Annotated in this window: 26 protein-coding genes and 2 pseudogenes (1 of these 28 cut by a window edge); 10 read left to right on the forward strand and 18 right to left on the reverse strand. The window is 71.4% G+C overall.

What is annotated here, in order from left to right; translation table 11 throughout:
- The 4 genes from ACFYNP_RS29745 to ACFYNP_RS29760 all read right to left on the reverse strand — a co-directional run.
- On the reverse strand, nt 1-4,241 hold the beginning of the coding sequence (locus ACFYNP_RS29745; RefSeq protein ID WP_388789740.1) for a non-ribosomal peptide synthase/polyketide synthase. 15,706 nt of this gene lie to the left of the window's left edge; the window shows 4,241 of its 19,947 coding nt (coding positions 1-4,241); it begins with the start codon at nt 4,239-4,241; its stop codon lies beyond the left edge, outside the window.
- 13 nt (nt 4,242-4,254) lie between these two features.
- On the reverse strand, nt 4,255-22,806 hold the full coding sequence (locus ACFYNP_RS29750) for a non-ribosomal peptide synthase/polyketide synthase (RefSeq protein WP_388789743.1): 18,552 nt from the start codon (nt 22,804-22,806) through the stop codon (nt 4,255-4,257).
- Nucleotides 22,807-23,038: 232 nt separating this feature from the next.
- Nucleotides 23,039-24,394 carry a serine hydrolase domain-containing protein gene (locus tag ACFYNP_RS29755; protein ID WP_388789745.1) on the reverse strand — a complete coding sequence of 452 codons (1,356 nt, stop codon included), beginning with the start codon at nt 24,392-24,394 and terminating at the stop codon, nt 23,039-23,041.
- Between the two features lie 103 nt (nt 24,395-24,497).
- The gene (locus tag ACFYNP_RS29760) at nt 24,498-25,715 is read right to left on the reverse strand and encodes a cytochrome P450 (RefSeq protein ID WP_388420201.1); all 1,218 of its coding nucleotides are present in this window, start codon (nt 25,713-25,715) and stop codon (nt 24,498-24,500) included.
- A 1,605-nt stretch (nt 25,716-27,320) separates the two neighbouring features.
- Here ACFYNP_RS29760 and ACFYNP_RS29765 point away from each other — a divergent pair.
- On the forward strand, nt 27,321-28,148 hold the full coding sequence (locus ACFYNP_RS29765) for a hypothetical protein (protein ID WP_388789803.1): 828 nt from the start codon (nt 27,321-27,323) through the stop codon (nt 28,146-28,148).
- Between the two features lie 241 nt (nt 28,149-28,389).
- Here the strand turns inward: ACFYNP_RS29765 and ACFYNP_RS29770 are convergent, their stop codons facing one another.
- The gene (locus ACFYNP_RS29770) at nt 28,390-29,640 is read right to left on the reverse strand and encodes a phosphatidylserine/phosphatidylglycerophosphate/cardiolipin synthase family protein (RefSeq protein ID WP_388789748.1); all 1,251 of its coding nucleotides are present in this window, start codon (nt 29,638-29,640) and stop codon (nt 28,390-28,392) included.
- Nucleotides 29,641-30,105: 465 nt separating this feature from the next.
- Between ACFYNP_RS29770 and ACFYNP_RS29775 the strand changes: the two genes are divergently transcribed.
- Complete coding sequence (locus ACFYNP_RS29775; protein WP_388789751.1) at nt 30,106-31,740, forward strand: glycoside hydrolase family 20 protein; 1,635 nt, start codon at nt 30,106-30,108, stop codon at nt 31,738-31,740.
- A 165-nt stretch (nt 31,741-31,905) separates the two neighbouring features.
- Here ACFYNP_RS29775 and ACFYNP_RS29780 read toward each other — a convergent pair whose 3' ends face one another.
- Nucleotides 31,906-33,414, reverse strand: a complete 1,509-nt coding sequence (locus ACFYNP_RS29780) for a cryptochrome/photolyase family protein (protein WP_388789754.1) — start codon at nt 33,412-33,414, stop codon at nt 31,906-31,908.
- Nucleotides 33,415-33,757: 343 nt separating this feature from the next.
- On the opposite strand from ACFYNP_RS29780, the gene ACFYNP_RS29785 reads away from it, so the two are divergent.
- Entirely contained in the window at nt 33,758-34,753 is a 996-nt protein-coding gene (locus ACFYNP_RS29785; protein WP_388789757.1) for an NAD(P)H-dependent flavin oxidoreductase, read from the forward strand.
- A 140-nt stretch (nt 34,754-34,893) separates the two neighbouring features.
- On the opposite strand, the gene ACFYNP_RS29790 is transcribed toward ACFYNP_RS29785, so the two are convergent.
- From ACFYNP_RS29790 to ACFYNP_RS29800, 3 genes are read right to left on the reverse strand one after another with little or no spacing between them, the layout of a single operon-like run.
- Entirely contained in the window at nt 34,894-35,268 is a 375-nt protein-coding gene (locus ACFYNP_RS29790; RefSeq protein WP_388420207.1) for a hypothetical protein, read from the reverse strand.
- Complete coding sequence (locus tag ACFYNP_RS29795; protein WP_388420208.1) at nt 35,265-36,221, reverse strand: fatty acid desaturase family protein; 957 nt, start codon at nt 36,219-36,221, stop codon at nt 35,265-35,267. Before ACFYNP_RS29795 ends, ACFYNP_RS29790 begins: the two co-directional genes overlap by 4 nt.
- Before the next feature lie 48 nt (nt 36,222-36,269).
- Nucleotides 36,270-37,232 carry an iron-containing redox enzyme family protein gene (locus tag ACFYNP_RS29800; protein WP_388789760.1) on the reverse strand — a complete coding sequence of 321 codons (963 nt, stop codon included), beginning with the start codon at nt 37,230-37,232 and terminating at the stop codon, nt 36,270-36,272.
- A gap of 417 nt (nt 37,233-37,649) precedes the next feature.
- Here ACFYNP_RS29800 and ACFYNP_RS29805 point away from each other — a divergent pair, with 417 nt between their 5' ends.
- Nucleotides 37,650-38,240 carry a pyridoxamine 5'-phosphate oxidase family protein gene (locus ACFYNP_RS29805; protein WP_388789762.1) on the forward strand — a complete coding sequence of 197 codons (591 nt, stop codon included), beginning with the start codon at nt 37,650-37,652 and terminating at the stop codon, nt 38,238-38,240.
- A 77-nt stretch (nt 38,241-38,317) separates the two neighbouring features.
- Here ACFYNP_RS29805 and ACFYNP_RS29810 read toward each other — a convergent pair whose 3' ends face one another.
- The 3 genes from ACFYNP_RS29810 to ACFYNP_RS29820 all read right to left on the reverse strand — a co-directional run bounded on the left by ACFYNP_RS29810 (nt 38,318) and on the right by ACFYNP_RS29820 (nt 41,433).
- Nucleotides 38,318-39,244, reverse strand: a complete 927-nt coding sequence (locus ACFYNP_RS29810; protein WP_388789765.1) for a LysR family transcriptional regulator — start codon at nt 39,242-39,244, stop codon at nt 38,318-38,320.
- Nucleotides 39,245-39,412: 168 nt separating this feature from the next.
- Entirely contained in the window at nt 39,413-40,063 is a 651-nt protein-coding gene (locus ACFYNP_RS29815; RefSeq protein WP_388789768.1) for a cyclase family protein, read from the reverse strand.
- 149 nt (nt 40,064-40,212) lie between these two features.
- Nucleotides 40,213-41,433: an MFS transporter gene (locus ACFYNP_RS29820; RefSeq protein ID WP_388789772.1), complete on the reverse strand. Its 1,221-nt coding sequence runs from the start codon at nt 41,431-41,433 to the stop codon at nt 40,213-40,215.
- Nucleotides 41,434-41,570: 137 nt separating this feature from the next.
- Between ACFYNP_RS29820 and ACFYNP_RS29825 the strand changes: the two genes are divergently transcribed.
- The 3 genes from ACFYNP_RS29825 to ACFYNP_RS29835 all read left to right on the forward strand — a co-directional run bounded on the left by ACFYNP_RS29825 (nt 41,571) and on the right by ACFYNP_RS29835 (nt 45,957).
- Complete coding sequence (locus ACFYNP_RS29825) at nt 41,571-42,503, forward strand: LysR family transcriptional regulator (RefSeq protein ID WP_388420214.1); 933 nt, start codon at nt 41,571-41,573, stop codon at nt 42,501-42,503.
- 412 nt (nt 42,504-42,915) lie between these two features.
- A complete protein-coding gene (locus tag ACFYNP_RS29830; RefSeq protein ID WP_388789775.1) occupies nt 42,916-44,334 on the forward strand; it encodes a hydrogenase expression protein in 1,419 nt (472 codons plus the stop codon).
- Between the two features lie 402 nt (nt 44,335-44,736).
- Nucleotides 44,737-45,957 carry an RICIN domain-containing protein gene (locus tag ACFYNP_RS29835; protein ID WP_388789778.1) on the forward strand — a complete coding sequence of 407 codons (1,221 nt, stop codon included), beginning with the start codon at nt 44,737-44,739 and terminating at the stop codon, nt 45,955-45,957.
- A 302-nt stretch (nt 45,958-46,259) separates the two neighbouring features.
- Here the strand turns inward: ACFYNP_RS29835 and ACFYNP_RS29840 are convergent, their stop codons facing one another.
- Entirely contained in the window at nt 46,260-46,595 is a 336-nt protein-coding gene (locus ACFYNP_RS29840) for a hypothetical protein (RefSeq protein WP_388789781.1), read from the reverse strand.
- Between the two features lie 545 nt (nt 46,596-47,140).
- Here ACFYNP_RS29840 and ACFYNP_RS29845 point away from each other — a divergent pair.
- Nucleotides 47,141-49,906 carry an N-acetylmuramoyl-L-alanine amidase gene (locus tag ACFYNP_RS29845; protein ID WP_388789783.1) on the forward strand — a complete coding sequence of 922 codons (2,766 nt, stop codon included), beginning with the start codon at nt 47,141-47,143 and terminating at the stop codon, nt 49,904-49,906.
- 143 nt (nt 49,907-50,049) lie between these two features.
- On the opposite strand, the gene ACFYNP_RS29850 is transcribed toward ACFYNP_RS29845, so the two are convergent.
- Nucleotides 50,050-51,087 (reverse strand): helix-turn-helix transcriptional regulator, encoded by a 1,038-nt coding sequence (locus ACFYNP_RS29850; protein ID WP_388789786.1) that lies wholly within the window; start codon nt 51,085-51,087, stop codon nt 50,050-50,052.
- A 63-nt stretch (nt 51,088-51,150) separates the two neighbouring features.
- Here ACFYNP_RS29850 and ACFYNP_RS29855 point away from each other — a divergent pair, with 63 nt between their 5' ends.
- Nucleotides 51,151-51,537: a VOC family protein gene (locus tag ACFYNP_RS29855; protein WP_388789789.1), complete on the forward strand. Its 387-nt coding sequence runs from the start codon at nt 51,151-51,153 to the stop codon at nt 51,535-51,537.
- Between the two features lie 123 nt (nt 51,538-51,660).
- Here ACFYNP_RS29855 and ACFYNP_RS29860 read toward each other — a convergent pair.
- The 3 genes and pseudogenes from ACFYNP_RS29860 to ACFYNP_RS29870 form a co-directional block, all read right to left on the reverse strand.
- Nucleotides 51,661-52,754 (reverse strand): annotated as a pseudogene (locus ACFYNP_RS29860) (serine hydrolase domain-containing protein).
- Between the two features lie 869 nt (nt 52,755-53,623).
- Nucleotides 53,624-54,160 carry a hypothetical protein gene (locus ACFYNP_RS29865; RefSeq protein ID WP_388789791.1) on the reverse strand — a complete coding sequence of 179 codons (537 nt, stop codon included), beginning with the start codon at nt 54,158-54,160 and terminating at the stop codon, nt 53,624-53,626.
- A 1,004-nt stretch (nt 54,161-55,164) separates the two neighbouring features.
- The gene (locus ACFYNP_RS29870; protein WP_388408548.1) at nt 55,165-55,476 is read right to left on the reverse strand and encodes a helix-turn-helix domain-containing protein; all 312 of its coding nucleotides are present in this window, start codon (nt 55,474-55,476) and stop codon (nt 55,165-55,167) included.
- A gap of 64 nt (nt 55,477-55,540) precedes the next feature.
- On the opposite strand from ACFYNP_RS29870, the gene map reads away from it, so the two are divergent.
- Nucleotides 55,541-56,323 carry a type I methionyl aminopeptidase gene (map, locus tag ACFYNP_RS29875; protein WP_388789794.1) on the forward strand — a complete coding sequence of 261 codons (783 nt, stop codon included), beginning with the start codon at nt 55,541-55,543 and terminating at the stop codon, nt 56,321-56,323.
- Nucleotides 56,324-56,629: 306 nt separating this feature from the next.
- Here map and ACFYNP_RS29880 read toward each other — a convergent pair.
- Nucleotides 56,630-56,928 (reverse strand): annotated as a pseudogene (locus tag ACFYNP_RS29880) (alpha/beta hydrolase); the annotation flags it as partial.

Consider the following 56,928-nt stretch of genomic DNA (forward strand, 5'->3'; position numbering starts at 1 on the left):
CCGAGGCGTCCGAGCGCCTCGTAGCCCAGGCCACGACGCGGCACGGCCCGCAGCCGCTCCTTGACGGACTTCAGGGTCGCCGCCCAGTCGGGTGCTCCGGCGGGGCCCTGCGGGGTGAGGGTGACCGGGAACTGGCTGGTGAACCAGCCGATGGTGCGGGCCAGTTCGGCGCCCTCGACCAAGTGCTCCTCGCGGCCGTGGCCCTCCAGTGCGACGGTGATGTGCGGCGCGCCCGTCCAGTCCACCAGGACCCGGCCGAGTGCGCTCAGCAGCACGTCGTTGACCTGCGTGCGGTAGACGCCCGGGACACGTCGCAGCAGTGCGTCGGTGGTGGCCTCATCGAGCCGGCCGTGGAGCGTGCGCACGGACCCGGCCAGCGGGGTGCCGGGGAGATCCACGGGGAGCGGGGTGCGCGGGCGGGCGGCCTCGGCGGTCCAGTACGGCAGATCGTCGTCGAGGGCACCCTCCCGTACACGCTCGGCCAGATGACGGGCCCACCAGGCGAACGGGGTCTGCTCGGGCTCCAGTTGAGGGGCCCGGCCGTTCTCGGCCTGCCGGTAGGCCTGTTCCAGGTCGGCGAGCAGCACGCGCCAGGAGACGCCGTCGACGGCCAGGTGATGAACCGTCAAGAACAGGTGCGGGCGGCCCCCTTCGGCCGCGGGGAGCAGGACGGCGCGCAGCATGCTGCCGGTGCTGGGGTCGAGCTGCGCGCGGGCGGTCTCGGCGGCCTCGGCGAGGCTCGCGCCGTCGTGGCCGGCCAGCAGACCGGTGGTGGGGCCGGCACCGGGATGCTGCTGCCAGGTCTCCCCCTCCCGCACGAACCGGGCGCACAGGGAGGGGTGGTGTGCCACGACCGCGTCCAGCGCGCGGGAGAGCTTCGCCGCGTCGACGTCGTGGGGCAGGTCGAGAACCATGGACATGGCGAAGCGGCTCCGCGGCCCGTGGGTGGCGAAGAACCACTCCTGGACCGGGGTCAGCGGGCCGGGCCCGGCCTCCTGCGGGGGGCGGGGCGCCGCCACCGCGGCGGCGTGCCCGGAGGCGGCCGCGAGTTCGGCGACGGTCTGGTGGCGGAAGACGTCCTGCGAGGACAGGGCGAGCCCGGCGGCCCGGGCCCGGGAGACGGCCTGGATGCTGAGGATCGAGTCGCCGCCCAGCTCGAAGAAGTTGTCGGTGACCCCGACGCGGCGCACGCCGAGGATCTCGGTCCAGATCCCCGCCAGGGTCTCCTCGTCCGGCGTGCGCGGGGCGACGAACTCCCGTGTCGTGTCCGGGCCTTCGAAATCAGGAGCGGGCAGGGCGCGGCGGTCGAGTTTGCCACTGACGGTGAGCGGCAGCGAGTCCAGCGCCGTGAACGAGGACGGCACCATGTGGTCGGGCAGGACCTTCCGCAGCGCGGCCCGCAGCGCGGCGGACTCGGGCCGCGCGGAGCCGGGCGCGGGTACGGCGTAGGCGGCGAGCCGCAGGTGACCGTGTACGTCGGGCACGGCGACGACCGCGGCGGCGGCGATGCCCGGCAGGTCGGTCAGGGCGGCCTCGATCTCGCCGGGTTCGATGCGGTGGCCGCGGACCTTGACCTGGTCGTCGGCGCGTCCCAGATAGTCCAGGCGGCCGTCGGCGGTCCAGCGGGCCAGGTCGCCGGTGCGGTACATGCGCGTGGCGGGCGGCCCGTACGGGTCGGGCAGGAAGCGCGCGGCGGTCAGGCCCGGGCGGCCGAGGTAGCCCCGGGCCACCTGTTCGCCGGCGAGGTACAGCTCGCCGCCGACACCGGGCGGCACGGGTCGCAGCCGGGCGTCCAGGACGTAGGCGCGGGTGTTGGGCAGCGGGCGGCCGACCAGCGGCCGGCCCGTTCCGTCGATGCGGCAGGACAGCGCGTCGACCGTGCACTCGGTGGGGCCGTAGAAGTTGTACGCGGCGACCTCGGGGTGGGCGCCGAGCTCGCGCCACAGCGCCGGGCCGATCGCCTCGCCGCCGAGCATGAGCACCCGGGGGCGGTGACGCGGGTCGCTCAGGAGTCCGGCGGGCAGCAGCTGGCGCAGGTAGGAGGGGGTGAGGTCGAGGAAGTCGATGCGGTGCGCGACGACGTAGTCGACCAAGGCGGCCGGGTCCATCCGGGTCGTCTCGTCCACCAGGTGCAGCGGGTGGCCGTCGGCGAGCAGCAGCACGCCTTCGAGCGAGGTGTCGAAGGAGAAGGACGCGGTGAGCGCCACCCGCAGCGGACCGCCTCCCGCCTCGGCGACGAATCCGGCGCGATGCGCGGCGAGCAGATGGGCGACGGCCCGGTGCGGTACGGCGACGCCCTTGGGGCGGCCGGTGGAACCGGAGGTGTGGATGACGTAGGCGGTGTGCAGCGGGTCCAGCGGCGTCCGGCGGTCCTCGTCCGTGGGGTCCGTGCCGGGAAGGCCGTCGGGCAGGGCGGTGAGCGCGGCCTCGTCCAGGACCAGGGCCGGGCGGACGTCGTCCAGCAGGAAGCGGACGCGCTCTTGGGGCAGGGCCGGGTCCAGCGGAAGGTATCCGGCGCCGGACTTCCACACGGCGAGGATCGCCGTGATCATGTCGGCGGTGCGCGGCAGCCGGAGCGCGACCAGCCGTTCGGGGCCGGCGCCGAGGCCTATGAGGTGGTGGGCGAGCCGGTTGGCGCGGTTGTTGAGAGTCGCGTAGTCGAGGCGCTCGTCGCCCGCCACCAGGGCCAGGGCATCGGGCGTGCGGGCCGCGCGCTCCTCGAAGAGCCGCGGGTGCAGGGCGTCCCCGACGGGCAGGGCGGTGGCGTTCCAGTCACGGGTGACCTGTCGCACTTCCGTCTCGGAGAGCAGCGGCAGGGTGCCGAGGGGCCGGTCGGGGGTGTCGGTCGCCGCTTCCAGGAGGCGCAGCAACTGGCCGGTCATGCGGCGGGCGGTGTCCGGGTCGATCAGGTCGGTGCGGTATTCGAGCAGTCCGGTCAGCGCCTCGCCGTCCGGCACGAACTCGACGCTCAGGTCGAAGGTGGCGGACTGTCGCGGCACGGCGACCGGGCTGATCCCGAGGTCGCGCGGGGCGGTGGCCGCGGGCGGGTCCGGGTGCAGCAGGACCATCACGTCGAACAGCGGGTTGCGGCCCGCCTCGCGGGTGGCACCCACCCTCTCGACGATCCGCTCGAAGGGCGTGTCGCCGTGTGCGAAGGCCTCGTTGACGGTGTCGGCGGTACGGGTCAGGAGGTCCCGGAAGGAGTCGCCGGGCGCCACCGCGGTGCGCAGCACGACGGTGTTCACGAAGAAGCCGACGGCCCTCTCCAGATCGGTGCGCGAACGGCCCGGGGTCAGCGACCCGACCGTGCTCTCCTCCTGTCCCGACCAGCGGGCCAGGAGCGCCTGGGCGGCGGCGACGAGCGCGGTGTACAGCGTGGTGTGCTGCTGCCCGGCGAGTTCGCGGAGCCTGTGGGTAACTCCGGCGGGGACGGTGAAGGCGTGGACCGCCCCCGCCCCGGCCTCTTCGCCGCGCCGGGGCCGGTCCAGCGGGAGTTCGGGGGCGACCGCCCCCGTCAACCGGTCGCTCCAGTGGGCCAGTTGACGCTCCAGCCGGGCACCGGTGAGCTGCTCGCGCTGCCAGACGGCGAAGTCCGGGTACTGGGTCGCCACCGCCGGCAGCCCGGGCTCCTCACCCCGCGCCAACGCCTCGTAGGCGGTGCACAGTTCACTCAGCACGATGCCCATCGACCAACCGTCGGTGGTGATGTGATGAGCCGTCAGCAGCAGGACGTGCGAGGCGTCGGTCTCCCGCAGCAGCAGGGCCCGCAGCAGCGGCCCGGAACTCAGGTCGAAGGGCGCCGAGTACTCCGCGAGCAGCGCCGCGTCCAGGCCGTCCGCCGGCACGTCACGGACGGGCAGGGGCACCGGGGCCGCCGGGTGCACGTGCTGTGCCGCGCGGCCGTCGCTCTCCTCGAACGTGGTCCGCAGTGCCTCGTGCCGGGCCACGACCTCGGCGAGCGCACGCTGGAGAGCCCGGTGGTCGAGGGTGCCGGTGAGGCGCACGGCGACCGCGCTGTTGTAGCGGGCGTCACCGGGGTGCAGCCGGTCCAGGAACCACAGGCGCTGCTGGGCGAACGACAGGGGCAGGGGCCGGTCGCGGTCGGCGCGCGGGATGCCGGCGGGCGCGCCGCCGGCGGGGCCCGCCGCGGCACGTCCGGCCAGGCGGCGGCGCAGGGCCTCGCGCAGATCGTCCGGCAGGGCTTCGGCGCGGTCTCGCCTGGAGGGCTTCGAAGACGTCATGTTCGTCGGATCCTTACCGTTCGTCGTGGTCGGGGCCGCCGTACGCGGCGTCTTCGAGTTCACTGAGCACCTGTTCCTCCACCTGTTCCGCGAGTGCGGCGACGGTGCGGGAGACCAGGACGTCGCGCGGGGTGAGGCTCACCCCGAACAGGTCGTTGGCGCGGGACGCGATGAGCAGCGCGCGCATGGAGTCGCCGCCGAGCAGGAAGTAGTCGTCCTCGGCGCCCACGGTCCCGCCGAGGGCGTCCTCCCAGAGCGCCGCGAGCGCCTCTTCGGTGGGCGTGCGGGGAGCGACGTGCTCGGCCGGGGCCGTCGGGGCGGCGGGGGCCGGGGCGGGCAGGGCGGCCCGGTCGGTCTTGCCGTTCTCGGTGAGCGGGAAGCGCTCCAGGCAGACGAAGGCCGAGGGCACCATGTAGCCGGGCAGCGAACGGGCGGCCAGGGCACGCAGGTCGCCGTCCGCCGGTGCCGGGGCGCCGGTGGCGGTGAGCAGGTGGGCGACGAGCCGGGGCAGACCCGGTTCGTCCTCGCGGACGCTCACCACGGCGTCCAGGACGTCGGGGTGGCGGGTCAGGGCGGCCTCGACCTCGCCGGCCTCGATGCGGTGTCCGCGCAGCTTCAGCTGGTGGTCGGTGCGGCCGAGGTAGTGGAGTTCACCCCCGCCGTCGCGGCGCACCAGGTCGCCGGTGCGGTACATGCGGGTGCCGGGCGGCCCGAAGGGGTCGGCGGTGAAGCGGGCGGCGGTCAGTCCGGGGCGGCCGAGGTAGCCGCGAGCCAGGGCCGGTCCGCTGAGCCAGAGTTCGCCCGGAACGCCGTCGGGGGCCGGGCGCAGCCGGGTGTCGAGGACGTAGGCGCCGGTGGCGGGCAGTGGCCGGCCGATGGGTGGGGCGGCGCCGTCGGGGGCCAGGGGCGCGGACCAGGTGGCGACGACGGTGGCCTCGGTGGGTCCGTAGGAGTTGACCATGCGGTGGTGCGGGGCCCAGCGGGCGACCAGGTCCGCGCCGCAGGCGTCGGCGCCCACGATCAGCGTCTTGAGGTCGGGCAGGGTGCCGGGCGTCCCGTCCGGCAGGGTGGCGAGCGCGGCCGGCGGCAGCAGGGTGTGGGTGATGCGTTCGGCGCGCAGTACCCGGGCCAGGGGTTCGCCGAGCAGCGGTCCCGGTTCGGGGACGACGAGGCGGGCGCCGTGCGGCAGCGAGGCGCACAGCTCCAGCACGGAGGCGTCGAAGCTGGGGGTGGCGAAGGCCAGGACCCGGTCCCCCTCGGTCACTTGGTAGTGGGCGGCCTCGGCCGCGGCGAACCCGGCGAGTCCGCGGTGGGTGACGACGACGCCCTTGGGGGTGCCGGTGGAGCCCGAGGTGTAGATGACGTAGGCGGGATCGTCCAGATCGAGTGGGCGCCCGCGGTCGGCGTCGGTGGGCCGGTGGCCCAGGCTCTCGTCGCCCAAGTCGGCCAGCAGGGCCGCGACTTCCTTCGCGTCCAGGGTGAGGGCGGGCGCCGCGTCCCGGAGCATGAGCGCGATGCGCTCGTCCGGGTAGGCGGGGTCGACGGGCAGGAAGGCCGCGCCCGTCTTGGCCACCGCGAGCTGGGCCAGGACCATGTCGAGCGAGCGTGGCAGCAGCAGCGCCACGATGGCGCCGGGTCGTGCGCCGCGGGCGATGAGCAGATGGGCCAGGCGGTTGGCCCGGTCCTCCGTTTCGGCGAAGGTCAGCAGTCGGTCGGGGTCACCGAGTGCGGGCGCGTGGGGCCTGCGGTCCACGGCGGCCTCGATCAGGGCCGGAAGGGTGGCGGGGGCCACGGGATCCGTCGCCGGGCGGGCCGGGCCGCGCAGCAGCCTGGCGCGCTCCTCGGACGAGAGTGTGTCGATGTCGTCGAGGCGGACGGTGCCGTCCGTGGCGGCCAGCGAACGCAGGGTGTGGAGCAGCTGCCCGGAGAGGGAGCGGGCCGTGGCCGCGTCGAAGAGGCGCGGGTCGTAGCCGAGTTCCACGGCGAGCCGGTCCCCGGGCGAGACGACCACGGTCAGCGGGTAGTTGGTCGCCTCGCGGGCGTCGAGCTCGCGCAGGGTGAGGCCGTGGGCGCCGGCCGTGGCGTCCCCGACGGGGTAGTTCTCGAACACCACGAGGCTGTCGAACATGGCCGCGCCGGGAGGCAGTTGAGTGAGGCCGTGCAGTTCGTTGAGGGGCATGTGGTCGAAGCGGCGGTCTTCCGCGCGCGCCTCCTGAAGGGTGCGCAGCCAGTAGGCACAGGGTGCTGTCCCGTCGATGTGGGCACGGGCCGGCAGCGTGGTGATGAAAAGGCCGGTGATGGTGTCGGCGCCGGGCAGGTCGGAGGGGCGGCCCGAGACGGTGGTGCCGAAGCACACGTCGGGTGTGCCGCTCCAGCGCGCGAGGAGCAGCGCCCACGCACCCTGCACCAGCGTGTTGAGGGTGAGCCGGTGGCGGCGGGCGAACTCCTGGAGCTCTGCCGTCCGTTCGCCGCTCAGCCGCTCGGACAGCCAGGTGCCGGAGCGGGCGGTGGTGTCCGGCGCGGGCCTGCGGTCGTAGGGCAGCGGGGTCGGTGCGGCCAGTCCGGCGAGGGCGCCGCGCCAGTGGTCGCGAGCCCGCCCGGTGTCGCGCCCGGCGAGGTGGGCCACGTAGTCGGCGAACGGCCTGCGTTCCGGTGGCCGGGGCTGCTCGCCACGGGCGAGCGCCGCGTGCGCCGCGAGGACGTCGCCGAGGACGTGGAAGACGCTCCAGCCGTCCAGCAGGACGTGGTGGAAGGTCCAGACGACGCGCACCGCGTCCGGGCCGAGCCGTACCAGCGCGAGGCGCAGCAGCGGCGGGCGTGCCAGGTCGATGCCCAACGCCTTCTCCGCGGCGAGGAGTTCTTCGAGTTCCGTCGGCCGTCGGTCCCCGGGCAGGGTGCTCCAGTCGTGCCGGGTGACCGGCAGGGTCACCTCCCGGTGGACGGTCTGGAGCGGCACGGGTACGCCGTTGAGGACGACGGAGGTGCGCAGCACCGGCGTGCGGTCGACCACGTGCTGCCAGGCGGCGGCGAGCAGGTCCACGTCGCGGGCACCGTCGAGCACGAAGGTGATCTGCTCGACGTACAGCCCCTGGGCCGCTTCGTCCATGCCGTGCACGACCATGCCGGTCTGGGTGGGCGTGAGGGGATACACGTCCCGCACGTCCCGGCCGGTCCCGGCGATGCGGTCGACGGCCGCCTGGTCGAGCGGGGCCAGCGGGAAGTCGGACGGGGTGCGGCCGCCCGCGCCGGGCTCGGCGCAGTGCCGTACGAGGGCCCTCAGCTCGTCGGTCAGCTCGGCGGCGAGGCGTTCGACGGTCTCGCGGCGGTGCAGGGCCCGCGAGTAGGACCAGCCGAACTCCAGCCGCCCGTCGGTCACATGGCCGAGGACGTCGAGGAGGTGGGGCCGCTCGGCCGAGCGGTCCATGCCGCCGCCGAGGCCGCCGTGCGGAGCGTGCAGCAGCCCGTCGGACGCGGTCTGCCGGTCCTGCCGTCCGAGGTAGTTGAAGCTGATCTGCGGCAGCCCCGGCAGGTCGCGGGCGGCGGTGGGGCGGAGATGGCGCAGGGCTCCGTAGCCTATGCCGCCCCGGGGCACGGCCCGCAGGTTCTCCTTGACGGCCTTGAGCGCGGTGCCGGTGGCCGCCTCCCGTACCACGTCGAGGGCGACCGGGTACAGGCTGGTGAACCAGCCGACGGTGCGGGAGAGGTCCACGTCCTGGAACAGGTCCTCGCGGCCGTGTCCTTCCAGCGCGAGCGCCACCCGGTCCCGTCCGGTCCAGCGGGCCAGCACCCGGCCCAGGGCGTAGAGCAGCACGTCGTTGACGCGCGTGCGATAGGCGTCGGGGACGTCCTGGAGGAGCCTGCGAGTGTCCTCGGCGTCAAGGCCCGCGGTGACGGTCGCCTCCTCGGCGGCGGTGTTCGCGCCGCCGGGCAGGTCGACGGGCAGCGGGCCCTCGGCCTGCTGGGTGCGCCAGTACGGGACTTCGGCGTCGAAGCCGCCGGCCGCGGTGTGGGCGGCGAGCCGCTGCGCCCAGGCGCGGAAGGACGTGCTCTTGGCGCCCGGGTCGGGGCGTTCACCGGCGCGCAGGGCGCGGTAGGCGGTGTCGAGGTCCTCCAGGATCAGCCGCCAGGACACCGCGTCCACGACGAGGTGGTGCGCGGACAGCACCAGCACCGGCCGTCCGTCGCCCGCACCGCGGCGCAGCACGGCCCGCAGCAGGGGCCCGTTCGCCAGGTCGAAGCCGGCGTCCGCCCCGTGCTCCGGTCCGGTGGCCGGCGCCCCGTCGTGCACCTCCAGGTGCGGGGGCTCACCGGGGGCGGTGCCGTGCTGGCGCCACACCCCGGTGGCGTCCCGCTCGAAGCGCAGCCGCAGCGCGTCGTGCCGCTCCAGGACAGTGGCCAGGGCGGCCCGCAGCAGGGACTCGTCCGTGTCCTCGGCCAGTTCGTAGGAGACCGTCTGGCTGAAGTCGGACGGATCGCCGGGAAGGGTGTCGAGCAACCAGTGCTGTACCGGGGTGAGCGGAACCTCGCCGACCACCGGCCCCTGCTCGGCCACGACCGGTGAGAGGGGCAACTCCGCGGCTGCCGCGGCCAGTTCGGCGAGCGTCTGATGGGCGAAGAGGTGCCGCGGGTTCAGGCCGAGCCCCGCCCGGCGGGCGGCGGAGACGATCTGGATGCCGAGGACGGAGTCGCCGCCGAGCTCGAAGTAGTTGTCGTCGGCGCCGACTTCGGGCAGGCGGAGCACCTCGCGCCAGATGGCGGCGAGGGTGATCTCGGTCGCGGTGGCGGGGGGACGGCCCGACCGGGTGCCCGCGCTCCACTCGGGATCGGGCAGCGCCCGGCGGTCGAGCTTTCCGGTGGCACCGAGCGGGAGGTGTTCCAGCGTCATCACGAGGGCGGGCACCAGGTGGTCGGGCAGGGTGCGGGCGAGGAAGGCGCGCAGGTCCGCCGGTTCCGGGGCGCCGGCCGGGCCGGGCACCACGTATCCGATCAGGCGGCGGTGGCCGTCGTGCTCGACCACGCGGGCGGCCGCGGCCGCCACCTCGGGATGGCGGGTCAATGCCGCCTCCACCTCGCCGAGTTCGATGCGGAAGCCGCGGACCTTGACCTGGTCGTCCGCCCGCCCGAGGTAGACGATGTCCCCGTCGGCGGTCCAGCGGGCCCGGTCACCGGTGCGGTACATGCGGCTGCCGGCCGGCCCGAACGGATCGGGCAGGAAGCGGGACGCGGTCAGCCCGGGCCGGTTCAGATAGCCGCGGGCCACTCCGGTGCCCGACAGGAACAGTTCACCGGGGGCGCCGACGGGCACCGGACGCATCCGGTCGTCCAGGACGTAGGCGCGGGCGCCCCCGAGCGGTCGGCCGATCGGCGGGTCGCGGTCGGGGTCGGCGGGGTCGCAGGTGAAGGCGGTGGCGTAGACGGTGGCTTCGGTGGGGCCGTAGATGTTGCGCACCTCGCAGCCGGGTACGGCCGCGCGGACCTGTCGTACGGTCCGGGCCGGCAGCCCCTCCCCCGCGAGCACCACGGTGTCCGCGCTCACGTGCACGGTGTCCTCGGCAAGGAGCCGGTCGAGCGCGGAGGGCACCGCGCTGAGCAGTCCGGCACGCCAGGTACCGGGCCGCTCGGCGAGGGCCAGCAGGTCGCGGACGATCTCGACGCAGCCGCCGGACATCAGGGGCGAGAAGATCTCGAAGACCGACACGTCGAAGTTGAGCGAGGTGGACGCCACCACATGCGCCAGACCCCGGCCGGTGAACTCGCGCGCGGCCCAGTCGGTCAGGGCGAGCACCGAGCCGTGCGCGACGACCACGCCCTTGGGGCGGCCGGTGGAACCCGAGGTGTGGATGACGTACGCGGCGTGCTGGGGCAGCAGCGGGGCGCGCCGGTCGCCGTCGCCGACCGACGCGGCCGAGGCGGCGGCGAGCTTCCGGGCGTGGTCGGGGTCGTCGAGGACGATCCTGGTGAACGGTCCGTCCGGCAGCCGTCCGGCCGTCGCGGCCGCCGTGACCACGGCGAGGGGCGCCACGTCCTCGAAGAGGAACGCGATGCGTTCGGCGGGGTATCCGGGGTCCACCGGCAGGTAGGCGGCACCGCTCTTGAGGACGGCGAGCAGGGCCACGACCAGGTCCGCCGTGCGGGGCAGCGCCAGGGCGACATAGCGCTCGGGGCCGGCCCCGGCGGCGATGAGCAGCCGGGCGAGGCGGTTGGCGCGCTCGTCCAGTTCGCGGTACGAGAGCTGGTCCTCGCCGTGGCGGACCGCCGGTGCGTCGGGGGTCGACGCGGCCTGGCGGGCGAAGGCTTCCGGCAGGGTGTCCTGGGGTGCGCCGACGCGGGCTCCGCCGAACCGGTCGAGCATGGCGCGGCCGTCGGCGGGGTCGGTGAGCGGCAGCTCGGCCAGCGGGCCGGCGGGCGCGGTGGCCATCGCGGTCAGCAGCGTGCGAAGGCTCTCCCCCAGTGCCTGGACGGTGGACTCGTCGAAGGCCGCCGGGTCGTAGTCGAGGCTGACGTCGAGGGTGTCCCCCGGCGCCACGACCACGCTGAGCGGGTAGTTGGTGGGCTCCAGGTCCCGTTCGGTCTCCATGGACAGGCCGTGCCGGGCCAGCGCGCCCTCGTCGAACGGGTAGTTCTCGAACACGACGATGGAGTCGAACAGGTTGGTTCCGCCGGGCACCTCGCTCCAGGTCCCCAACTGGGCGAGTGACACGAAGTCGTGGCGCCGCGCCTCGGACTGGGCGGCCTGGAGGTCGCTGAGCCAGTCGAGCAGGGGGCGCCGCCCGTCGATCCGGGCACGGGTGGGCAGCGTGTTGATGAACAGGCCCACCATGGTGGTGACGCCGGGCAGTTCGGCGGGCCGGCCGGAGACGGTGGTGCCGAACACCACGTCGTCCCCGCCGCCGTAGCGGGACAGCAGCAGCGCCCAGGCGCCCTGGAGGACCGTGTTGACGGTGAGACCGGCGTGCTGCGCGGTCTCCCGCAGCCGGGCCGATACGTCGGCGTCGAGCGTCACCCGTACCGTGCCCGACGAGGCGCTGTGGTGGGCCTCGTTGGCGCGGCGGTCGCGGGGCAGTTCGGTCGGGGCGTGGAATCCGGCGAGGGTGGTCCGCCAGTACCGCTCCGCCTTGGTGGTGTCCTGTCCGGCCAGCCAGCCCAGGTAGTCGGCGAACGGCCGGCGCGCCGGGATCCGGGGCGGGCGCCCGGCGGTCAGGGCCGCGTAGCGCTCGCACACCTCGTCGAAGACCTGGGCGGCGCTCCAGCCGTCCAGCAGGATGTGGTGGAACGTCCACACCAGCCGTACGCGTTCGGGGCTGAGCCGGATGAGGAGGAGCCGCATCAACGGCGCGGTGGCCAGGTCGATCCCGGCCAGGCGGTCCTCCTCCATGAGCCGGTCGAGGTCGGCCGCGCACAGGTGGGCGGGCCTGCCGCTCCAGTCGTGGTGGACGACGGGCACGGTCACCCGGTGCCGGACGACCTGGACGGGTTCGGCGCTCTCCTGCCAGGCCGGGTGCGAGCGCAGCACCGGGTTGGCGTCCACGGTCCGCTGCCATGCCTCGGCGAGGGCGCGGGGGTCGGTCACGCCGTTCAGCACCAGCTGCACCTGGTTGACGTAGGTGCGCCCGTCGGGGTCGAGGAGGCTGTGGAAGAGCATGCCGGACTGCATGGGGCTCAGCGGCAGGAGGTCCGCGACGGCCCGTCCGTCACCGGCCAGCAGGTCCACCGCCCTCTGGTCGAGGCGGGCAAGCGGGAAGTCCGACGGAGTGCGACCGCCCGCGCCGGGGTCTGCGCAGTGGGCCAGGATCTCCTCCAGGGCGTGCAGCATGCCCTCGGCGAGGCCGGTGACGGTGCTCTCGTGGTGCAGGGCCTGGCTGTAGTGCCAGCTGATCTCCAGCCGGTCCCCCTCGACCCGGGCCACCACGTCCAGCAGGTGGGCGCGTTCGGTGTCGGGCGCGTCCGCGCCGCCGAGTCCTCCGCGCACCCCGCGGATCAGGGTGGCGCCGTCGGCGGACCAGTCGAAGCGGCCGAGGTAGTTGAAGCTGATGCCGGGCATCGGCTCGATGGCGGGCAGGGGGGTGCCCGCGAGATGGCGCAGGACGCCGTGGCCGAGGCCGCGATCGGGCACCGACCGCAGCTGCTCCTTGACCGCCTTCAGGGCGCTGCCCCAGTCGTCGGCGGGGACGCGCAGGGCGACCGGGAAGAGCGTGGTGAACCAGCCGACCGTACGGGACAGGTCGACGTCCTCGAACAACTGGTCCTCGCGGCCGTGTCCTTCGAGGCCGACGGCCACGGTCTCGCGTCCGGTCCAGTCGCCCAGGACCCGGCCCAGCGCGGTGAGCAGGACGTCGTCGATCCGGGTGCCGTAGACGACGGGGACCTGGCGCAGCAGTTCGTCGGTGCGCCGCCGGTCGAGCCGTACGGTGACCTCGCGGACGTCGGCCGCGGTGTTCCCGCCCTCGCCGTCCACGGGCAGCGGTTCGGCGCAGTGCACCGCGGTGCGCGTCCAGTGGGCGAGTTGGTCCGTGAAGCCGCCGGCGTCGACGCGGGCGTGCAGGCGACGGGCCCATTCCCGCACCGAGGTGGTGCGGGCGGGCAGTCGTACCGGCTGTCCTGCCAGGGCCTGTCGGTAGGCGGTCTCCAGGTCCTCAAGGAGGACGCGCCAGGACACGCCGTCGACCACCAGGTGGTGGACCACGAGGAGGAGCCGGGCGGTCGCGGCGCCGTCGCCGGTGAACAGTCGGGCGGTGAGCAGCGGTCCGGTGTCGAGACGGAACGCGGCGTGCGCCTCGGCGGTGGCGCGGTCCTCCCGCTGCCGTGCCGCGGCGGGGTCGAGACCGTCCAGCGGGCAGACGGTCAGCAGGTCGGGGGCGTCGGCGGCGGTGACGTGCTGGTGCCAGGTGCCGTCGTCCGTGGTGGTGAACCGGGAGCGCAGCGCGTCGTGCCGGCTCCACAGGGCGGCGAGCGCCTGGCGCAGGACATCCGGGTCGGTGTCCGGCGCGGTCTCCACGAGGACCGACTGGTTGAAGAAGCCCGGCCGGTGCGGTCCCGGGTCGAGGAACCAGTGCTGGATCGGGGTGAGGGGCACCTCGCCCTCGACCGGCTCGGTGCCCGACACGGCGGCGGCCGTGCCGGTGGCGTCGGCCAGCCGGGCCACGGTCGGGTGGCGGAACAGGTCGCGCGGGGTGAGGGAGAGCCCCGCGGCGCGGGCCCGCGAGACGACCTGGATGCTGAGGATGGAATCGCCGCCCAGCATGAAGAAGTTGTCGTCGACGCCGACGCGTTCGACGCCCAGCAGGTCGGCCCAGATCCCGGCGAGCGTCTGCTCCGTGTCGTTGCCGGGGGCGCGGTAGGCGCTGTCGCCGCCGGCCGTCCAGTCGGGGTCGGGCAGCCGCCGCCGGTCCACCTTGCCGTTCGCGGTGAGCGGCAGCCGGGGGACGGTGACGAACGCGGCGGGCAGCATGTAGTCGGGCAGATCAGCGGCCAGGTGCGCGCGCAGTTCGGTCGCCGCGGGCACGGCGGCTCCCTCGGCCGGGACGAGGTGGGCGGCCAGCCGCTTGCGTCCGTCGACCGTGTACGGCGACACGACGGCCTCCGCGACGGCGGGGTGGGCGGTGAGCCGCGCCTCGATCTCGGCGGGTTCGACGCGGAAGCCGCGGATCTTGATCTGGTCGTCGGCGCGGCCCACGAAGTGCAGTTCGCCGTCCGCGCTCCAGCGCACGATGTCACCCGTGCGGTACATGCGGGTACCCGGCGTCCCGTACGGGTCGGCGAGATATCCGGCGGCGGTCGCCCCCGGACGGCCCGCGTAGCCGCGTGCCAGGCCCGCACCGGCGATGTACAACTCACCCGGTATTCCCGGGGGTTGGGGCTGGAGCATGTCGTCGAGGACGTAGACGCGGGTGTTGTCGAGCGGACGGCCGATGGGCAGGACGGCGGGCAGCGGGTCGCCGGCGCGGAAGGCGCGCCGGGTGGCGAAGGTGGTGGTCTCGGTGGGCCCGTAGCCGTCGACCACGGTCAGTCCGGGGCAGGCGTCCAGGACGCGCCGGACGACGGCACCGGGCACGGCCTCGCCGCCGGTCCACACCTCGCGGGCGCCCTGCAGACAGGTGGGGTCCTCCTGGGCGAGCAGCCGGAACAGACCGGCCGTCAGCCACAGGCAGGTGACGTGCTGTTCGGTGATGGCGTGCCGGACCACTGCGGCGTCCAGGTCCCCCGGCGGGGCCAGTACGGCGGTGCCGCCGCGCAGCAGCGGCACCCACACCTCGTAGGTCGCGGCGTCGAAGGCGTGCGGGGAGTGCACGAGTACCCGGTCGTGTCCGGCGAAGGCACGGTCCAGGGCGAGAGCGGCGACGTCCCGCTGGCGGACCGCGACACCCTTGGGGGTGCCGGTGGAGCCGGAGGTGAACATCAGGTACTGCACCTGGTCGGGGTGGGGCGCCCCGGTGTTGGGCGGCGTGCCGGTCTCCGCCGTGGCCGTGCGGTCGTCCACGCGTCGGACGGCGTCGCCGGGGAGCAGGTCCCGTGCGGTTTCCTCGCTCTCGGCGTCGGTGAGCAGCAGGGTGACGTCCGCATCGGCGAGCATGCGGCGCAGCCGTTCGCGCGGCGCCCGGCCGTCGAGGGGTACGTACACCCCGCCGGTGCGGACGAGCGCGAGCTGGGTGACGACGAGGTCGGCGGACCGGCCCATCAGGACGCCCACGGCACGTTCGGCACGCACTCCGAGGGCGGCGAGGCGTTCGGCCAACTCGGCTGCGCGCGCGTCGAGTTCGCGGTAGGCGAGCCGTTCGTCGCCCGCTTCCAGGGCGATCGCGTCGGGGGTGTGCCGCACCTGTGCGGCGAAGAGTTCGGCGACCGTGGCCCCGGGCAGGTCGGTGGTGGTGTCGTTCCAGGTGCGCAGGACCTGTTCGCGCCGGTCGGCCGCCAGCAGCGGGATACGGGCGGGCGGCAGTTCCGGCGCGTCGGCCATTCCGGTGAGCAGCACGGCGAGGTATTCGGCGAACCTCTCGACGGTCCCGGCGTCGAACAGCTCGGGGTCGTAGCCGAGCCGCAGTGCGAGTGCGGTGCCGGGGTAGGCGACCAGGCCGAGCGCGTAGTTGGTGGTCTCGATGCCGTCGAGGTCGCTCAGCGCGAGGCCGTGGGCGGAGAGGTCGTCGTCCCTCGGATAGTTCTCGAAGACGACGATGCTGTCGAACAGGGCGGCCCGCTCGGGCAGTTCGGTGAAGGCCTTGAGCCGGTTCAGCGGCAGGTGGTCGTGACCGCGGTCCTCGCTCTGGTCGCTCTGGAGCGAGCGCAGCCAGTCGCGCAGGGTGCCGTCGGCGGGGACGGTGACCCGGGTCGGCACGGTGGTGATGAACAGGCCGGTGATGGACTCGGCGCCTGACAGCTCTGCCGGGCGGCCGGATCCCGTGGTGCCGAACACCACGTCGGAACGTCGTGACTGCCGGCTCAGCAGGATGGCCCAGGCGCCCTGCACCAGGGTGTTGAGGGTCAGACCCGAGGTGCGTGCCAGTTCCTCCAGGGCACCGGTCGTGGCCTCGGGCAGGGTGACCGTCACGGCCTTGGAGGACTCCGCGCGGTGCGCCTCGCGGGGCTCGCGGTCGTAGGGCAGCGGGGTGGCCTCGTCCAGGCCGGCGAGCCGCCGGCGCCAGTACTTCTCCGCCTCGTCGCGGTCGCGCTCGCCCAGCCAGGCCAGGTAGTCCCGCCAGGGCCGCCGGTCGGGCAGAGCCCCGGCGCCGGGCCGGCCGGTGAGCGCACTGTGGCACGTGAACACGTCAGCCAGCACCTGGAACAGGCTCCAGCCGTCGAGGAGCAGATGGTGGAAGGACCACACCACGCGGACGGCGGTGTCCGAGACCCTGGCCAGCACCAGGCGCTGGAGCGGACCGCCGACCAGGTCGATCCCGGCGGCACGGTCCTCGCGCAGCAGGGCGTCCAGCTGGTCGCGGGACGCGGCGGCGGTCAGGCCGCGCCAGTCGAGGACGGTCACCGGAACGGGTACGGCGTGCCCGACCACGAGGAGCGGTTCGGGCACGTCCTGCCAGACCACCCGGCCGCGCAGGACGGTCGTGGCCTCGGTGACCTGCTGCCAGGCCGCCGCGAGGAGGTCGGTGCGCTCCACTCCGTCCAGGACGAAGGTGACCTGCTGGAAGTAGACGCCACTGTCCTGGGAGAGACCGTGGAAGAGCATGCCGGCCTGAGTCGGCGTCAGGGGCAGGACGTCCTCGACGGCGGCCGGGGCGTCTCCCACGAGGCGGTCGACGGCGCTCTGGTCGAGCCGGGCGAGCGGGAAGTCGGACGGGGTGCGCCCGGCGGCGTCCGGCCCGGCGGCGTAGCGCGCGAGCTCGCTCAGCGCACTGGCGTAGCCGTGGGCGAGAGTCTCGACCGTGTCCTCGTGGTGCACCTGGTCGGAGTAGAACCAGGTGAATTCCAGTGCGTCGCCGTCGAGTCGGCCCACCAGCTCCAGGGCGTGCGGACGTTCGGCCTGCGGGTCGGCGTCCAGCTCCAGCGGCCGGAAGGTGCCCCGGTACAGCCCCGTGCCCGTCTCTCCCGGGGACATCCGCCCCAGGTAGTTGAAGCTGATCCGGGCCGCCGGTGCGGTCGGTCGGGCGTCCGGGCCGGCCAGATGGCGCAGCGCGTCGTGGCCGATGCCGTGCCGTGGCACGGCCCGCAGCTGCTCCTTGACCTGCTTGAGCACGGCGTCCCACGAGGCCTGCTCCGGCACGGCCAGGGTGACGGGGTGGCGGGTGGTGAACCAGCCGACGGTACGGCTGAGGTCGAGATCCGCGAAGAGCTCCTCGCGACCGTGGCCCTCCACGTCGACCACGGCCCGCTCCTGTCCGCTCCAGGTGGTCAGAGCGCGGCCGAGCGCGGCGAGCAGGACGTCGTTGGCCTGGGTGCGGTAGGTCTCGGGCAGCCGGCGCAGCAGGGCCGCGGTGTCCTCGGTGCTCAGCCGGACGGTGACCGCGCTGGCGGAGGCGTACGTGTTGCGGCCCGCCAGGTCGACGGGCAGATCGGTGCCGGCCGGCGGCGCCGCCTGCGCCCAGTAGGCCCGTTCGTCGTCGAAGCCGCCGCCCCTGGTGTGCGCGGCCAGCCGCTGCGCCCACTGACGCAGCGGCGAGGACTTGGCGGGCAGGGCGGTCGTGCCGTCCGTGCCGTCACGGCGGGCGAGGTAGGCGGTGTCCAGGTCTTCCAGCAGCACCCGCCAGGACACGCCGTCCACGACGAGGTGGTGCACGGCGAGGTGCAGGACCGGGGCGCGCCCGGTGCCCCGGTCGTGCAGCACGGCCCGCAGCAGGGGACCGCGTGCCAGGTCGAAGGCGCCGAAGTGAGGGCTGTCGGTGTCCGGGCCGCGGTGCCTGGTCAGGGTGACGCGGTCGTCCCGGTCGGTGATGTGCCAGGCCGGCGGGGTGCCGGGGCCGGTGTCGAAGCGGGAGCGGAGAGCGTCGTGATGGGCAACGAGATCGTTCAGGGCGCCTTCGAGCGCCTCCGCGTCCACGTCGTCGGGCACCAGGACCGACAGGGTCTGGGCGAAGTGTGCGGCCCGGGCGCTGTCGGTGGCGAACAGCCAGTGCTGGATGGGCGTCAGCGGGGCTGAGCCCTCGGGGTCCACCCGGGCGGGGCCCGGGCGCTGCGGATCGGCGGCGTCGGCGCGGCGGGCGAGGGCGGCCAGGGTCTGGTGGCGGTAGATGTCGCGGGAGGTGACGGTCAGCCCCTCCTGCCGCGCCCGCGCCACCACTTGGAGGCTGAGGATCGAGTCGCCGCCGAGCTCGAAGAAGTTGTCGTCCACGCCGACACGCTCGACGGAGAGCGCCTCGGCCCAGACCAGGGCCAGGGTCCGCTCGGTGGCCGTGCGGGGCGGGACGTGGCGCGCGGCCCGGGTGGTCGTGGGGCCGGGCTTGGGCAGGCGGGCCCGGTCGAGCTTTCCGTTGGGGTTGAGCGGCAGCTCCTCCAGGAGCAGAACGGAGGCCGGGACCATGTAGTCGGGCAGCGTCTGCGCGAGCGTCCGGCGTACGGAGTCCGGTGCGACCGCCTGCCCGGGCACGGGCACCACATAGCCGGTCAGACGGCGGTTGTCGTCGTCCCCGGAGACGGCGACGGCGGCTTCCGCGACGCCGGGGCAGCGGCGCAACGCCTCTTCCACCTCGCCGAGTTCGATGCGGAAGCCGTGCACCTTGACCTGCTGATCGGTCCTGCCGAGGTACTCCAGTTGGCCGTCGGCGGTCCACCGCACCAGGTCTCCCGTGCGGTACATGCGCGCTCCGGGCCCGCCGAAGGGGTCGGCGACGAACCGCTGGGCGGTGAGGCCGGCTCGCCCCAGGTACCCGCGGGCGAGCCCGCCTCCACCGAGGTACAACTCCCCCATCACACCGAGGGGTTGAGGGCGCATGCGGCCGTCCAGGACGTACGCGCGGGTGCGGGCCACCGGGCGGCCGATGGGCGGTGCCTGGTCGGCCGCCCGGTCACCGGCGAACCAGGCCGTGGCGTAGACGGTGGCCTCGGTCGGTCCGTAGGCGTTGACGATGGTGCAGGACGGCAGGGCCGCTCTCAGGTCCTGGACGGTCTGCGCGGGCAGCGCTTCGCCGGCGAGGACGGCGGTGTCCGCCGCCACGGGTGCCTCGTGCCCGACGAACAGCCGGGACATGACGGAGGGCACGCCGCTGATCAGCCCGCTCCGCCCCTCCCCCGCGTCGGCGAGTGAGGTCGGGTCGGCGACCACCTCCACGCTGCCGCCATTCAGCAGGGGGCAGAGCAGCTCGAACACCGAGACGTCGAAGTTGAGTGAGGTGGAGGCGATCACCGGGTCCGGTGCGCGCTCCCCGAACCGCTCGCCCGCCCATACCGCCAGCGCGGCCACCGTGCGATGGGTGACGACAACGCCCTTGGGCCGGCCGGTCGAACCCGACGTGTAGATGACGTAGGCCGGGTGATCCGGCAGCAGGGGCCGGGCCCGGTCGGCGTCGGTGACGTCCGCCGAGGCCGGGGAGTCCGCCGCTACGCCGCTGTCGGCGTCGAGGTCCCCGATGATCAGCGGTTCGCAGTCCGGCGGCAGCACGGCGGCGGTCTCGGCGGTGGCCACGATGAGCGCGGGCCGCGCGTCGGAGAGCATGAAACGGATGCGTTCGGCGGGGTAGTTCGGGTCGACGGGCAGATAGGCCGCGCCGGACTTCAGCACCGCGCACAGCACGACCGGCAGGTCGACGGTGCGCGGCAGGCACAGCGCGACCAGCGTTTCGGGAGCCGCCCCCCGGGCGATCAGCTCGCGGGCCAGGCGGTTGGCGCGGCGCTCGACCTCGGCGTAGTCCAGTCGCTCGCTGCCGTGGGTGATCGCGGTGCGGCCGGGGGTGCTCGCCGCTTGGGCGCGGAACAGCTCGGGCAGGGTGGCCTCGTCCGGTTCGGCGTCGACCGGCGGGTTCCAGGAGTCGAGGAGGGTGCGCTGCTCCTCGTCGGAGAGCAGGGACAGCTCGGCCAGACTGCGTCCCGGGCCGTCGGCCATCGCCTCCAGCAGACGTTGCACATGGCGGGCCATCCGGGCCACGGTCGCCGTCTCGAACAGGTCGGTGTTGAACTCGGCGGTCAGCACGCATCCGCCGTCCGCGTCCGGCGTGAACTCCAGGACGAGATCGAAGCGGGCAGCGGGTCGGGGCAGGGGATGGTCGTCGAACCGCAGACCTCCCGCGCGCGGTCGGGGACTCGCCGTCTGCTGGACGACGAGCGCCTGCACCAGCGGGGTGCGGCTCGGGTCACGGGGCACGGCCAGTTCCTCGACCACGCGGTCGAAGGGCACCGCGTCGTGGGCGAAGGCGTCCATCAGCGTCGTGCGCATGCGCTCCACGAACCGGTCGACACTGGCCCGCTCGTCGACATCGGCGCGCACCACTACGGTGTTCGCGAAGAAGCCGACCACGTCCTCCAGGTCCTGGCGGTCGCGGCCGGTGGTGATGGTGCCGAACGCGACATCCCGCTGTCCCGAGTAGCGCGCGAACAGCAGGGCGCAGGCACCCGCCAGCACGGTGAACACCGTCGTGCCACGTCCGGTGGCGAGCGTACGCAGCCGTGCCATCAGAGCGGGCGGGAGGTGACGGCGGTGTCCGGCCCCCGAGGTGGTGCGCACGGCGGGCCGGGGACGGTCGGTGGGGAGCTCCAGTTGCTGGACCCCCTCCAGGTGCCTGCGCCAGTACCGCAGATGGCCGGCCTCTGCCTCCGAGCCCCGCTGCGCCTGTTCCCAGACCGCGAAGTCCGGGTACTGCACGGCAGGTTCGGCCAGACCGTCCGGCTCGCCCGTGGTCTCGGCCCGGTAGAGCGCGGCCAGTTCCCGGGTCAGGATGCCGACGGACCAGCCGTCGGTGACGATGTGGTGCTGGACGACCAGCAGCAGGTGGTCGGCCTCGTCGAGCCTGATCAGGAGGGCGCGGGTGAGGGGGCCGGTCGCCAGATCGAGCGGGCGGCCCAGCTCTTCGGCCAGCAGCTGCTCGGCGGCGCGGCGTCGGTCGGCGTGGGGCGCGTCGGCGAGATCGGCGATCTCCAGCGGCAGTTCGGGTTCGGTGGCGATGTGCTGGGTGCCCTGGCCGCCCTGGGTGCGGAAGGTGGTGCGCAAGGCGTCGTGCCGGGCGGCGAGCCGGCGCAGGGCCCGGCGCAGTGCATCGACGTTCAGGGCGCCGCGCAGGCGCAGGGTCAGGCCGGTGTTGTACTCGGGGCCGCCGTCGGCGAGGTCGTCGAGGAACCACAGCCTGCGCTGTGCGCTCGACAGCGGCAGGCCGCCGGTGCGCGGGGCGGCCGGGATCGGCTCGGCGGGCACGGCGGCGGAGGGGTCGCCGAGCAAGGGGGCGAGGGCTTCGACCGTGCGCGAGGTGAACAGGTCGCGGACGGTCAGCCGTATGCCCAGGTCCTCACGGATCCGGGACAGGACGCGGGCGGCGAGGATGGAGTCGCCGCCCAAGTCGAAGAAGTCGTCACCGACACCGACGGCATCGACGCCCAGGACATCGGCCCAGATCCTGGCGAGGGCCACTTCCTGCGGGGTGCGTGCGGCGACCAGGTCGGCACGTGCGGTCAGCTCCGGCGCGGGCAGGGCGGCATGGTCGGTCTTGTTCTGCGGGGTGAGCGGCATCCGCTCCAGTACGACCAGGGCGGACGGCACCATGTGGGCGGGCAGTGAGGCGGCGAGGGCGGCGCGCAGCGACGCCGGGTCGGGGGGTGATCCGGGCTCGGCGGGGGTCGCGTATCCGACGAGGCGGGGGCGGCCCGGTTCGTCCTCCCGGACCACGACGGCTGCCTCGCCCACGCGCGGGTCACTGCCGAGAGCGGCCTCGATCTCACCGGGTTCGATGCGGAAGCCGCGGATCTTGACCTGGCGGTCGAACCGTCCGAGGTAGTCGAGTTCGCCGTCCGGCCGCAGCCGGGCCCGGTCGCCGGTGCGGTACAGCCGGGCACCAGGTGCCCCGAAGGGGTCTGCGACGAACCGGGACGCTGTCAGGCCCGGCCGGCCCAGATAGCCGCGGGCCACGGCGTCCCCGCCGATGTAGAGCTCGCCGTCCGCACCGGGCGGTACGGGGCGCATCGCGGTGTCGAGGACGTGGACGCGCGTGTGGGGCAGGGCCGCGCCGATCGTCGGGGTGCCCTCACCGGCGGACAGTTCCCCCGTCCAGGTGGCGACGATGGTGGCTTCGGTGGGGCCGTACGAGTTGATCATGCGGCGGCCCGGCGCCCAGCGGTCCACCAGGCCCGCCGGACAGGCCTCGGCCCCGACGATCAGGGTGCGCAAATGACGTCCGGTCCCCTGCGCCGGGTCCGGCAGGGTCGCCAGCGCGGCGGGCGGGATGAGGGCGTGCGAGATGTGGTGCTGCTCCAGGACCGCGGCGAGTTCGTCGCCCAGCCACGGGCCCTCGGGCGGGACCACGAGCGTGGCGCCGGACAGGACGGAGATGAACAGTTCGAGGACGGAGGCGTCGAAGCTGGGTGAGGAGAACTGGAGCACCCGGTCGCCGGGACCCACGGCATACCGGTCGGCGGCGGCCTCCGTGAATCCGCCGATGCCGCGGTGGGTCACCGTCACGCCCTTCGGGGTGCCCGTCGACCCGGAGGTGTAGATCACGTAGGCAGCCCGGTCGGGACCGGCCCCGCGCACCGCCCGCTCCCCCAAAGACGCGTGGTGCTCGTCCTCCATCAGGGCGGCGACCTTGCGCGGATCGTCGAGGGTGACCGCGGGGGCGCTGTCGGCGAGCATGAGCGCCCGTCGCTCGGCGGGATACCCCGGGTCCACCGGCAGGAAGGCCGCACCCGCCAGGGCCACGGCGAGTTCCGCCGCGATCAGCTCCATGGATCGCGGCAGCACCAATGCGACCACCCGGTCCGGCCCGGCACCCGAGTCGACCAGGTGCGCGGCCAACCGGCCGGCGCGCTCGGCCAGTTCGCGATAGGTCCAGGTCCGCAGCCCGTCGGTCAGGGCCGGAGCGTGCGGTGCGCGGGCCACCTGCCGCGCGAAGAGTTCCTCAAGCGCCGGCGGCTCCTGCTCTCGCGCGGTGCCGCCGTCCTGGGAACGCGGGGTCGCGGGCAGGGGGGTGGCGTGCGGGTCCGTCATGGGTCCAGTCCTTTGAAAGCCAGGGGTGGCGCGAGTGGGCGGCGAGGTGGGGCGGGCGGGTCGCATCGCACGAAGGCGCGGCGGGCGGGGCCCGCGACGGGCTGCGGGTCCGCCCTGCGGTGGGCACGGCCCGGCAGCCACCGGGGCGGACGCGGGGCTGCCCCCGCTGTCGGCCCGGGGCCGGGGGAACCGGCGGCGCTCCGCCCGACGGCTGATACCGGCCCGGCGTGATTCAGCCGTCGTCGGTGCGACGCGCCGTGCGACCGGACACCTGGACGCGTTCGATCCGGCCGGTGGCGGGGTCGCGGTGGAAGCGTCCGCCGGGTTCGCGACGACCGGTGGCGGGGTCGACCAGGTCGTAGGACAGATCCGCGTAGCAGACCAGCGGCAGTGCCAGGTCACCATCTATGGACAGGACCGGGCGACCGTCGGGACCGGCGCTGATGCGATAGTCGGCGCCACCGTTGCGGTACGTCCCCCAGCACTCGGGCAGGCGGACCTGGCGGCCCCGGTCCCCGGCGGGTGCGGGGCCGGCCGGCACGCGCACGTCGGCCAAGTGCCTTATTTCGGCGGCGAGTTCGCGCCACAGCGCGGTGGCTCCGCCCGCGTTGCCGGTGAAGGCCACGACCACGCCGCTCGCGGGGTCGATCCGGAGGTGGCACGAGGTGCCCTGGGCATTGCCGTCGTGCCCGCACCACAGGTCGTCGCCCTGCCGGTACTGGGCGACCCCCAGGCCCCAGCCGTCGGCCAGGGCTCCGGGCCGCGCACCGCGCTCCGCGCGGAGCATGCCCTTGGCCAGCGCGGGCGGCAGTACGTCATCCCGGCCGATCAACGCGCCGCCGAGCGCGGCCAGATCGGCTGCGGAGGCCATCAGGGCCCCGGCCGGGGCCTCCAGCGAGGCCAGGTTCTGCTGTACGGGACGGACCCGCCCGGTGGCGGTGTTGACGGCGTGTCCGGCGGCCCATGGGCGACTGGTGGTGCTGTCGCCGATGAAGGCCGCCGATATCCCCAGGGGCTCAAGGAGCAGCACGCGAACGGCTTCGTGCCACGGCATGCCGGTGATCTCCTCGACCAGCAGCCCCGCGGCGACGTAGCCGGCGTTGGAATAGGAGAAGTCGGTGCCGGGCGGGAACAGCGCCTGCTCGGACGTGCACAGCGAAGTGAGGTAGCGGGTGCCGCTGGTCGTCGACGCCGTGTCGGAGTCGGGGCCGGTGGGCAGTCCGCCGGTGTGGCTGAGCAGGTGACGTATCGTCACCTCCGGTAAGCCGCGCAGCGCGGGCAGGTGGTCGGCGACGGGCTCGTCCAGGTCGAGGTCGCCGTCGTCGACGAGCAGCAGCACCAGGGCGGCCGTGTACGGCTTGGTGAGCGAGCCGAGAGCGACGGCCGTGTCCGGGGTGAACGGCGTGCCGGTGGCCGCGTCGGCGATACCGGTGTGCAGCGAGATCGTCTCCGTGCCGGTGGCGAGGACCAGTTGAGCACCTGGCACCCCGTGCGTCTCGGCGAGGGAGTCGAGCCGGTTCTGGAGGTCTTGGCGGAGGGGACGCGCCGCGCGGGGGGCGGCGGGGACGGAGGGGACGTAGTAGGGCATGAGCAAGGAGCTCCCCAGTGAGTTTCCTCGTGTACGGGTGGCTTCTCCGGCCGCGGCGAGCGGTGCCCCGGCCGGGGCGGTGCGTGGACGTACCGGCCTGCGGCTAGGGCCTGCCGACCTCGACGGGCAGGTGGCGTACGCCGATGAGGACGGCCGGATTCTGCAGGACGATGTCGTCGTACGACGGGATCGCCAGGTAGCGGAATCGTTCATTCAGCATGTTCAGCGCGATCCGGGCTTCCAGTCGGGCCAGTGGGGCGCCGAAACAGAAGTGAATGCCGTGCCCGAAGGTGAGGTGCGGGTTGGGGTGACGGTCCGCGAGGAACACGTCCGGCCGGTCGAAGCGCGCGGGGTCTCGGTTGGCGGCGCCCAAGTGGACCATCACCATGCTGTCGGCGGGCAGTTCGTGGCCGCCGAGGACCACGGGCCGGGTGACGCGGCGCCCCAGCTCAGGGAAGGGGGGCAGCCAGCGCAGTACCTCCTCGACCGCGGGCGGAATCAGGTCGGGGTCCTTGCGCAGTGCGGCGGCCGCCTCGGGGTGGCGGTCGAAGGTGACGACGGCATTGCCGAGCAGGGCGGTGGTCGTGATGTGCCCTGCGACGAGGAGCAGGGCCACGAACCCGACCATCTCCTGGTCGGTGAGCCGGACGCCGTCCACCTCGGCCGCGATGAGTCTGCTGGTCAGATCGTCGCCGGGGGCTGCCCGGCAGCCGCGTATGTGGTCGAGCATGTAACTGTTCATTTCCCGGACCGTGGGAGCGATGGCGGCCAGCGCCCGCTCCAGGTCGGCCATGTCGGGCGCCTCGCCGAGCTGATCCCCTCCGAACAGGACGCCGGCCCAGTCCTGGAAGGTTCGGTGCTCCTCTGCCGGGATGCCAAGGAGTTCCGCGATGACGATGATGGGCAGCGGATACGCCAGGGTCTCGACGAGGTCGAACCGGTCCTGGTCCGCGACGGAGTTCAGCAGCTGATCGCAGACGGCCTCGATGCGTGGCTCAAGCCCCTGGACGACGCGTGGGGTGAAGGCCTGGCTCACCAGTGCGCGCAGCTTGCGGTGCTCCGGCGGGTCCATGCCGACGAAGTTTCCCTGGGTGAAGGTCGCGAAGTCCTCCTGCGTGGGGGCGAGGGAGGAGAGATCCGAGGAGTAGGTGGCCGGATCGGCGAGCACGGCAGCGCTCGTCTCGTGATCCACGACCTGCATCACGCCCTGCCGCTCGTCGCGCCGGATCGGGCCGGCCGCACGCAGGTCATGCCAGCGACCGGGTAACTCATCCAGCAGAAAGCCATCGCTCGTCTTCTGGTTCTGGTCGGTGGACACCATGACTCCTCGGCTAACGGCACGCGGACACGGCCCTGCCGCGTACCGCACGCGGCAGGGAAAGTGGACAAAGCAGTTCGGGGTGTGGCTTGGACGACAGAGCGCGGACGCGGACGTCCGTCGGCGTGACGGGCTCCGCCTGCGCCGGCGGCCCGCGCCGACGGCGAACGACCCGCCTGACACGTGCCGATGAAGCGCGTCAGGGGCGCATAGATCCCGTGCAGATCTCCCAACCGAACGTCAACACTCGCGGAGCGACGAGTCGAAGTCTCCCTGACTCCTGCGGAGCGCACTTGGCGCTGCAACTCCACCCGGCATGACATATCCCCCTCGGCGATGCCAACGCGTGACGGTCACGCGGGCGTCCCACCAGTGATCGACCAGACAGTAGAAATCATCCCTGAAGCGTGACCGTACCTATTTACGCCTCGGTAAGGATCAGGATTGACAAAATTCAAGCATCCTGCACAGCTGCGCTCCATCCAAACTCGGCCACAGTCTCCACACAAGGCTCATTCTGACGCAACCCTTGTCTTTTGACGCAAACTTTGATGGTTCCCCCGCGCCTCCGGCAGGAGGGTCATTGACGTGATGTCACCGGTACACACAAGCCCACGACTGGTACTGCTGCTGCGCGAGTTCCCCGCGACTTCCGCGACAAACAACCCCACCGCACAGGAAGTTTCCGGACAGTCCATCTCAGCCGATTTCATGGGGTCGGCACCGCACGGCGACTGGGGAGTAACCCGGGCGCGAACTGCCTGGCCGTCCCGGAACGAAAGAAGTTGTTCGAACGAATCCAAAGGCCGAAAATGAACTGTGCCGACCACTGCGGGCCCATCCGGGGTCGTTCTCGACGGATGAGCGGAAGTGGCTCGATCCGGTTACCGGGTTGAACCCCGCGTACTTCAACCCTCTTGTCGCGCTGACGTGGTGGCGGGCATCCAGCGGGCCCGGCAGCGGCGATTCCCGCTGGAGCAACGGTTGTTGTCGATGGTCACGTCCGGGCACGCAAACCCGAGTCGCGGCAGCCGGCCCCGATGCCGACAGGCCGGTTCGGCCCCAGACCGGACCTCTGTCGCCACTCCTGGCAAGCTTGCCCATCAGCCGCAAACGAGGCAAAGGGCGTTGGGCATGTGCTGCACTACAACGCCTTTGGCATATGCCTCATCTCATTACGGAGAAGGACAGTCGTACAGCAGGCAAAGCTCGTATCGGGCACACGTGACGACCGAAGGCATCGACGCAAAGGAAAGAAAGCCGAAAGGCGGCACGACGGAAAGATACGGCATCCTCACCATAGGCAGGCAAATCGCCCCAACTACTCTCGCGCAACTATGAGCACCCGGCTTCATCCGCCCGCCCGCGATCAACGATGAAGCCGGACTCCGAGCCGGGGCCGACGAGCCCGACCAAGCAGGCCGCTCGCTCACCGCCCCACATAAACGCCCCTGACTTCAAGGAGCTGTCCCCGGGCTGCTCGACGCCCGCCTACCCCGCGACGCCCACGTGTGTGTGACTCAACACTCGGTTGGCCCGTCCGGCCAGGTACCCGTCGCTCAGTACTCAGAAGTACTGAGCCACGCCTTCCCGTACGGTCGGTCCATGATGATCAAAACGGGCGATTCCCGCCGTCTCGGCGTCCCTTCCGCCGAGGCGCGGTTGCATTTCGACACGGAACTGCATGAGATGGGTGGCGGGCCGCGGCGCCGCTTGCTCATGGTCGACAACGAGCCTGCCTTCGAGCTCAGTTACTACTGCGGAACGTGCCCGCTCCTGTTCCGCCGACTGGAGACCGCCCGGGAGAAGCTGTCGCTGGAGCGCATGCAGGAACGGCTCACCGGAGCGCTGGCCGAACCGGACGACGACGGCGTGCTCGATGCGTTCGGTGCGTTGCTGCCGGAGGACGAGTACCTTCCGCTGCTCCTGGAGGTGGAACCCCGGCTGGTCGTCCCCGGCAAGGAGGGCGACTACTTCAGCGGCGAACAGGTGACGACGTGGGGAGTCGACCAGTTCTGGGGCCTCCCCGAGTACCCTCACACCCCGTACTACCGGACCTTCGAGACCCGGGTCGATGAGGACGCCCACCTCTATGAGTTCGTCGTTCCCATGGTGCCCCCGACGTGGAACGAGCGGGAGCGCGTCGAGGAGTACGTCGCGCTCATGGAGCGGGAAACGATCCCCACGGCCGTGGCGATCTCCACGCTGGACGTGTGCCAGCCCGCCATGGACCGGGCAGACGACTACTTCGTGCACTGGGGCCTGACCCACTTCCTCCTCGATGGCCACCACAAGATGGAAGCCGCCGCCACAGCCGGCCGGCCGGTGCGGCTCCTCTCGCTGCTGACCTTGGGTGAAAGCCTGGCCCCAGTCGAAGACACCGCCCGAGTTCCTGCCTTGCGCGCGCAACCCCGCTCGCCCCGAGCGACCGGATAGTCGGCCCGAAAGATCCGTCCTTCGTTGAACCAGCCCCTCTTTTCCCCGGTGGACCAAGGCGACTGTGAAGAGGCCGGTGACGCCGCCTTGGACACCGTGATCCGCGGTGCGTGCCCCAGGCCGACCACAGAAACCGGATCGCGGAAGGCGTGGAGCTCCTCGGTGCCAGGAGACGGCTGCCCGATCACCAACGCGGCGTAGACGTGATGCGCCGCCCGCGCGGCCGCCACGAGGCCGAGACCTACAGGAAGCGGCGGATCGGCGCGACGGCGACCTCTTTGGCCCGCTGGAGCGTAGAGCGCCGCTTCCAGCGTCCGCGCGTGATGAGTTCGCTGTGTTCCAGGTCCTCTGCGAAGTGACTGTCCAGCTTCGCCGTGAACGCCTGGTCCAGGACGGCGAGCATGACCTCTTCGTCGTGGTCGAGGGAGCGGCGGTTGAAGTTCGTCGAGCCGACCAGTGCCATGGTCCGGTCGACGGTGACGACTTTGGTGTGCAGCATCGTCGGCTGGTACTCGAAGATCTTGACTCCGCACGCGGTCAGGTCTTCGTAGTAACGCTGCCCGGCCAGTTGGCAGACCCGCTTGTCGGTGTAGGGCCCTGGCAGCAGGATCTCGACCTCGACTCCGCGGCGGGCGGCAGCGCACAGCAGCTCGATGAAGTACGCGTCGGGCGCGAAGTAGGCCGTGGCCAGCCGGATCCGTTCCTCCGCCGATTCGATCACTACCCGGAACAGGGTCTGCATGTCCTGCCAGCCGAAGCTGGCAGAGCCGCGCACCACCTGTACGACAGCGTCGCCCTGCGGGATGTGCGCGGCGAACCGGTCGCGGTCGTCGAAGAGTTCCTCGTGGCACTCGGCCCAGTTCTGCGCGAACGCGGCAGCCAGCCCATCCACCGCGGGTCCACGGACCTGGACATGGGTGTCGCGCCATTCATCAGGGTTGCGGGCATCGCCGCACCACTCCTCGGCGATGCCGACACCGCCGGTGAACGCCGTTTCCTCGTCGACGACCAGGACCTTGCGGTGACAACGGTGGTTCTGCTTCAACGGCGACAGGTAGAGGGGCTTACGGAACCACGCCACCCGCACCCCGGCGCGCTCCATCAAGTCCAGCTGCTCCTTCTCGATGAGCCGGCTCCCGAACCCATCCAAGAGGAGCCGCACCCGCACCCCGTGCCGCGCCCGGTCGGCGAGGGCGTCCGCGAACCGCTGCGCGATGTCGCCCTTCCAGTAGACGAACGTCATCATGTCGACCGTGTGCTTGGCGGAGCCGATACGGTCCAGCATGGCGGCGAAGATCTCGTCACCATTGCGCAGCGGCACCAAAGAGTTGCCCTCGGTCGCCGCGATCCCTATCAGTCTCTCCAGTCTGCGTCTCGTGCGCCGGGCCCGTTCCTCAAGAACCGAGCTCGACTCCGCGACAGCGGTGGCCGGAGGCCGGACAGACTCGGTTGCTTCTGCCGGCGATGCGGGAGCACTCTGCGCGTGCGTCATGGTCGGACCTTCCCAAACGTTGGCCAAGAGGACGAACCCGGCCGACCGTAGCCGGGGTCGCCAGACAGCTGACTGTATGGACCTGTCCGGCGCGCGGATCCATCGGGGCGGCGAACCACCCGCTTCGGCGGATCCGATGTGCCCGAACGGGGCGGCTGCATCGGGGCCCGTCGCCGACTGATGCCTGGCACGGCCCGAGATTTCGGCACCTCGACTGCCACCGTGGGACCGCCACGGGCGGCACCGGGGACGGAGTGCTCCATCCCGAGAACGGGCCGCAGCACGCGGAGCTCCCATCCGATCCGCTGGACCCGCCGGATGCACGGAATGGAGGCTTCCGCTCAGTGCGGACCGCCGGTGCGCGGAGACCACCGGCCGTGCGCCGCCGTGCCGCACCCCGTCCGGGTCGCGGTCTCCCGGCCCGCGTGCCAGCGTGGTAAGGCGAATGGAGCGGAGCGGAGGACCATGTCCGTACACAGGAATGCCCACCGTTACACCGTGGCGACGGTCGCCGTCTCGGCGCTTATCCTCGCCGGTTCCGGGACCGCCTCCGCGGCGGTACCGGCGGCCCCCGAGCGGCCCGCGGCGACGGCTGCCACCGGTCCACCGGCCGTGGTGCCCGCCGTCCGCGCGTTCAAGGCCGCTTCCGGCCCGGGCTGGCGCCCGCAGCCCGGTTCGCGCGTGGTGATCGACGCGAAGAGTCCCGGCCTGGCGGACGAGGGCGAGCTCCTGGCCCGGGAGCTGGGGCTGGCGTACGGGAAGACCGCCGCTCCTGCGTCCGGGGACATACGCCTGGCCCTGTCCGGTTCCGCCTCGGGCCCGGCGGAGTCGTACGGGATCACCGTGAGTGGTGGCCGGGTGGATGTCACCGGCCCGGACGAGGCGGGCGTCTTCTACGGCACCCGTACCGTCAAGCAGGCCGTGCGCACCACGGGAGCGCTGGCCGAGGGCACGGTCACGGACGGTCCGGCCAAGCCGCAGCGGGGCCTGAACCTCGACATCGCCCGCAAATACTTCACCCCGGGGTGGATCGAGGCACGGCTGCGCGCCATGGCCGACCTCAAGCTCAATCAGCTGGTCCTGCACATCTCCGACGACCAGGGGTTCGGAATCGAGATCAAGGATCCGCGCTACGCGAAGAGCGTCTCGGCGGCCCGCCTGAGCCAGGCGCAACTGACCGGGATCGTCAAGCTCGCGGAGTCCCTCCACATCACGGTGGTGCCCGAGATCGACTCCCCCGGACATCTGGGAGCGGTGCTCAAGTCCTTCCCAGATCTGCGGCTGAAAGACGTGAACGGCCGGATCGTGCAAGGTGCGATCGACATCTCCCAAGCCGGCGCCGGCCCGGTGGTCGACGCGTTGTACAAGGAGTTCCTGCCACTGTTCCCCGGTGGTGCCTGGCATCTGGGCGGCGACGAGTATCAGGCCCTGACCTGGCGGAACCCGGAGGCGTCGTTCCCGAACCTCGCGGCTGCGGCCCACAGGCTGTACGGACCGGGTGGCACGGTCAAGGACCTCGCCACCCGCTGGCTCGACGACAGGGCACGGGCGTTGGCCCCTTCCAAGAAGCGGCTCAAGGCGTGGAACGACGGCTTCTACACCGGTGGCATCGCCAAGGCGGACGCGGCCATCGAGGCCGAGTACTGGACCGGTAAGGAGATCGGCGCCCGGCTGCCCGAGGGGTATCTCGCCGAGGGACGCAAGGTGGTCAACCTCAACGACGCGTATCTGTACTACGTGTTGGGCCAGCCCAACGACTTCACGTATCCGACCGGTCAGGCGATCTACCAGGAATGGACCCCCGCGGTACTGCGCGGCAGCCGGCCGGTCCCCGACGCCGCCCGCTACCAGGACTCCATCCTGGGCGCCCGGCTGGCCGTCTGGTGCGACAGGCCGGAGGCGCAGACCGAGGGGCAAGTGGCGAGCGGGATCAGGCTGCCGCTGGCGGCTCTGTCGCAGAAGGTATGGGACGCCGGACAACCCACCCGCTCCTGGAGCGCTTTTCAAGAACTCGTGAGTCGGGCCGATCCGGGCGGCGGCCCCGCTCGGGCCGGTGCGACCGCTCCTGCCGGTGGGGCTTCCGCAGCGGGCAGTCCTTAGTGAGCAGTCCACGGACGGAGTGGCGTGGCTCGGTGCCCGCCGCTCGCGCGCGACTCGCGGACTCGCCCCCGCGAATTCCGCCGGCCCCGCGCACGTCGGATGGGCCCAGGCGGAAACCCGACGCCTGTCCGCCGCGTCACACCGATGCGATTCCCCCAGCATCGCTCAGTCCTCGCGCGCGGCTTCCTGCGCCAGCAACGCGTCGAGGTCGCGGAGCCGGTCGAGGCCCCGCACGGCCTGCACCATCCGGGCGTTGTGCTCGAACCGCTCGCGGTGGCGGTGCAGGAGGTTCCAATATCCGGAAGTGAACGGGCAGGCATCTTCGCCCACGCGCACGGACGGCTTGTACCGGCACGCGCCGCAGAAGTCGCTCATGCGATCGATATAGGCGCCCCCGGACGTGTAGGGCTTGGTGGTCATCCGTCCGCCGTCCGCGTACTGGGACATCCCCACCACGTTCGGCACCATGACCCAGTCGTACCCGTCGACGAAGCTGCGGTGGAACCAGTCGGTGACGGCCCGGGGCTCCCATCCCCGCTGTAGCGCGAAACTGCCCAGGACCATCAGACGCGGGATGTGATGCGTCCAGCCGGTCGCCCTGACCCGTTCCAGCACGTGGGAGAGGCAGTTGGCGTCGGTGCCCTCCGAGGACAGCTCCGTGAACCATGCGGGGAGTGCCCGGTGGTGGCGCAGGGCGTTCGCATCCCGGTACTCGTCACCAAAGTGCCAGTACAGATGCCAGACGAACTCGCGCCAGCCGGCGATCTGTCGCACGAAACCTTCCGCACTGTTCAGCGGGACGTCCCCCGACCGCCAGTGCGTCTCGGCCAGTTCGACGCATTCGGCGGGGTCCAGTAGTCCGAGATTGAGCGAGGACGAGAGCAGGCTGTGGCTCATCGTGGCGTCCTCGGCCAGGATCGCGTCCTCGTACGCGCCGAAGGTGGCGAGTCGACGCTCGGCGAACCGGTGCAGCGCGGCCAGGGCCTCACGGCGTGTGGCGGGGAACGCGCGCGGTGCGTCCTCTCCGACGAACTGGACGTCGCCGTCGCGTGACCAGCGGTCCAGATCGGCGCGCACCTCGTCGTCGATCGCGCTCTCCCTCGGCCGGTAGGGCGGGGGAACACCGAGCGCGGTGGCGCCGCGCGGCGGCGGCTGCCGGTTGTCGTGGTCCAGGTTCCACCGGCCGCCGGCCGGTCGGTCCCCCTCCATCAGCAGGTCGTGCCCCTGGCGGACCCATCGGTAGAAGTCCTCCTGACGCAGCTGCTTCGTGCCGCGGCCCTCCGCCCACGACCTGAAGTCATCGTGCGTGACGAGAAATCCGCGGGCCGGCAGGACGCGCACCGACGGAAGGGATCGGACGAATCCGAGTGCCGCATGCGAAGTGGGGTGATGCACCGTCACGGGTCCCTCCCCCACGGCTTCCAGCCCCTCCCGGTAGGAGTCCGCCTTGACGTACCGCACCCGATCTCCCAGCTCGGCGGCCCGGTGGCGCATGGCCGAGAGGATCAGGTGCGCCTTCGCACGGTGGAACCGCCGGCGCCGGAACACACCGCGCGCCTCGATCATCAGTACCGGCACTTCCCGGCGCGGGCCGCCACGCGCCGGATCAAGGAAGTGCGGCCCGAGCTGGTCGCCGAACAGCCAGTGGGCCACTGCCGGTTCTTGGGATGCCATGCCACTCCACCCGTCGTCGTCCGTCGTCGGCCACGCCCGTCCTGTCCCGGGTCCGGCCGTCCACTGCCGATCCAACTGCACGAAGAGGCTGTCGGCACGGCACGCCACACGAGTCACCGCGCGGGCCACTCACGCGCCGCACGACCGGGAACAGCCATCGGGGCAACGAGCCCCGCACCGCCCGCCCTCGGTCCGACCCGGCACCGCCCCGGCCCGTTCCAGCACGTGGGCAGGCGACCGGGCGCGGCACCGTGGTACGCCGCGTGGCCGGTTCCGTCCGGTGCGGACGGCCCGGTTGGTCGATTCCGCCCGGCGCCGGGGTCCGAGAGGAATCATGAGGGCCATGGTCTTGTCGACGGATTTCACCGAGATGCTGGGCGTGCGGCACCCGATCGCACTGGCGCCGATGGGAGGTGCGGCCGGGGGCACACTGGCGGCCGCCGTGTCCCGCGCGGGCGGACTCGGACTTGTGGGTGGCGGATACGGCGAAAAGGATTGGCTGGAGCGGGAGTTGTCGGTCGTGGCCCAGGGCACCGACCGGCCCTGGGGCGTCGGCTTCCTGGCCTGGGCCATCGATGTCCGTGCGGTGGAGGGCGCGTTGGCGTTCCGTCCGGCGGCGGTGATGTTCTCCTTCGGGGACCCGGCCCCCTTCGTCGATCGCGTCCGTGACGCGGGCGCGGCCGTGCTGGTCCAGGTCACCGATCTGGAGGAGGCCCGGCGGGCCGTGGACCTGGGAGCCGACGTCATCGTGGCGCAGGGCACCGAGAGCGGCGGGCACGGTGCCCGTCGCGGACGCTCCACCTTGCCGTTCGTCCCGCTCGTGGTGGACCTCGCGGCTCCGGTGCCCGTGCTGGCCGCCGGGGGGATCGCCGACGGGCGGGGGGTCGCCGCGGCACTGGCCCTGGGCGCCGCGGGCGCGCTCATCGGCACCCGCTTCCAGGCCACCACGGAGGCGTCGGTCGGCCGCTCGGTCCGCGAGGCACTCCTCGAAGGGCGTGGACAGGACACCGAACGCAATGGCGTGCTGGACATCGCCCGTGGATCCAGCTGGCCCGTCGAGCGATACACGGCTCGCACGCTCGGACACCCCTACCTGGATCAATGGCGCGGCAGGGAGGCCGAGTTGGCCCGCGACGGGAGCGCGCCCCTGCAGTACCGGGACGATGTGGCGCGCGGTGTGATTCCGCCCGAGCCGGTCTGGGCGGGCGAGGCGGTGGACCTGATCACGGATCTTCCCTCGGCCGCCGAACTCGTCACCACGATGGCCGCCCAGGCCGAGGACGCGCTGGCGCACACCGGGCGGAGGCGGCCGGAGGACGGATCACACGCCGCCGGCTGACGTCACTCGTGCTGCCCAGGCGAGCCCATCGCCGCGGTGGCCGCCGACCACGCGGATTTCCCCACGACCGGGGCCACCTCGCACGGGAAGAGGGCGGCACCACCTCGCGAGGTGGTGCCGCCCCGTGCCACCGTCTTTGTTCAGGCCGCCTCCGTCCATTGAGCATCGGCAAGGGCCGCCCTGAACGACGCACGGCTGCGGGTGAGTTCCGCGACCAGGGCGCGGCCCACCGCCGCGGAGCCCGGGAGGGCGGGGACGTCGACCTCCCAGCTCGACCACCAGGTGCCCCCGGCGGGCCTGTTCTCGCGGAAGACCGCCTGAATGCGCAGCCGGGTCGTGGTGGCGGTCGGCCGGGTCAGCCGGATGAGGAACTCCGCCTCCGGGACCTCGATCCGGATGGTCTCCCCCACGCAGGACATCCCGCGGGCGTCCGGGACCGCTTCGCCGCACAGGCGGTTCGCGTGCCGGATGGCACTGCCGCTCACCACGGCCGGGCGGCGCCCCGCCGCACTCACCGGGTGCTCCGTCCCGGCTGCCGGACCGAGGCGGCGCGGTTGCGCCATGCGGCGCGGGCGGCCTTGCGGTAGAACGCGGCGTAGCTGCGCTCGACGTGCACCGCGTGCCGTTCGGCCTCCGGGTGGCGCTCGCGCAGCCGGTTGATCGGGACGACCATCGCGGCATGGTGCTCGATGTGCAGATTGTTCCCGTTGGTGAACCAGGTGGTGAGCCAACTACCGCTGATGGAGCGGGTGTTGCGCAGTACGTCGGTGGTCTCGGTCTCGCACAGGAGGTGTTCGGGAAGTTCCACGAGGAAGTGCATCGGTATGGCGACGAGGAGCGGCAGCAGCCACAGGCGTAGCAGGGTCTCACCATGTCCGAGCGCGACGGCGGTTGCGGCGGCCACCATGATCAGGCCGAAGAGACGGTATTCATTGACGACCTCGCGCCGCCTGCGCTCGGCGATCTGCCCGGCGTCGTAGGTCCAGGTGCCGGTGCAGCTCGCGACCACCTCGCGTACGACGACGAGCAGGCGTGCGTAGTCGAACAGGCCGCGCAGCAGAAGGGCGGGAGTGATGGGTTTGCGGCTGTCGAATCCGAAGAACTCGGAGTCCTGCGGGGTCCCCAGGAAGCGGTGGTGCTGAAGGTGGCGCACTCGGTAGTGGCTGTAGGAGACGAGCAGGGGGACACCGAGGGGGACGCCGACGAGCCGGTGGGGTCGGGCGGTGCGGAAGGCGGAGTGATGCAGGCACTGATGCTGGAGCTCCACCATGTGCGTGTAGACGGCACCCAGGATCAGGACGCCGGCCGCGGTGAGGACCGGGCTGGGCCGCAGGGCGAGGTAGCCGCCGCCTACGGCCAGGGCGACGGCCAGGGTCAGTTTGAAGATGAAGACGGTCTGGTCCCAGGCCAGGACCCGGCTCTTACGAAAGAGTTCCTGCGGGGGTCGGGGGGAGGCCGTGACGGCCATCGTGATTCCTTCCTCGGTGAGGCGGTTCTTCTCGACGGGCAGCACGGGTCAGTGCGGCAGCCGCAGCATGGCCTCCCAGATGCGGCGGTAGTAGGCGTTGGCGACCCGGACCCGGGTGGCGACGCCCAGGGAGATCTCGCGCAGGAGTTCCGGGGACTTGTCGACCAGCGGGACGAAGACCCCTTCGAACCACTCGGCTCCGTGGTCCGCGTCGACGTGGACGTGGATGCGCTGGTAGTCGATGACGTCGGCGGGCACATGGAGGCGGTTGCAGCCGTCGACCATGGCCTGGAACCGCGGGGACGCGCTCTGTTCGAGCACGCCCATGGCACCGAGGGCGCGCGGGTTGAGGTGGCGGTGGATGCCGTACATGAGGAGCAGGCAGGCGTTCTCGAAGGCTTCGGGGCAGAAGAGCGCCTCCTGGCCGATGCCGGCGTCCGCGAGCCGGGCACGCATGTAGACGGCGGAGTGCTCGAACATCCGGGTGTGGACCTGGTCGATGTCGCCTTCGCCCATCTCGTCCCAGTAGTTCTCGGCGATGGTGAGTTTGGTGTGTCCCTGGGTGCCGATCTGGACCATCGCCATCAGGTCGTCGAATTTGCTGTCGACGAGCTCCTCCCCCATGAAGAACAGTGCCATCTGTTCGAGGGTCGCCTCGTTGGCGAGGTAGTCACAGAATTCCGGCTGGGTGTGCCGGTCGGCGACGTCGAGGAACCAGGTCCGGAACTCGGCTCCGCTGGAAGGGAGTTGTAAGGGGTCGACCTGGCCGTCCTCCCAGGCGAGCCAGGCCTCCTCGATCGCGGTGATGGCGGGGTCGGTGTTGAGCCGGGGTATGTGCGCGAAGTCGGCGGGGCCCGCCATGTAGGCGACGTAGTGGCGGTGCAGGCGGCTCAGCAGAGTTTCGCGTGCCGCCGCGTCGGGGGTTTCCCCAGCGCGGGGGAAAGCGCGGGAAATGCTGTCGGACCAACTATCGACGGGTACGGCGGTAACGGCGGTTGCGGTCACGGACATTGCCTTTCCATCGGGGGACGATCGGCTGCCGCATCGGTTGCCGTATCGGTTGCGGCATGGGGACGACCGGGAATCCTGTGGGGTCTTCGGGCCTGGGCAGCGCCGCGCGTACGTCCCTGTTCCCGGTCACGTTTGCGGCCTCGTACAAGAGTGTTCCGCCGGTGAACGCAAGATCCCGCACACTTCAGAAGGTCGAAACAGTCAGATTCCAACGCAATGCATCATCCGCAGAGCGGAAGGGGCGACCGGGCGCGGAGGATCTGCGCGAATGGGAGGCAACTGCCGCGCCGGGACGCTCCCGGAAGATCCTCCTCCCCCGAAAATAGAACGTTCACCAACCACGCACAGTTGTTGTGGGCAGCTCACCAGGGGCAAGACGGTTCCTACGACGCCGGCTATCAGGGACGGGACGACCTCATGCCCGAGCGAGATTTCTACAATCAGGGAGCACGACGTGTTCAGGACGCGCTGGAAACCCGGCCGCTGGCCGACCACATAGCGGGCAAGTACGTCACCGAGGACCTCGACGAATCGGCCGCCGGGATTGTCACCGCTGCCGCGTGCTTCTACCTCGCGACGGCGGACGCACAGGGATTCCCCGACTGCTCGTACAAGGGCGGGCTCCCCGGTTTCGTCCACGTCGTGACGCCGGACCTCCTGCGCTTTCCCAGCTACGACGGGAACGGCATGTTCCGCAGCCTGGGCAACATGGTGGAGAATCCCCGGATCGGCATGCTGTTCATCGACTACGACAAACCCATCAAGCTCCGTGTGAACGGCATCGCGCACATCTCCACGGAGGCCGCGCTGCTCGACGCCTTCCCCGACGCGGACGCCGTGGTGGAGGTCCGGGTGCGGCAGGTCTTCGAGAACTGTCCGCGCTATCTGCACGACATGCGGTGCGAGCGCTACTCGGACTACGTGCCGCGCCCCCACCGGACACCGCCGGACCCGCAGTGGAAACTCAAACCCGAGTACGACGGGCTGGTGCGGCTCAAGAACGGCTGACCTTGCGCGTCCCGGGCCGGAGGGGGGTCCGGGACGCGGACCGGCCGCCGGTCACGTCCGGCCGAGACGCCCCCCCCTCAACTGCCGTGCACCGCACCCGACATACGGGCACAGGCCCGCTTGAACCGCTGTTCCAGGACGATGAACCAGCTGGATACGGCGGCCGCCTCCTCGGCGACCAGGACGACGGTGCGCGAGGGCGCCGGGATGCCCGCGCCGTCCACCGAACGGCTGAGACCCTCGCGCCGGATCAGCGCGGACGCCGGCACATAGGTCACCGCGCTCAGGGTGAGTGCCATGTCCTGGGCCAGATTCCAGTCGTCCGTACGCCCCACCGGGCGCACCAGCACGCCGTGCCGGGCCAGGTGGGCACTGATCAGCCGGTCGCAGTCCGAACCGACCCGCGGCAGCACCCAGGGAAATCCCGAGAGCGACTCCGGGCCGCTGCGGATGGCCATCGACACCAGGCCCGGCGGGCCCACCAACACGAACGGCTCGTGGCGCAGCGGCACGGTGTGCAGCCCGTCGAGCTCGGCCACGGGGAGGCCGTCCGTCTCCTTCACCGACACCGCGGCCTGGAGGACCCCGGCCTTCACCAGGTCCCGGCCCTCGCACGGCGCCGTCTCGAACAGCTGGAGGTGGAAGGGCAGTTGGTCCTCGCCGCGCAGCGCCGGGAGCACACAGGTGCCCATCGCGGACGGGAAGGCGCCGAGGGCGATCGTCGGTCTGCGCTGCGGCTGGGTGGACGGCGCTTGGTGTCTGGCGACCGAGGTCTGCCACAAATCGGCTATCCGGGCGGCGACTTCAGCGATGATCGAGCCTTCGTCGGTCAGCCGGATACCCCGGCCCTCCGGCTCCACCAAGGCGAATCCGCACTCCGAGCTCAGCGACTTGATCTGCTGGGACACCGCGGAGGGTGAGAGGTGCAGTGCTTTGGCCGCGGCGTGGATGCCACCGTGGCTGCGCACCGTGTGCAGGGTTCGCAACTGCTGAAGGTTGGCCATTGCTCCGCTCTCGTAGAGGATCGAGCAGGGTGCGACGGTCGTGCCCGGAGGGTCTCCATCGCCGGAACAACCGTCCACGCGGCCCGGCGGGTGTGTGCCGGGCGCTGCGCGCGGGTGCCTCGCGGCACCCGATGTCGCTCTGATCCTCGGAACGGTGCGGAGCGTGGATCACGCCCCTCGGTCGGTATGCAGGAAGGCGCGGACCGGGAACGTGCCCAGGCCTGCGAACTTCACGGGTACCGCGGTGAACCAACCGTCCCGCGCGGGCACGGCGGAGAGGTTGGTCAGGTGCTCGACCAGCGGGATGCCGACGCCGAGCAGGCGCGTGTGCGCGGGGCGTTCACGCCCCGTGGTGTCGTCGATGTTGGTGGAGTCGATGCCCACCACGGCCGGTTCGGCCTCGGCCAGCAGCGCGGCCGAGGCGTCGGACAGATGGGGGTGACGTCCGCTGCCGTACGTGTCGGTGCCCCAGTGTCGGGACCAGCCGGTCCTGATGAGTACCGCGCGGCCGGTCAGCTCCGCTCCCGCGAAGGCCTCCGGCGGGATCTCCCGCCGGTCGGTGTCGACCACCGTGACCGGCACATGGGCGACGCGGGCCAGGTCCAGCTCGGCGAGGTCGTACCCGTCGGCGTAGCGGTGATGGGGCACGTCCATGTACGTACCGGTCTGCCCCATCATGCACACCATGCCCAGGTGGAACTCGGTGCCCGGCGCGTAGTTCGCACGGGACCGCTCCCGTGAGATGTGGTCGGTGAGCACCGGCTGGGGCAGTCCGGGGTAGGCGGTCGCGCCCGGCACTATCTCGTGGCTCAGGTCCACGAACACCCCACTGGAGCCAGGGTGGCGCGAAGCCGTCCGCGTGCGGGGTGAAGAGGAGCTGTTCACCATGAAGGCTGCCTTTCCCGTCCATCGAATGTAAGGATCACTGCGCCGGAGTGCCACGCACAACCCCGGCCGATACGAATTGGCTAGATGTCCCCCGTTCCCTGGCCCATACCTTTCCGCCGCTTCGCCGCGCCCGCCCGGCCGACCCGGCGCTCGAACCTCGCGTCCCGCAGCGCGAGGTGTACGGCGAGCAGGATCAGGACGGCGCAGCCGGTGAACGCCCCGTCCAGCCCGACCAGTTGGGAGCAGACGCCGACAGCCAGCGAGCCGATGCCGGTGCCCGCGTCGTACGCCATGTTCCACAGCGTGCTCGCCCGCCCGTGCCCACCCTGCCGCGCCCGCCGGAACATGACGACCAGGGTGTCGTTCTGCAACGCTCCGAAACCGGCGCCGTACACCGTCGCGGCCACGGCGGCGACCACCACGGCGCCGCCGTCGAGCGCGGCCGCGGCCCCGAAGCCGCCCATGCCCACCGCGCACGCCAGCAAGCCGGGCACCAGCAGACGCCCGAGGCCGGCCCGGTCGTTGACGACCCCCGCGGCCCACCGTCCGGCGACGACGGCGGCCGACAGCAGGAACAGGGCCCACGGCGCGGCGGAGGGGCGTTCGAGCGCCAGGGGCAGGAAGGACGTCACACCGCCGAGGGCGCAGGCGGCGACGATCAGGAGGACGAACGGGCCGGCCAGGTGCGAGGAGCCGCCGCCTGCCGACTCCTCCCCCGCCGGGTCACCGCCCCGCGCCCGCGCACCGGCCGGCTCCTCGCGCACCCTGATGCCTGCGGCCAGCGGGGCGGCCAGCACGCTCAGCGCACCCGCGGCGAGGAAGATCGGGGTGAAGCCGATGTGCTGGGCGCCCCAGACGCCGAGCGGTAGACACAGCACCTGTGGGAGGCCCACGGCGACGCCGTAGTACCCGACCCCGCGCCCACGCCTTTCCGGCGGGACCAGTTCGGCCACCAGCGCGCTCCCGGCGACCGCGACCATGCCGAAGCCCACGCCGCGCACGGCGCAGATCGTCAGCACCCAGCCCAGATCCGTGGACAGCGGATAGGCGAACGTCGGCAGGCCGAGGAGCAGGGCGCCCTGGACGAGGATCTGGCGCAGCGTGAACCGGGCGAAGAGGCGCCGCATGCACAACTGGACGCCGACCGTGGTGGCCATCGTCATCCCGGTCGCGGCACCCACCCCGGTGTTACCCGAACCGCCTTCGGCCGACCACAGGGGGGTCACGGAGAGCAGGGGCGCGTAGTTGGAGAACGTTCCGAACGTCGCGGCGAGCAGCAGAAGGAAGCTTCTGCCACCCATGCCGGCCGCTCGTCCGGTACCGGCACGGCGGATGCACTGCTGTGTGGAGGGGCCCATGCCTCCAGTTCTAGGAGCCCGGCATCCATCACGTCCAACGAACAATTGCGATGCGAACGATCGAGTTCTACGATCACGCTGTGGAACTGAAGCACCTGACGACCTTCACCGCGGTGGCCCGGCACATGAGTTTCACCCGGGCGGCGGAAGAACTGGGCTACGTGCAGTCGAGCGTCACCGCGCACATCAAAGGGCTGGAGCGCGACTTGGACGCACCGCTCTTCGAACGGCTCGGCCGCAGGGTGGCGCTCACCGACGCCGGGCGCGCACTGCTCCCCCACGCGCAGACCCTCCTGAACGACGCCGAGCAGGCCGCCGACGCGGTGAGAGCGGCCTGCGGCAGCCCGGAGAACGTCCGCGGGACCCTGCGGATCGCCGCCCCGGAAAGCCTGTGCGCCCACCGGCTGCCGCCCGTCCTGCGCGCCCTCAAGGACCGCTTTCCACTGCTCCAGGTCATCTTCGGCCCGGCCAGTCGCGGAACTCTCCTGGCAGCTCTCGGCGAAGGCACCCTGGACGCCGGATTCCTCCTGGAGGAGGAGGTCGGCGGCCCCATGCTGACATCGAAGGTGCTCGGCCATGAGGAGCTGCGCCTGGTATCGCACCCGGACCATCCGATCGCGGGACGCACCCGGGTACCCACCGCGGACCTGGCCGGGGAGACGCTGCTCCTCATCGAGAAGGGCTGTGCCCAACGCGAGGTGATGGAACGAGAGTTGACGTCGGCCGGCGTCCACCCGGCGCGTATGGAGTTCGTCAGCACCGAGGCGCTCAAGCGGTGCGCCGCGGCGGGGCTCGGGATCGCGCTGCTGCCCGCGGCCGCGGTCGCGGACGAGATCCGGCGCGGCGAGCTCGCGCCCCTGGCGTGGACGCACCGCCCGGTCCTCGGCGTCCACCTGGTTCTCCACAAGGACCGGCAGCCCACCGCCGCGCTGCGGACGCTGACCGCGCTGGCCGAGGAACGCTGGTCGGCGCCCGACGCCCTCGACACCCCTGCGAAAGCGCCGGGCGCCTGAGGCCGCAGCCCGGCCCTGCCGCGCCACCTGTCCCGCCGGACCGCTGCACCCCGCGGCCCGAGGAGGCGCACGCCTCCCCCGGACTGCCGCACGTCGAGCCGCGTCGGCCGTCGGCCATCCGAGCCCGGGCGGCGCCCCCGGAGTCAGAACGGGCGGCCGGCATGGCCGCCCCCGGCGCCGGTCTTCTGCCACCTTGGGAAACAGACGCGGGGCGAGCACGTCCCCAGCCCGGGCATCCCGCAGGCACACCGGCCGCGAGGGGTCCCTCCGCGAGGCCGATCTCGCCCGGTCCATGCCCCGCGTGCCACCCTGCCGACCGTCCATCGCACAATTGGTGTTCTCTGCCGCCCCTCTGACAGCGATTCAGCTACCAGCAGGGCAGGCATACCGAAGAAGTCGCTACGCACATGGGATGAGTATGTGGACTGCCCTGGAGCCCCCCGCCACCACCGTCGCCCCCGGTGACAGCGCCGTCGTCAGGCTGCGGGTGCGCAATACGGGGGACACCGTCGAGGAGTACCGGCTCACTCCGGTCGGGGACGCCGCCGGGTGGGCGCGGATCGAGCCGGCCGTGCTGCGGCTGTATCCCGGGGCGGAGGGCACCGCCGACCTCACGTTCGCGCCGCCGCGCACCTCGGACGCGATCGCCGGGCCGAGTGTGTTCGGTATCCGGGTCGACCCGCGTGAGCATCCGCACGAGGCCGATGTCGTCGAGGGGCGCCTCACCATCGGGCCGTTCGCCGAGATGCGTGCCGAGCTGGTGCCGCGCTCGGTGCGGGGCCGGCGTCGTGCGCGGGGCCGGCTGGCCGTCGACAACCTCGGCAACCAGCCGCTGACCGCGTCGTTCTCCACGCGTGACAACGGTGACGCCGCCAATGTCGAGGCCAACCCCACCGCGGTGCAGGTCGACCCCGGCCGAGCCGGTTTCGCGGAGGTGGAGCTCACCGCGGTGAACGTGAGCTGGTTCGGCGGAACGCGTCAACACCCGTTCACCGTGGGGGTGTTGAGGTCCGGCGACGCGGCTCCGCAGGAGCTGCGCGGTACCTACCTCCAGCCGTCGGTGTTCCCGCGCTGGGTCCTGGCGGTGGGTTCGATCCTGCTGGCGCTGCTCGTGGTGTTCGTGATGATCTGGCTCCGGCACGACACCGGGGTCAAGAGCCAGGCCTCGGAGCAGGCGCCCGCCAAGCAGATACCGCTGCCGCAGGGCTCGCAGAGCCCGCTGCCGTCCGCGCCGCCCACTCCGTCGACCCAGCCGGCTCCGCCGCCGCCCTCGGCCCCGGCGCCGCCGGCGCCCAAGCCGAAGCAGGATGGCGGCGGGTCCGGTGGCGGTGGTGGGGGCGGGGGCGGTCCGAAGAAGCCGCAGTACGACCCCACCAAGCTGGTCCGCATCCAGTCCGGCCTCGGCAAGTACCTGACGACGAAAACGTCCGACGCACGGGAGGGGCGGAACGTCACGACTTGGGGCGAGATCAAGGACGACCCCACGTGGGACCAGTACTGGTACGTCCGGCCGCTACCGCGCGACGAGTTCGCCTTCACCTCCTCCTCAGAGCCGTGGGCCGTCGTCGACAACTTGCGGGAGGGCAACCAGATCCAGATGTGGGGCGCGGTCGGGCGCGAGCCCAGCCTCACCAACGGTCAGATGACCAGCAACCAGAAGTGGTCGATCCAGCCGATCGACGGGGCGGACGGGTTTGTCCGCCTGATCAGCAAGGACGGGGGCTGGTGCATGTCCGACCTCTCGCCCAACGACACCAAGCTGCAAGTCGCGGAGGTCCGCCCCTGCGGCGCCCTCCCCGCCGACCAACAACGCTGGCGCATAGTCCCCTGAAAAACCTCAACAGCCCGAACAGCTCGCGCATCGCGGCGGTCTGCCTGTCCACCGCCGCTGCGATGCGTGGGACGCCGACGCCGCGATGCGCCGGGCCGGCCGGACGTCGACGCCGCTTGGCGTTGCGCCTCGATCGCATGCGACGGCCCCTCCGGCGGCGTTCGACGCTCTACCACCCGGGGCCTGTTGCATGACCGACTGGACCGAGCAGGAGATCCTTGCCTGGCGCCTTCCCGTCGTGGCGTTTGGCCGAGCCCTGCACCCGTTCCGGACAACTGCCCTGAATGCACCTGCCGTTGTGGGCGGGGCGGCAGGACAGTGGCGTGTATGCAGCATCCAGAAGTAAAACCAGCGACAGCCGTACGGCGCGAGAGTGCCCGGCGGGGCCTGATCACTGTGGTCGTGGGCGCTCTGTGTGCCGCCTTCCTGTTGGTCGGCGGGGGAACCGCGTCAGCGGCGCCGCCGGACAGCAACCGGATGGCGACCTGGAACATGCAGCGCGCCTCCGGCCGCTGGACCTACGCCCTTGGCCTCTCGGACAACGCGAGCGTCGTGGCCCTGCAGGAGGCATCCGTCACACCGCCGGCCGGATCGGTGTCGCTGGGCCGTATCGGCCGCAACATCCGCGCCTACCGGATCCCCGCCACCCGCACCCGCGGTGAGCGCTTCCTGTACATCCTCTACCAAGGCGCCAACCCGGCCCGGGGTGTGAACCCGGCCATGATCACCTCGTTCCGGCCCGACCGGGTCGAGGAGATCGCCGGGGTCTACCGGTCCGCTCTCGGCGTCGTACGCCAGGCGGACAACACGCTGTTCGCGTCCATCCACGCCAGCGCCAGCGGAGGGGGCGACGCCGCCTCCCTCGTACGACGCGTCGCCACCCGCAGCCGACAACTGGCCCTCGGCAACTGGGTCGTCCTGGGCGACTTCAACCGCGCGCCCCGCTCCCTGCCCGTAGGCGGAACCACCGGCATTCCCGCCAACGCGCACATCTACGAGAGCGGCGGGCCCACTCAACTCAGCGGCGGACGCCTCGACTACGCCGTCTCCAACGTCCTGACCCAGAACTGGCAGGCAGCCCGCGGAAACCCCCGCGGCAGTGATCACTGGCCCATCACGTTCTCCGCGCTGCGCGCCGGAGCCGGCCCGGCCCGCTTCACCCTCGGCGACAACGGAGGAAACGGCAGCGTCCTCGACGTCTACCAGGCCCGCAAGACCAACGGGACGCACATCATCCTCTACCACCCCGACAACGGCACCAACCAGCAATGGACCCTGCGCCCCGACGGCTATCAGAACCGGTCCAACCGCATCGTCAGCGTGAACAGCGGCAAATGCATGGACGTCGACAACGGCGCCGCCAGCAAGGAAGGCGCCCAGATGAACATCTGGGACTGCCACCGCCACGGCCCCACCACCGACACCCAGAACTTCGTCCTGGAACACCCACTCCCGCTGTTCCCGAACCTGACCACCATCACCGACGAGAGGACCGAGTACCTGCTGAACGTCGCCGGCAACGGCACCGCGGACGGCACCCCCGTCATCCAGTACGAGCAGCAGTACGGCCCCCTCCCCTACCCCGCCGACAACGAAGCCTTCTACCTCCACCCCACCAGCTGACAGGACGCCCTGGGATGCGGTTTCTCCCCCTGGGAAGAAAAGGCATTCCAGGATGTCCGGCGTCGGGGCGCGGTGACCGGGAGCCCGCTGATCGCCGTTGAAACAACGTTCGTTGCAACGACCGTCACCGGAACTCCAGCGTCAGGCGTACCCGTCCCATGGAGACGGCCCTGCACCCGGTACGCCGACCCACGACATGGGTGACGCCTGACGGCAGCCGCCCGGAGACGGTCAGTGTTCGCCGGCCGCGCGGGCCGTCGCCGGAGTGTTCTGCCGGACGGTCCGAGTGCGGGGTGGGGCGGTCACGCCGCGTAGAACATGGCGATGCCACAGCCGATGAGCCCTGCGACGAACATGACCGCGGCCGTTGCCTCCCAGGTCGTGGCCCTGGGCAGCCGGGCCCGCCCGTACCCCAGCATGGCGAGCGCGCCGGCGAAGGGCAGGACGGCCGCGATGAGCATCACGGCCCCGATTCCGGCGGACGCGCTGTGCGTGGACGTCGGATCCGCGAGGAGCTGTTGCGCCCCGCTGAGAGCGAGTGGCAGGAGTGCGAGGAGGGCTGGGAACGCCGACACGACGAGCATGACGGCGGTGGCCGGCGCTCCGCGTTCCTCCTGCGGGGGAACGGTGTTGATCACGCCACTTCTCCTGCCAGACGCCGATGCGGGGGTGTGGAAGGCGATGTTCGAGGTGAACAACGCCCGCATTCCCCTCGCGAAAATGTTGACGATGTTGCTGTTGCATCGGGATTACCTTGCCGGGCCCAGTAGTTGGACCATCCGACCCGGACCTTATAGAGGACCAAAAGATCCCTGGTGCCCACAAAACGGACTTGTGGATCTTCACGACGCCTGCACATATCGAATCGTTACCCAAGGGCCGGAACCAACCCCTCCACAGGGAATTCAAAGGAACGATCGATGGCAAATCGGACACCACGCTTGCCGAAACCGACACCGCGACTGCCCGCGGCGACTGCCAGGTGGCCCGCAACCCGGCCCCAACCAGATGCACTTGATCTCAACTCGTGTTCCCCGCTGCTAGCGTCCTGGTGTCTCAGACGTGACACATAGGGGGGCGCCGTGATGCGCCGGAAGATCGAGGCAGGTCGTTGACTCGTACACACCGCCGGTCGGGGAAGGCTCTTCCCATCGGCATAGCAGCGACGCTCATCGCGGGCTCCGTGGCGGCCATCGGAACGTACGCGCTGGCGGATCCGTCCAGCAGCGCGGCCGCTGCGCTGGATCCCGCCGCAGGACTCCAGCGCGAGTTCGCGGCCGCCGCGCAGGAGTTCCACGTGCCGCAGAGCGTACTGATGGGCGTCTCGTACCACTTGACCCGGTGGGAGACGCACCAGGGGCAGCCCAGCACGGCCGGGAACTACAACGTCATGGGTCTGACCCAGGTGACGGCGAAGGACGTCGAGGAGCCGACCCGGGCGGAGCGGCTGTCGCACCTGAACATGAGCGGCGATCCGGCCCGGATGAAGAAGTTCAATCCGGCCCGGGCCCTACAGGCCGGCAAGGACCAGGCGGACACCGCCGATCCCCGGCTGCACACGCTCGACACGGCAGCCGAACTGACCGGCACGTCGGCCGACGCGCTGCGCACCGACCGCGCGGAGAGCGTACGGGGCGGCGCGGCGCTGCTGGCCTCGTACGAGAAGGAGGCCACCGGCTCGCTGCCGAAGGACGCGGGCCAGTGGTACGCGGCCGTCGCCCGCTACAGTCAGGCCCCGGACGCCAAGGGCGCCCAACTCTTCACGCAGCGGGTCTTCCAGACCATCAACCGCGGCAGCAGCCGGGTCACGGCGGACGGGCAGCGGGTCGTCCTGGCCGCAGACCGGTCGGTCACTCCCGTCAAGCCGACGAAGATGAAACTGGCCACGACGTTCGCCAGTACCGCAGTCGCTCCGACGCCCGAGTGCCCGGCGGGGCTCAACTGTGACTTCCGGCCCGCCGCGTTCAAACAGAACAGCAAGGACCCGGCGGACTACGGCAATTACGACGTCACCAACCGTCCCGCCGACGGCGTCGACATCCGCTACATCGTCATCCACGACACCGAGGGCGGCTACGACAGCTCGCTGAGTGTCTTCCAGGACCCGACGCAGTCCGCCAGCGCGCACTACCTCATCCGTGCCTCCGACGGCCTGGTCACCCAGCTCGTTCCCACCAAGGACACCGCCTGGCAGGCAGGCAACAAGACCCTCAACATGCACTCGATCGGCATCGAGCACGAGGGCTACGCCATCAAGGCGGGCAGCTGGTACAGCGAGACCCAGTACGAATCGTCGGCAGCACTGGTGAAGTACCTGGCCACCCGATTCAACATTCCGCTGGACCGCGAGCACATCATCGGTCACGACGAAGTGCCCGGCCCGCTCGACGCCAACGTCGCCGGCATGCACTGGGACCCGGGCCCGTACTGGGACTGGAACCACTACTTCAGCCTGATGGGGGCGCCCACCGGCGACGGCGGTGCGGGCAGCCCGGTCGCGGCCGGCCAGGAGATCACCATCGCTCCGCCGTTCACCACAGCCAACCAGCCGACCATCGTGTACTGCACCCCCGCCTGCACGACGCAGGCACCGCACCCGGCGAACTTCCTCTACCTCTACTCCGACGCCTCCACCAGTTCACCGCTGATCGCGGATCCGTATCTGCGCGGTGGTGCGACAGGCACCACACAAGGCCCGGACTGGGCCGCCAAGGCCGTCACCGGAGGCCGCTACGTCATCGCCGCGGTCAAGGGCGACTGGACGGCGATCTGGTACGGCGGCAAGCAGGGCTGGTTCTACAATCCCGGCGGCCAGCGCACCGCCCCCGTCGGCAGCACCGGACAACCGGTCGTGACTCCGAAGGCCGGCCGCGCCTCCATTCCCGTGTACGGCAGGTCCTACCCGCAGACCGCCGACTACACCGGCACCCAGGTGCCCGTCCAGAAGGACACCGACAAGGCGCTGGCGAAGTACGCCATCAAGGCGGGCCAGGCCTACGTTCCCGCCGGTCCGGCCGTGGCCGGGGACTACTTCTACGCGATGAACTACGACAACAGCGCACCCGGCGACCACAAACTCGTCACCGGAACCACGAAGTTCATCCCGATCCGCTACAACCACCGCCTCGCCTGGGTCCGCGCCGACGATGTGCAGCAGATCTCCAGCACCCGGCCGGCGAACGGCGCGACCCGCTCCGACCTGCTCGCCCGCGACAGCGCCGGCACGCTCTGGCAGTACCAGGGCAGCGGCGCGGCCGGCACCCCGCTCCTGTCCCGCTATCGGATCGGGGGCGGTTGGCAGGCCTACGACGCCCTGATCGACCTGTCCGGATTCCGCGCCAACGCCACCGGTGACCTGATCGCGCGGGAACCCTCCGGGACCCTGTGGTACTACAGGAGCACCGGGAACATCGCGGCTCCCTTCGCCACGCGGATCAAGGCCGGGACCGGCTGGCAGATCTACAACAGCATCGTGGGCGTAGGCGACGTCTCCGGGGACGGCAAGGCGGACCTGATCGCCCGGGACGCCTCGGGCAAGCTGTGGCTCTACCGCGGCACCGGCAACCCCGCCACCCCCTTCGCCACCCGCCTCCAGATCGGCACCGGCTGGGGGATCTACAACACGCTGGTCGGCGGGGCCGATCTGACCGGCGACGGCAAGCCGGACCTGATCGCCCGGGACCCCTCGGGCAACCTGTGGCTCTACCGCGGCACCGGCAACCCCACCGCCCCCTTCGCCACCCGCCTCCAGATCGGCACCGGCTGGGGGATCTACAACACGCTGGTCGGCACCTCCGACCTGACCAGCGACGGCAAGGCGGACCTGATCGCCCGGGACCCCTCGGGCAACCTGTGGCTCTACCGCGGCACCGGCAACCCCACCGCCCCCTTCGCCACCCGCCTCCAAGTCGGCACCGGCTGGGGGATCTACAACACGCTGGTCGGCTGACACACCGGCCGGCAAGGCCCACACCGCATTCCCTCCGCGCCCGCCACACGGCACCCGCTCACCCGGGGCCGTCTGGCGGGCGCCCGCGTCCGGGCGGGGCGGCCGCCTCTACGGCCCCCGCCCGCAATCCTTCTGACGCACCGTCAATCGCTTCGGCCGAAAGAAGCCGAACTCTTCTCAGATGCCTGGTCCCACGTGTCTCTGTCCCCGTGTCTCTCCTGGGGTTGACCGATCGCGTTGTCCTCGAACAGGTCCCGGGTACGGCGCAGCAGCGCTGCCCGTACGTCGTCCGGTGACAGGACGCGCAGCGGTGTGGCCAGGCTGAGGAGGTACTTGGCGAGGCCGTCCGCGTCGGGGCCGCCGATTTCGACGATCGTGGCGTCACTGCCCTCCGGCCGGTGGGTGCCGACCGTCGGCGGGATCAGCCGAAGCGCCTGCTCCACAGGGAGCGCGAGGCGGATCGTCACGTAGAGCGGGTAGGCGCCCCTCGCCATGGAGCGGGAGACAAGCAGGGCCGGGTCGGGAGGGTCGATGAATGTCACCCGGTGCCCTGTCGGCTGTATCCGGCCGACCCTGTCGGCCCGGAAGGTACGCCACTCATCCCGTGTCACGTCCCGGGCGACGAAGTACCAACGACGTCCGGTGTGCACCAGACGGTACGGGTCGACGTCCCGGGCCGTGGCCTTCCCTTCCCGATCGCGGTACGCCAAGCGGCTGCGCTCGCCTCGGCGACACGCTCCGGCCAGTTCCAACAGCATGCCGGGCGCGATCTGCGGCTCGTCGAGCCTCGTGGTGTGCACCAAGGCGGTGTCCATCTCGCCCAGCCGGTCCGCGATCCGGCGGGGCAGAACCTGACGTAGCTTCAGCAGAGCCGACAGGGCGGCCTGGTCGCCGCCGAGAACGCCGCTCAGCGCGGCCTCGCGCAGCCCGACCGCCACGGCGAGTGTCTCTTCGTCATCGAGGATCAACGGCGGCACCCGGCTTCCCGCACGCAGGCGATAGCCGCCCCATGGTCCGGGGTCGGACTCGACTCCGTAACCGAGTTCCCGGAGCCTGGCGATGTCCCGTCGCACCGTGCGCTCGGTGACGGTCAGCTGGGCGGCCAGCTCACGGCAGGTCCACGACGGGCGCGCGGACAGCAGCGAGACCAGTCGTAGCAGACGGGCGGATGTGCTGATCACGTTCCCAAGTGTTCCGCATGACCAGGACCGGCTCTGTCCTGATCCCGTCATAGCGTCTTCCTCATGAGCGCTGAAGACACCTCCACACCCGTGATCCGCTACTCGGCCGTTACGTTCGACTGCCCGGACCCTGCCGAACTGGCTCGCTTCTACAGCGACGCCCTCGGTCTGCCCATCACCTACTCCAGCGACGACTTCGTCCTGCTCGGGCAGGAGGGCTCGTCCGGACTGGGGTTCAACCGGCTGGCCGACTACCGGCCTCCCACCTGGCCGGACCCTTCGCAGGAGAAGCAGGCCCATCTCGAACTGGGCGTCGACGACCTGGAGTCCGCGCAGGCTCATCTGCTGGCCCTGGGCGCTGTCGAGCCTCCCACCCAGCCCCAGCCCGACCGGTGGAGAGTCCTGCTGGACCCCGCCGGCCACCCGTTCTGCATCACCACTCTGGTCTGAACAGAGATCACGCGGCGAAGGACGACACCTCGGTGACAACTGCCGCACGTCGCCGTCCAGGCCGACGGGCCCGCTGTCGTGTCGGGCCTGTCGGCCGCTTTCACGGGATGGTCTCGGCGGGGTTCAGCGGCACAGGGCGGTGTCCACCGCGCCTTCGAGGTTCCTCCGGGTCGCCCCGTCGGCGAGCTGCAGGGTGACTGCGATGCTGACGGTGCGACCGTCGTCGGTGGCACCGCCCCGGGTCTCGTACCCCGGGAAGCTGCCGCCGTGGCCCAGGAAAGGCCACCGCACGGCAGCGGCCTGCTGACGAGTCCGAGTCCGTAGCGCGAGCCGGGACCGAAGGTCGCTTCGGCGGGGACGGTGGACCGCATCTGGGCGAGCTGGGCGGAGGGCAGCAGACGGCCTGCCAGGAGTGCGCTGAAGAAGCGGTTGAGGTCGGAACCGGTGGAGACCATCTGGCCTGCCGCCCAGCCCCAGGAGGGGTCGATCACCGTGATGTCGTGCGGCGGCGAATCCACCGATTCCCGGTAGTAGCCGTGGGGGTGGGGCTCCCGGATGCTCGCGTCCCCAGGGGCGGGGAAGTACGTGTGGCGCAACCCGAGGGGCTTGATGATGCGTCGGTCGATCTGTTCGGCCAGGGGGCGGCCGGTGACCTCCTGGACGATCAGCCCAGCGAGCACATAGTTGGTGTTGCTGTATCTCCACCGGGTCCCGGAGGCGAACTCGGCCGGGTGCTTGAGGGCTGTACCGAGCGATTCGCGGGGGGTGTAATACCTGACGTCGTCCCCGAGGTAGTCCCTGTAGTTGGGGAGTCCGCTGGTCTGCTGGAGAAGCTGGCGGAGGGTGATGTGCCGTCCGTCGATGCCCTCCCCGCGGACGAGGCCGGGCAGGTAACTGTCGACGTCGGCGTCGAGATCCACCCTCCGCTCGGCGACGAGCTGGAGGACGACGACCGCGACGAAGGTCTTGGTGTTGCTGCCGATCCGCACCTGCCCGTCGACGGGCACCGGTGCACCGGTGGCCAGGTCACCGAGCCCTGCGGTGTAGGTGCGAGTGCGACCGTCATGGCCCTGAACGCTCGCCAGCGCGGCGGGCATCCCGTCGTCGCGCACCAGGGTGTTCAGGGCCTGCTGAACCGCGTCCGCGGAGGTGGCGGCAGTGGCCGACGAGCCGGAATCGGCAGCGGAGACGGGCGGGGCGAGGGCGCCCAGCGTCATGACGCCCATGGCCATCACGGTCGCCGCCGACACTGCCCGTCGCCACGATTCAGCCCCTGCTGGCCGACGGGCCGAGCGTAAGAAGGCCGCACACGCCTTGGTCCACGAGGTCCTCGCCCAGAGCCTCTCGCCCGGGGGCGATCACCCGGCATCTGGGCTGGGAGGTCTCAACTCCGCGCTCCGGTATACCAATGCCGCATGCCGGCGGAACACCTTCAGCGAGAGCCGGCCCCGTCCCAGGCGACTGGACACCTCACCAATTCGGCACTCCACCTGATCCGCGCCCTCGACGCCGTGACAGCCGGACTCACCGTGGAGTGGAGCTCTGGCAGCGTCGAGGGCGCCGTGAACCGCATCAGGAGGATCAGGAGGCAGCTCTACGGGCGAGCCGGATTCGAGCTACTCCGCAAGTTTGCTCCTGCTTCAGCAGCGCAAGGCGATAGTGCCAGGGCGTGAAGTGTGAAGGACGGGCACGTTCGCGATCAACCGAGCAGGTGCAGACCGCGGTGCGGCTTGCCGAGTTCGGGGCCCAGACGTTCGATGCGCAGAACGGCCTCTTGCCGCAGAGCTGCGTCGAGGTCCTGGACCGCGTCATCCCTCAAGTCAACGACCCAGCGGGAGCTGAGTATGTCGGCGGTTGCACCAGCTCGCCGTGCTCGTATCCAGGAATCGGGCCAGTTCCAAATGATGCGGTCGCCTCGTTCGCACACCGCAGTACCCCTCTGTGACGGCTCCCCACGCTCTTTGCCAGAACTCCACCCAGCAGCGCTCAGATCACCTGGCCCCATGTCCACAGACCCCGTGCCCACGGAAACGACACGGACCCGGAGTAGGAACATGATCGGCAGTACAGATCTAGCCGTACAGATCTAACCAACGCCCGTGACGGACAGCGCGGTTGTCCAGTCCGTGGCGATGGCGTGGCGGGCGTCGTCAAGTCCGACCTGGCCGTTGCAGACCGCGGTCTTCAGCTTGTTCTCGACGGTGTCCTTGTTGCCCGCGGTCTTCCCGCCCGTGCTGTAACGGGGCTCAGGCCACAAATTCCGCGGATCCCGGGGGGCGCCGCCGAGTTCCAGAGGGACGAGGTGGTCTTCCTCGTAGTCGGCGGTGGAGGTGTCGCTGTAACCGTAGGCCGTGATCTGCTGGACCTTCAGCGGGTTGGTGTACGAGGTCGGCGGGCGGACGGTGCTGGTCCAGCCGGAGACACAGATCGTGGACCCTATGGTCGCCTGGGTGACGTCCGGGTTGTAGGCGCCTGGCTGACAGACCGGGTCGGGCAGCGGCAGGTAGGACTGCGAACAGGCGGCGGCCGGGGCGGCGTGCGCGGTGGTGGTCGAAAGGACCAGCCCTGCCGTGGCGAGGGTCAACGCGCAGGATGCGGCGGCAAGTTGACGTATGCGTTGCATGTGGGGGCTCCGTCGGTCGGTGCTCGGCGTCGTGGGCCGGGCGACTGACGGCATGACACCACCGGCGGGGTCTATGCGAGTAGAACCGGGAGGTGAACAATTGGCAACCTGCGCAACTCTTACCCCCTCATGGGACGGCCCTGACCGGGTGTTGAGGCGCCCTTGGGTACGCATCCATCCAAAGCGGCCAGCCCACAAATCGACAACGACCCCCCGCCGAGGGGGCGGCGCAGGGCCAGCGCGCGTCGCTCACTCCCCCGCGCCGCAGCTGACTGCATGTCGCCCTTTACAGGGTGGCCTTCGCACCCGGTGCCGTCGTCCGACCGCAAAGCTTCGCCGAGAAGGATCCCGGCGGTCGCCATTCCTCGGACCCATGGATGTCTACCAAACCGAAGCTCCTGACGGCGGCGGGTTGGTCTATGAACTTGCGAGGTCGGTATCTCTTTCCGGCCGCCCGCCGAAGCCCCAGGGGAAGCCCATCCTGGTTTCCGATCAGTGTTGCCGCCTGCTGGCCTGCCTCGCCGTTCACAGGGCGATCGGCCGGTATCTGAGGGCTTCTTCGGCGATCTGCTCGGCCGAGGCGTACCGAAGCGCGGTTGGGGATGGAAGATCGGGTCGCCGAGCCTCGAATGCGACACCTTGGCATCGAGTTGCCGCAAGCACTGGTCGCTCTCCGCGGCTCCGGCGATGAGACTCCGGACGATCTCGACTAGTTCGTACTGGGCGATCTCCGCGATCCGGGAGGCGAGCCGGTCGACCAGCTTCCACCGCGAACTGGACCAGGTTCCGGCGGCCGTCGCACTCGGCGAAGTCGAGGGCCGCGGAGCCAGGGCCCCCTTCGCACTGAAGACCCTGATCGCCACATCCACATCCACATCCACATCCACGTTCTCGGATCCGGAGAGGACAGGATCAGCAATCTCCGCACCGCCGATCTTGAAGAGACTTGGCGAGAGCCGCGACCAAGCCCGCCGGCTCATGCCGTACTGGACGTCGAGTGGGTGCTACGAAACCAGCGATCGGTGCCGCACGGCAGGCAGGCCCGGCTCATCCCCCACGGTTCGCTCCGCCCGACCGCTCTCGATCTCGGCCCAGACGGCGTCGAGAGACAGGCCGAGGGTGTCGGCGATCGCCGCGATCGTCGGGAAGGCAGGCGTGGCCACACGGCCGGATTCGATCTTCCGCAGGGTTTCCGGCGAGATGCGCGAAGCGAGCGCCACGTCCAGCATGGAGCGGCAGCCCCGGGCCCGACGGAGCAGCGCGCCGAGGCGCTGTCCGCGTTCTACCTCGGCGGGAGTGAGCGGCAACCTGACCATGACCCCATTCTAATACCGGTACAGTTACACCGGTATAGTTATTGGAAACACATGCGAGGTCCCCATGATTGAGATCCTGAACTCCGCGCGACTTGAGCGAGCGAAGGACACCGGCGCCCTGGTCGGGAACATCCTGCACACACTGAAGCAGCGCAGCACGGTCGGCACGAACCTGCTGGACATCGACCAGTGGGCCAAAGAGATGATCACCGAGGCGAAAGCACACTCCTGCTACGTCGACTACGCACCCTCCTTCGGGCGCGGCCCGTTCGGGCACTACATCTGCACGGCCGTCAACGACGGAGTGCTCCACGGGCGGCCTCACAACTACACCCTGGCGGACGGGGATCTGCTGACTCTCGACCTCGCGGTATCCCGGGGCGGGGTGGCCGCGGACGCCGCGATCAGCTTTCTCGTGGGCAAAGCCAGGCCGGCGGAGAGCGTCGCCATGATCGAGACGACCGAACGTGCCCTCGCCGCCGGCATCACCGCCGCCAAGCCCGGGGCGCGCATCGGGGATCTCTCCCACGCCATCGGCACGGTTCTCAGTGAGGCGGGCTACCCGATCAACACCGAGTTCGGAGGCCACGGCATCGGCTCGACCATGCACCAGGACCCCCACATCGCCAACACCGGACGGCCGGGCCGCGGGTACAAGCTGCGTCCCGGACTGCTGCTCGCCCTGGAGCCCTGGGTCATGGCCGACACTGCCACACTCGTCACCGACGCCGACGGCTGGACGCTGCGCAGCGCGACCGGCTGCCGGACCGCGCACAGCGAGCACACCATCGCCATCACCGACGACGGAGCCGAAATCCTCACGCTGCCCACGCAGGCACGCCCATAGAGAGGGCGCCGAAACAGGTCGCTTCGAGGCGTGCAGCGCAGCTGCCTGCCGCACGGTGGGCCACACAGGTGAGTCGTGCAGCGGCGCTGCCTGCCGCACGGCTCCCCCGGCGGAAACCCTGTTTACGGCCACCTCGCCCAGCGGCAGAGGAACGGCACCTTCGCTCATCTCAGCGGCCTGCTGCGAGAGTTGGTCCGCGAGCAGGAGGGCCACAACATCGAGTCCTTGGCCTGCGTCATCGACGCGCAGAATGTGAAGACCTCTGCCAGCATCCTCGCCACGAGCCAAGCGCGGGGCGCCCGCCGCTTATGGCAGCAGAGTTTTGGCGAGTTCACGGGGCCGGGCGGCGAAGGGGCTGTGGCTGCCGGGGAGGGTGCGGACGGTGAAGGGGTTGGCGGGCATGGCCCGGTCGGCTTCCGTGATCATGAGATCCTGCACGGCCGTCGGCAACGCCCGGTCGTCGGCGCAGCGCAGGAAGGTCCGTGGAACTCGGCCCCAGCGTTGCGGAGACACGATGACCGGGGTGGTGGGGATCGCCAGCGGCAGATCGGGGCTCAGCGCGGAGCGCCAGCGGTCGAAGCGGTCCAGGGGGGTGTCGTGATAGT

The sequence above is a fragment of the Streptomyces sp. NPDC006691 genome (assembly GCF_042869955.1).
Lineage (GTDB): Bacteria > Actinomycetota > Actinomycetes > Streptomycetales > Streptomycetaceae > Streptomyces.

Excerpts from the sequence above, each read along its gene's own strand:
- ACFYNP_RS29865 (WP_388789791.1), bottom strand. The coding sequence starts at position 54,160 with ATGCAACGCATACGTCAACTTGCCGCCGCATCCTGCGCGTTGACCCTC.
- ACFYNP_RS29755 (WP_388789745.1), bottom strand. The coding sequence starts at position 24,394 with ATGCCCTACTACGTCCCCTCCGTCCCCGCCGCCCCCCGCGCGGCGCGT.
- ACFYNP_RS29770 (WP_388789748.1), bottom strand. The coding sequence starts at position 29,640 with ATGACGCACGCGCAGAGTGCTCCCGCATCGCCGGCAGAAGCAACCGAG.
- ACFYNP_RS29810 (WP_388789765.1), bottom strand. The coding sequence starts at position 39,244 with ATGGCCAACCTTCAGCAGTTGCGAACCCTGCACACGGTGCGCAGCCAC.
- ACFYNP_RS29795 (WP_388420208.1), bottom strand. The coding sequence starts at position 36,221 with ATGGCCGTCACGGCCTCCCCCCGACCCCCGCAGGAACTCTTTCGTAAG.
- ACFYNP_RS29785 (WP_388789757.1), top strand. The coding sequence starts at position 33,758 with ATGGTCTTGTCGACGGATTTCACCGAGATGCTGGGCGTGCGGCACCCG.
- ACFYNP_RS29830 (WP_388789775.1), top strand. The coding sequence starts at position 42,916 with ATGAGTATGTGGACTGCCCTGGAGCCCCCCGCCACCACCGTCGCCCCC.
- ACFYNP_RS29775 (WP_388789751.1), top strand. The coding sequence starts at position 30,106 with ATGTCCGTACACAGGAATGCCCACCGTTACACCGTGGCGACGGTCGCC.
- ACFYNP_RS29870 (WP_388408548.1), bottom strand. The coding sequence starts at position 55,476 with ATGGTCAGGTTGCCGCTCACTCCCGCCGAGGTAGAACGCGGACAGCGC.
- ACFYNP_RS29855 (WP_388789789.1), top strand. The coding sequence starts at position 51,151 with ATGAGCGCTGAAGACACCTCCACACCCGTGATCCGCTACTCGGCCGTT.
- ACFYNP_RS29780 (WP_388789754.1), bottom strand. The coding sequence starts at position 33,414 with ATGGCATCCCAAGAACCGGCAGTGGCCCACTGGCTGTTCGGCGACCAG.
- ACFYNP_RS29805 (WP_388789762.1), top strand. The coding sequence starts at position 37,650 with ATGCCCGAGCGAGATTTCTACAATCAGGGAGCACGACGTGTTCAGGAC.
- ACFYNP_RS29800 (WP_388789760.1), bottom strand. The coding sequence starts at position 37,232 with ATGTCCGTGACCGCAACCGCCGTTACCGCCGTACCCGTCGATAGTTGG.
- ACFYNP_RS29760 (WP_388420201.1), bottom strand. The coding sequence starts at position 25,715 with ATGGTGTCCACCGACCAGAACCAGAAGACGAGCGATGGCTTTCTGCTG.
- ACFYNP_RS29765 (WP_388789803.1), top strand. The coding sequence starts at position 27,321 with ATGATCAAAACGGGCGATTCCCGCCGTCTCGGCGTCCCTTCCGCCGAG.
- ACFYNP_RS29820 (WP_388789772.1), bottom strand. The coding sequence starts at position 41,433 with ATGGGTGGCAGAAGCTTCCTTCTGCTGCTCGCCGCGACGTTCGGAACG.
- map (WP_388789794.1), top strand. The coding sequence starts at position 55,541 with ATGATTGAGATCCTGAACTCCGCGCGACTTGAGCGAGCGAAGGACACC.
- ACFYNP_RS29750 (WP_388789743.1), bottom strand. The coding sequence starts at position 22,806 with ATGACGGACCCGCACGCCACCCCCCTGCCCGCGACCCCGCGTTCCCAG.